This is a genomic window from Kitasatospora sp. NPDC058046 (assembly GCF_042885595.1).
Taxonomy (GTDB): domain Bacteria; phylum Actinomycetota; class Actinomycetes; order Streptomycetales; family Streptomycetaceae; genus Kitasatospora.
This window is the reverse complement of the sequence record NZ_JBHVRS010000031.1, coordinates 1-54,887: the sequence shown is the minus strand read 5'-3', so window position 1 is coordinate 54,887 and position 54,887 is coordinate 1. Positions and strand designations below refer to the sequence as shown.

Annotated in this window: 55 protein-coding genes and 4 pseudogenes (1 of these 59 running past the window's edge); 28 read left to right on the top strand and 31 right to left on the bottom strand. The window is 74.1% G+C overall.

Annotated elements, in window-relative coordinates:
* Positions 1-1,071 carry the 3' portion of an FAD-binding oxidoreductase gene (locus ACFVU7_RS40000; RefSeq protein WP_388051059.1) on the top strand. Its footprint begins 576 nt before the window's first position, so the window shows 1,071 of its 1,647 coding nt (coding positions 577-1,647); its start codon lies beyond the left edge, outside the window; the stop codon is at positions 1,069-1,071.
* A gap of 43 nt (positions 1,072-1,114) precedes the next feature.
* Here ACFVU7_RS40000 and ACFVU7_RS39995 read toward each other — a convergent pair whose 3' ends face one another.
* Positions 1,115-2,149 (bottom strand): hypothetical protein, encoded by a 1,035-nt coding sequence (locus ACFVU7_RS39995; RefSeq protein WP_388051057.1) that lies wholly within the window; start codon positions 2,147-2,149, stop codon positions 1,115-1,117.
* A 331-nt stretch (positions 2,150-2,480) separates the two neighbouring features.
* Between ACFVU7_RS39995 and ACFVU7_RS39990 the strand changes: the two genes are divergently transcribed.
* On the top strand, positions 2,481-5,189 hold the full coding sequence (locus ACFVU7_RS39990) for a LuxR C-terminal-related transcriptional regulator (protein ID WP_388051054.1): 2,709 nt from the start codon (positions 2,481-2,483) through the stop codon (positions 5,187-5,189).
* A 17-nt stretch (positions 5,190-5,206) separates the two neighbouring features.
* On the opposite strand, the gene ACFVU7_RS39985 is transcribed toward ACFVU7_RS39990, so the two are convergent.
* Both ACFVU7_RS39985 and ACFVU7_RS39980 read right to left on the bottom strand, forming a co-directional pair.
* Complete coding sequence (locus ACFVU7_RS39985; RefSeq protein WP_388051051.1) at positions 5,207-5,809, bottom strand: transglutaminase domain-containing protein; 603 nt, start codon at positions 5,807-5,809, stop codon at positions 5,207-5,209.
* A 115-nt stretch (positions 5,810-5,924) separates the two neighbouring features.
* A complete protein-coding gene (locus ACFVU7_RS39980; protein WP_388051048.1) occupies positions 5,925-6,647 on the bottom strand; it encodes a DUF4232 domain-containing protein in 723 nt (240 codons plus the stop codon).
* A gap of 527 nt (positions 6,648-7,174) precedes the next feature.
* Between ACFVU7_RS39980 and ACFVU7_RS39975 the strand changes: the two genes are divergently transcribed.
* Positions 7,175-7,756 carry a hypothetical protein gene (locus ACFVU7_RS39975; RefSeq protein ID WP_388051046.1) on the top strand — a complete coding sequence of 194 codons (582 nt, stop codon included), beginning with the start codon at positions 7,175-7,177 and terminating at the stop codon, positions 7,754-7,756.
* 178 nt (positions 7,757-7,934) lie between these two features.
* On the opposite strand, the gene ACFVU7_RS39970 is transcribed toward ACFVU7_RS39975, so the two are convergent.
* A complete protein-coding gene (locus ACFVU7_RS39970; RefSeq protein WP_388051043.1) occupies positions 7,935-9,134 on the bottom strand; it encodes a hypothetical protein in 1,200 nt (399 codons plus the stop codon).
* 138 nt (positions 9,135-9,272) lie between these two features.
* Here ACFVU7_RS39970 and ACFVU7_RS39965 point away from each other — a divergent pair.
* A pseudogene (locus tag ACFVU7_RS39965) lies at positions 9,273-9,491 on the top strand (IS982 family transposase); the annotation flags it as partial.
* 20 nt (positions 9,492-9,511) lie between these two features.
* Here the strand turns inward: ACFVU7_RS39965 and ACFVU7_RS39960 are convergent.
* Together ACFVU7_RS39960 and ACFVU7_RS39955 are read right to left on the bottom strand one after the other, a co-directional pair.
* On the bottom strand, positions 9,512-9,910 hold the full coding sequence (locus ACFVU7_RS39960) for a peptidase inhibitor family I36 protein (RefSeq protein ID WP_380744234.1): 399 nt from the start codon (positions 9,908-9,910) through the stop codon (positions 9,512-9,514).
* Positions 9,911-10,018: 108 nt separating this feature from the next.
* Positions 10,019-10,591, bottom strand: a complete 573-nt coding sequence (locus ACFVU7_RS39955) for a CHAP domain-containing protein (RefSeq protein WP_380744232.1) — start codon at positions 10,589-10,591, stop codon at positions 10,019-10,021.
* A 274-nt stretch (positions 10,592-10,865) separates the two neighbouring features.
* On the opposite strand from ACFVU7_RS39955, the gene ACFVU7_RS39950 reads away from it, so the two are divergent.
* On the top strand, positions 10,866-11,984 hold the full coding sequence (locus ACFVU7_RS39950; RefSeq protein WP_388051041.1) for a hypothetical protein: 1,119 nt from the start codon (positions 10,866-10,868) through the stop codon (positions 11,982-11,984).
* A 705-nt stretch (positions 11,985-12,689) separates the two neighbouring features.
* Here ACFVU7_RS39950 and ACFVU7_RS39945 read toward each other — a convergent pair.
* From ACFVU7_RS39945 to ACFVU7_RS39935, 3 genes are read right to left on the bottom strand one after another with little or no spacing between them, the layout of a single operon-like run.
* Complete coding sequence (locus ACFVU7_RS39945; RefSeq protein WP_388051038.1) at positions 12,690-13,193, bottom strand: hypothetical protein; 504 nt, start codon at positions 13,191-13,193, stop codon at positions 12,690-12,692.
* Positions 13,193-13,351, bottom strand: a complete 159-nt coding sequence (locus tag ACFVU7_RS39940; protein WP_387973159.1) for a hypothetical protein — start codon at positions 13,349-13,351, stop codon at positions 13,193-13,195. The genes ACFVU7_RS39945 and ACFVU7_RS39940 overlap by 1 nt, the downstream gene beginning before the upstream one ends.
* Positions 13,348-13,662 carry a type VII secretion target gene (locus tag ACFVU7_RS39935; protein ID WP_388051035.1) on the bottom strand — a complete coding sequence of 105 codons (315 nt, stop codon included), beginning with the start codon at positions 13,660-13,662 and terminating at the stop codon, positions 13,348-13,350. The genes ACFVU7_RS39940 and ACFVU7_RS39935 overlap by 4 nt, the downstream gene beginning before the upstream one ends.
* 66 nt (positions 13,663-13,728) lie before the next feature.
* On the opposite strand from ACFVU7_RS39935, the gene ACFVU7_RS39930 reads away from it, so the two are divergent.
* Positions 13,729-14,388 (top strand): hypothetical protein, encoded by a 660-nt coding sequence (locus ACFVU7_RS39930; protein ID WP_388051032.1) that lies wholly within the window; start codon positions 13,729-13,731, stop codon positions 14,386-14,388.
* Here the strand turns inward: ACFVU7_RS39930 and ACFVU7_RS39925 are convergent.
* Positions 14,376-14,591 (bottom strand): hypothetical protein, encoded by a 216-nt coding sequence (locus ACFVU7_RS39925; RefSeq protein ID WP_388051029.1) that lies wholly within the window; start codon positions 14,589-14,591, stop codon positions 14,376-14,378. The two genes, ACFVU7_RS39930 and ACFVU7_RS39925, sit on opposite strands and share 13 nt — an antisense overlap.
* A 106-nt stretch (positions 14,592-14,697) precedes the next feature.
* On the opposite strand from ACFVU7_RS39925, the gene tsaD reads away from it, so the two are divergent.
* Positions 14,698-15,765: a tRNA (adenosine(37)-N6)-threonylcarbamoyltransferase complex transferase subunit TsaD gene (tsaD, locus tag ACFVU7_RS39920; protein WP_388051027.1), complete on the top strand. Its 1,068-nt coding sequence runs from the start codon at positions 14,698-14,700 to the stop codon at positions 15,763-15,765.
* A 14-nt stretch (positions 15,766-15,779) separates the two neighbouring features.
* Here tsaD and ACFVU7_RS39915 read toward each other — a convergent pair whose 3' ends face one another.
* The 3 genes from ACFVU7_RS39915 to ACFVU7_RS39905 all read right to left on the bottom strand — a co-directional run bounded on the left by ACFVU7_RS39915 (position 15,780) and on the right by ACFVU7_RS39905 (position 18,023).
* Positions 15,780-16,355 (bottom strand): hypothetical protein, encoded by a 576-nt coding sequence (locus tag ACFVU7_RS39915; RefSeq protein ID WP_388051024.1) that lies wholly within the window; start codon positions 16,353-16,355, stop codon positions 15,780-15,782.
* Positions 16,356-16,360: 5 nt separating this feature from the next.
* Complete coding sequence (locus tag ACFVU7_RS39910; RefSeq protein WP_388051022.1) at positions 16,361-16,588, bottom strand: hypothetical protein; 228 nt, start codon at positions 16,586-16,588, stop codon at positions 16,361-16,363.
* Between the two features lie 142 nt (positions 16,589-16,730).
* Complete coding sequence (locus tag ACFVU7_RS39905) at positions 16,731-18,023, bottom strand: MFS transporter (protein WP_388051020.1); 1,293 nt, start codon at positions 18,021-18,023, stop codon at positions 16,731-16,733.
* Positions 18,024-18,123: 100 nt separating this feature from the next.
* Here ACFVU7_RS39905 and ACFVU7_RS39900 point away from each other — a divergent pair, with 100 nt between their 5' ends.
* Both ACFVU7_RS39900 and ACFVU7_RS39895 read left to right on the top strand, forming a co-directional pair.
* Positions 18,124-19,149 carry a DUF5937 family protein gene (locus ACFVU7_RS39900; RefSeq protein WP_388051017.1) on the top strand — a complete coding sequence of 342 codons (1,026 nt, stop codon included), beginning with the start codon at positions 18,124-18,126 and terminating at the stop codon, positions 19,147-19,149.
* A 167-nt stretch (positions 19,150-19,316) separates the two neighbouring features.
* Positions 19,317-19,406, top strand: a pseudogene (locus tag ACFVU7_RS39895) (IS5/IS1182 family transposase); the annotation flags it as partial.
* Here ACFVU7_RS39895 and ACFVU7_RS39890 read toward each other — a convergent pair.
* From ACFVU7_RS39890 to ACFVU7_RS39870, 5 genes are read right to left on the bottom strand one after another with little or no spacing between them, the layout of a single operon-like run.
* Positions 19,402-20,226, bottom strand: coding sequence for a hypothetical protein (locus ACFVU7_RS39890; protein WP_388051014.1), 825 nt, complete (start codon positions 20,224-20,226; stop codon positions 19,402-19,404). The pseudogene ACFVU7_RS39895 and the gene ACFVU7_RS39890 overlap by 5 nt on opposite strands.
* Positions 20,223-20,624: a hypothetical protein gene (locus ACFVU7_RS39885; RefSeq protein ID WP_388051012.1), complete on the bottom strand. Its 402-nt coding sequence runs from the start codon at positions 20,622-20,624 to the stop codon at positions 20,223-20,225. Before ACFVU7_RS39885 ends, ACFVU7_RS39890 begins: the two co-directional genes overlap by 4 nt.
* A gap of 16 nt (positions 20,625-20,640) precedes the next feature.
* A complete protein-coding gene (locus ACFVU7_RS39880) occupies positions 20,641-21,405 on the bottom strand; it encodes a class I SAM-dependent DNA methyltransferase (RefSeq protein ID WP_388051009.1) in 765 nt (254 codons plus the stop codon).
* Between the two features lie 21 nt (positions 21,406-21,426).
* Positions 21,427-22,611 (bottom strand): YcaO-like family protein, encoded by a 1,185-nt coding sequence (locus tag ACFVU7_RS39875; protein ID WP_388051007.1) that lies wholly within the window; start codon positions 22,609-22,611, stop codon positions 21,427-21,429.
* The gene (locus tag ACFVU7_RS39870) at positions 22,608-23,585 is read right to left on the bottom strand and encodes an aKG-HExxH-type peptide beta-hydroxylase (RefSeq protein ID WP_388051004.1); all 978 of its coding nucleotides are present in this window, start codon (positions 23,583-23,585) and stop codon (positions 22,608-22,610) included. The genes ACFVU7_RS39875 and ACFVU7_RS39870 overlap by 4 nt, the downstream gene beginning before the upstream one ends.
* Before the next feature lie 1,041 nt (positions 23,586-24,626).
* Between ACFVU7_RS39870 and ACFVU7_RS39865 the strand changes: the two genes are divergently transcribed.
* The 6 genes from ACFVU7_RS39865 (at position 24,627) to ACFVU7_RS39840 (ending at position 29,149) form a co-directional block, all read left to right on the top strand.
* The gene (locus ACFVU7_RS39865) at positions 24,627-25,460 is read left to right on the top strand and encodes a hypothetical protein (RefSeq protein ID WP_388051002.1); all 834 of its coding nucleotides are present in this window, start codon (positions 24,627-24,629) and stop codon (positions 25,458-25,460) included.
* 96 nt (positions 25,461-25,556) lie between these two features.
* Positions 25,557-26,294: a class I SAM-dependent methyltransferase gene (locus tag ACFVU7_RS39860; RefSeq protein ID WP_388051000.1), complete on the top strand. Its 738-nt coding sequence runs from the start codon at positions 25,557-25,559 to the stop codon at positions 26,292-26,294.
* A 44-nt stretch (positions 26,295-26,338) separates the two neighbouring features.
* On the top strand, positions 26,339-27,544 hold the full coding sequence (locus tag ACFVU7_RS39855) for a GNAT family N-acetyltransferase (RefSeq protein ID WP_388050997.1): 1,206 nt from the start codon (positions 26,339-26,341) through the stop codon (positions 27,542-27,544).
* Positions 27,545-27,573: 29 nt separating this feature from the next.
* Positions 27,574-27,942, top strand: a complete 369-nt coding sequence (locus ACFVU7_RS39850; protein WP_049650457.1) for a hypothetical protein — start codon at positions 27,574-27,576, stop codon at positions 27,940-27,942.
* Positions 27,939-28,460: a pyridoxamine 5'-phosphate oxidase family protein gene (locus ACFVU7_RS39845; protein ID WP_380776973.1), complete on the top strand. Its 522-nt coding sequence runs from the start codon at positions 27,939-27,941 to the stop codon at positions 28,458-28,460. Before ACFVU7_RS39850 ends, ACFVU7_RS39845 begins: the two co-directional genes overlap by 4 nt.
* Before the next feature lie 143 nt (positions 28,461-28,603).
* Positions 28,604-29,149 carry an EF-hand domain-containing protein gene (locus tag ACFVU7_RS39840; RefSeq protein WP_387973198.1) on the top strand — a complete coding sequence of 182 codons (546 nt, stop codon included), beginning with the start codon at positions 28,604-28,606 and terminating at the stop codon, positions 29,147-29,149.
* Positions 29,150-29,375: 226 nt separating this feature from the next.
* Here the strand turns inward: ACFVU7_RS39840 and ACFVU7_RS39835 are convergent.
* A pseudogene (locus ACFVU7_RS39835) lies at positions 29,376-29,636 on the bottom strand (transposase); the annotation flags it as partial.
* A 206-nt stretch (positions 29,637-29,842) separates the two neighbouring features.
* Here ACFVU7_RS39835 and ACFVU7_RS39830 point away from each other — a divergent pair.
* Complete coding sequence (locus ACFVU7_RS39830) at positions 29,843-30,157, top strand: DUF6980 family protein (RefSeq protein WP_074003347.1); 315 nt, start codon at positions 29,843-29,845, stop codon at positions 30,155-30,157.
* A 371-nt stretch (positions 30,158-30,528) separates the two neighbouring features.
* Here ACFVU7_RS39830 and ACFVU7_RS39825 read toward each other — a convergent pair whose 3' ends face one another.
* A complete protein-coding gene (locus tag ACFVU7_RS39825; RefSeq protein ID WP_388050994.1) occupies positions 30,529-31,032 on the bottom strand; it encodes a MarR family winged helix-turn-helix transcriptional regulator in 504 nt (167 codons plus the stop codon).
* An 85-nt stretch (positions 31,033-31,117) separates the two neighbouring features.
* Here ACFVU7_RS39825 and ACFVU7_RS39820 point away from each other — a divergent pair, with 85 nt between their 5' ends.
* From ACFVU7_RS39820 to ACFVU7_RS39805, 4 genes are all read left to right on the top strand, one after another.
* The gene (locus ACFVU7_RS39820) at positions 31,118-31,624 is read left to right on the top strand and encodes a cupin domain-containing protein (protein ID WP_117486302.1); all 507 of its coding nucleotides are present in this window, start codon (positions 31,118-31,120) and stop codon (positions 31,622-31,624) included.
* Positions 31,625-31,668: 44 nt separating this feature from the next.
* Complete coding sequence (locus ACFVU7_RS39815) at positions 31,669-32,088, top strand: RidA family protein (protein WP_388050991.1); 420 nt, start codon at positions 31,669-31,671, stop codon at positions 32,086-32,088.
* Positions 32,089-32,366: 278 nt separating this feature from the next.
* A complete protein-coding gene (locus tag ACFVU7_RS39810) occupies positions 32,367-33,848 on the top strand; it encodes a flavin-containing monooxygenase (RefSeq protein WP_388050988.1) in 1,482 nt (493 codons plus the stop codon).
* 53 nt (positions 33,849-33,901) lie between these two features.
* Positions 33,902-34,957 carry an NAD-dependent epimerase/dehydratase family protein gene (locus tag ACFVU7_RS39805; RefSeq protein ID WP_388050985.1) on the top strand — a complete coding sequence of 352 codons (1,056 nt, stop codon included), beginning with the start codon at positions 33,902-33,904 and terminating at the stop codon, positions 34,955-34,957.
* Positions 34,958-34,959: 2 nt separating this feature from the next.
* On the opposite strand, the gene ACFVU7_RS39800 is transcribed toward ACFVU7_RS39805, so the two are convergent.
* Positions 34,960-36,117: a sensor histidine kinase KdpD gene (locus tag ACFVU7_RS39800; RefSeq protein WP_074003353.1), complete on the bottom strand. Its 1,158-nt coding sequence runs from the start codon at positions 36,115-36,117 to the stop codon at positions 34,960-34,962.
* A complete protein-coding gene (locus ACFVU7_RS39795) occupies positions 36,114-36,887 on the bottom strand; it encodes a response regulator transcription factor (RefSeq protein WP_388050982.1) in 774 nt (257 codons plus the stop codon). Before ACFVU7_RS39795 ends, ACFVU7_RS39800 begins: the two co-directional genes overlap by 4 nt.
* A gap of 209 nt (positions 36,888-37,096) precedes the next feature.
* On the opposite strand from ACFVU7_RS39795, the pseudogene ACFVU7_RS39790 reads away from it, so the two are divergent.
* The 3 genes and pseudogenes from ACFVU7_RS39790 to ACFVU7_RS39780 all read left to right on the top strand — a co-directional run.
* Positions 37,097-37,819 (top strand): annotated as a pseudogene (locus tag ACFVU7_RS39790) (glycosyltransferase family 2 protein); the annotation flags it as partial.
* A 6-nt stretch (positions 37,820-37,825) separates the two neighbouring features.
* A complete protein-coding gene (locus tag ACFVU7_RS39785) occupies positions 37,826-38,446 on the top strand; it encodes a DUF2064 domain-containing protein (protein WP_388051114.1) in 621 nt (206 codons plus the stop codon).
* Complete coding sequence (locus ACFVU7_RS39780) at positions 38,443-39,114, top strand: methyltransferase domain-containing protein (protein ID WP_388050979.1); 672 nt, start codon at positions 38,443-38,445, stop codon at positions 39,112-39,114. Before ACFVU7_RS39785 ends, ACFVU7_RS39780 begins: the two co-directional genes overlap by 4 nt.
* 114 nt (positions 39,115-39,228) lie before the next feature.
* Here ACFVU7_RS39780 and ACFVU7_RS39775 read toward each other — a convergent pair whose 3' ends face one another.
* From ACFVU7_RS39775 to ACFVU7_RS39760, 4 genes are all read right to left on the bottom strand, one after another.
* Positions 39,229-40,566, bottom strand: coding sequence for a glycosyltransferase 87 family protein (locus tag ACFVU7_RS39775; RefSeq protein ID WP_388050977.1), 1,338 nt, complete (start codon positions 40,564-40,566; stop codon positions 39,229-39,231).
* A gap of 62 nt (positions 40,567-40,628) precedes the next feature.
* Complete coding sequence (locus tag ACFVU7_RS39770; protein WP_049658829.1) at positions 40,629-41,486, bottom strand: S-methyl-5'-thioadenosine phosphorylase; 858 nt, start codon at positions 41,484-41,486, stop codon at positions 40,629-40,631.
* Positions 41,487-41,572: 86 nt separating this feature from the next.
* A complete protein-coding gene (locus ACFVU7_RS39765) occupies positions 41,573-42,085 on the bottom strand; it encodes a hypothetical protein (RefSeq protein WP_388050973.1) in 513 nt (170 codons plus the stop codon).
* Complete coding sequence (locus ACFVU7_RS39760; RefSeq protein ID WP_388051111.1) at positions 42,082-43,374, bottom strand: molybdopterin-dependent oxidoreductase; 1,293 nt, start codon at positions 43,372-43,374, stop codon at positions 42,082-42,084. Before ACFVU7_RS39760 ends, ACFVU7_RS39765 begins: the two co-directional genes overlap by 4 nt.
* Positions 43,375-43,683: 309 nt before the next feature.
* On the opposite strand from ACFVU7_RS39760, the gene ACFVU7_RS39755 reads away from it, so the two are divergent.
* A complete protein-coding gene (locus ACFVU7_RS39755) occupies positions 43,684-44,064 on the top strand; it encodes an alpha/beta fold hydrolase (RefSeq protein WP_380777174.1) in 381 nt (126 codons plus the stop codon).
* On the opposite strand, the gene ACFVU7_RS39750 is transcribed toward ACFVU7_RS39755, so the two are convergent.
* Positions 44,057-44,374 carry a cytoplasmic protein gene (locus ACFVU7_RS39750; RefSeq protein WP_380777173.1) on the bottom strand — a complete coding sequence of 106 codons (318 nt, stop codon included), beginning with the start codon at positions 44,372-44,374 and terminating at the stop codon, positions 44,057-44,059. The two genes, ACFVU7_RS39755 and ACFVU7_RS39750, sit on opposite strands and share 8 nt — an antisense overlap.
* A 396-nt stretch (positions 44,375-44,770) precedes the next feature.
* Positions 44,771-45,736: an NAD(P)-dependent alcohol dehydrogenase gene (locus ACFVU7_RS39745; protein WP_388050970.1), complete on the bottom strand. Its 966-nt coding sequence runs from the start codon at positions 45,734-45,736 to the stop codon at positions 44,771-44,773.
* A gap of 99 nt (positions 45,737-45,835) precedes the next feature.
* Here ACFVU7_RS39745 and ACFVU7_RS39740 point away from each other — a divergent pair, with 99 nt between their 5' ends.
* Positions 45,836-46,516, top strand: a complete 681-nt coding sequence (locus ACFVU7_RS39740; RefSeq protein ID WP_388050967.1) for a TetR/AcrR family transcriptional regulator — start codon at positions 45,836-45,838, stop codon at positions 46,514-46,516.
* A 156-nt stretch (positions 46,517-46,672) separates the two neighbouring features.
* Here the strand turns inward: ACFVU7_RS39740 and ACFVU7_RS39735 are convergent, their stop codons facing one another.
* A complete protein-coding gene (locus ACFVU7_RS39735; protein WP_388050965.1) occupies positions 46,673-47,302 on the bottom strand; it encodes a TetR/AcrR family transcriptional regulator in 630 nt (209 codons plus the stop codon).
* A gap of 97 nt (positions 47,303-47,399) precedes the next feature.
* On the opposite strand from ACFVU7_RS39735, the gene ACFVU7_RS39730 reads away from it, so the two are divergent.
* Positions 47,400-48,896 carry an APC family permease gene (locus ACFVU7_RS39730; protein WP_388050962.1) on the top strand — a complete coding sequence of 499 codons (1,497 nt, stop codon included), beginning with the start codon at positions 47,400-47,402 and terminating at the stop codon, positions 48,894-48,896.
* A 151-nt stretch (positions 48,897-49,047) separates the two neighbouring features.
* Entirely contained in the window at positions 49,048-50,784 is a 1,737-nt protein-coding gene (locus ACFVU7_RS39725) for an amidase (RefSeq protein ID WP_388050960.1), read from the top strand.
* 325 nt (positions 50,785-51,109) lie between these two features.
* Here ACFVU7_RS39725 and ACFVU7_RS39720 read toward each other — a convergent pair whose 3' ends face one another.
* Positions 51,110-52,288, bottom strand: a complete 1,179-nt coding sequence (locus ACFVU7_RS39720; protein ID WP_388050958.1) for a hypothetical protein — start codon at positions 52,286-52,288, stop codon at positions 51,110-51,112.
* A 655-nt stretch (positions 52,289-52,943) separates the two neighbouring features.
* Here ACFVU7_RS39720 and ACFVU7_RS39715 point away from each other — a divergent pair.
* Positions 52,944-53,516: a hypothetical protein gene (locus ACFVU7_RS39715; protein WP_388050955.1), complete on the top strand. Its 573-nt coding sequence runs from the start codon at positions 52,944-52,946 to the stop codon at positions 53,514-53,516.
* 179 nt (positions 53,517-53,695) lie between these two features.
* Here ACFVU7_RS39715 and ACFVU7_RS39710 read toward each other — a convergent pair whose 3' ends face one another.
* Positions 53,696-54,790, bottom strand: coding sequence for a hypothetical protein (locus ACFVU7_RS39710; protein WP_388050952.1), 1,095 nt, complete (start codon positions 54,788-54,790; stop codon positions 53,696-53,698).
* Positions 54,791-54,887: the final 97 nt, after the last annotated feature.

Below are 54,887 nucleotides of genomic sequence, written 5' to 3'. Positions count from 1 at the left end.
GTGGTGGACCACCTCCACAGCGTGGAGGTGGTGGTGGCGGACCGGGCCGACCGGGCGCGGACGGTGGTCGCCACCCGTGAGCCGGACGACCCGCACCGGGACCTGTGGTGGGCCCACACCGGCGGTGGCGGCGGCAACTTCGGCGTGGTCACCCGCTACTGGCTGCGCTCCCCGGACGCGACGGGCGACGACCCGTCCCGACTGCTGCCGCCCTCGCCCCGCGAGCTGAAGGGCTACCAGGCGGTCTGGGCCTGGGACGAGCGGATGACGGAACAGGCGTTCACCACCCTGCTGCGCAACTTCGGCACCTGGCACGAACGTCACAGCGAGCCGGGCTCCCCGTACGCGGGCCTGTACGCCATCCTCTCGGTGGCCCGTCGCGGCGGCGGCCCGATCACGATGTTCGTGCAGGCCGACGCCGCCGTCCCCGACCTGGACCGGATGGTGGCCGAGCTCGTGTCCGCGGTCGGCGCGGGCACCGGCGTCGAACCCGCCGTCGACCACCGGACCGTACCGTGGCTGCACGCCCTCACCTGGCCGGGCGCGGGAGCGGCCGGGGACATGTTCAGCCGGCGCTACAAGCTCAAGGCGGCGTACCTGCGCCGCTCGTACACCGATGCCCAACTCGCCACCGCCTACAGCTGGTTGACGGATGGCTCCGCCGTCGCGCACGGCGGTCTGCTGTTCGTCGGCTACGGCGGCCAGGTGAACGCGGTGCCGCCGGGGGCGACCGCGACCGCCCAGCGGGACGCGGTGATGAAGGTCGTCTACCAGACGGTGTGGACGGACGAGCGGGAGGACGCGGCGAACCTCGCCTGGGTGCGGGGGTTCTACCGCGCGATGTACGCGGACACCGGCGGCGTGCCGGTGCCCGGCGAGGTCAGCGACGGCTCGTACATCAACTACCCCGACGCCGACCTCGCCGACCCGGCCTGGAACCGCTCCGGCGTCCCGTGGCACACCCTCTACTACAAGGACGACTACCCGCGGCTCCAGGCCGTGAAGGCCCGCTGGGACCCGTACGGGCTCTTCCGGCACACCCTCTCCGTCGAGCCCCGGCCGGCCCCGTGACGCCGCTCCGGAACAGCCGGGTCCCGGAGGGGCAAACGGCGGGTCAGCGGACGGTCACCTGCCAGGCGCTGTAGGCCGTGGCCATGCGGCCGGCGATGCCGGGGCAGTAGTAGGTCGACGGGTTCATGGTGGCGGCGGGGAAGACGGTCGAGTTGGAGGGGCCTGCGTCGCTCCAGGCGCCGGTGGCGGGGGTGCGGACCTTCAGCCCGGTGGTCTCGACGACCCGTCCGCTCAGGTCCTGGCAGACGCCCACGTTGCCGGTGGCCGTCCGGTCGGAGTAGTACTCGAACATGTCCCAGCCGTAGTCGAGGCCGGTCTGGTCGGTGCCCCGGCTGGTGAAGAACGGGTCCCAGGTGCTGGTGGCGACGTTGTAGAGGGAGGCGCTCCAGGTGTTGGTCCGGGCGTCGGTGACCTGGACCTGGAGGCTGTAGGCGGAGCGGCCGTTCACGGTGGCGCCGTACTTCCGGAGGAAGGCGGCGTCGATGTCGACGGTCGCGCCGACCGCCTGGGAGGGGTCGGTGGTGCACCAGTCCCAGGCCCATATCTGGGCACTGTCCCGGGTGTGGACGGTGACCATCTCGATGCAGGAGTTGCTGCGCGGCTTGGTGGTGGGGGCGTAGAGGAAGTCGTTGGCGCCGCTCAGGCGCAGCGCGTCGTCGAGGGTGTGGGTGGCGATGACGGCGTCGTAGCCGGTGTTGCCGTTGGGGCCCAGCTCGGTGCCCCACCACCGGTGGGCTTGGGCGGCGATCGGTGCCGGGGCGGTGCGGTTCGTGGCCGTCTCCGAGGGCCGCGCCTCCGTGGCGAGGCCCGCGCGCAGCTCGCGGAACCGCTGGACGGCGGGCCGGTCCTGCGGCCTGATGCCGGCGTCGCCGAGGACGCGGCCGGACACGGGGGCGCCCGTCGGCGCGTCGGCCCGCGGGGCGGCCGGGTGGGCGGCGTGGGCCGGAGCCGACGCCGGGACCGGGGTCGCCTGGGCGCCAGGCGCGAGGGCGGTTCCGGCGACGGCGAGGGCACACGCGCCGGCGGCCGCGGCTGCGGTCCTCAGTACGGACGAACGGCGCGATAGTGTCGTGCTCATGACACTCCTAGGTGTGGGGGAACCCGAGGGGGGTGGCAGCCGCCGCCCGCCGAGGAGCGGATCGGATGCGCGGGGAGATCCGGTCACTGGCGAACGGAGCGGGTGGCCATCAGCGTGGGCCAGGCCCCGGCACGACACAATCCGGCTGCCGGAAGTACCCATACTCAATCAATCCACCCGGCCTGAACGCCGGTTGCCCACCCGGGCGTCCGAACCCCGAACCGCGGGCATCCTCACGATCGGGCCCGGCGGGCGGGCGCAGCCCCGTACGCACCGTCAGGACGTACTCACCGTCAGGACGTACGCACCGTCAGGACGAGCGGAGGCGAGCGTGAGCGACCCCTGGAAGGCCGTGCTCCACGGTCCCCTCGCCGACCCGGCCCGCCCCGGGACGGTCCTGCTGGTGGAGGGCCCGGCCGGCACCGGCAAGTCGCACCTCGTGGCAGGGCTCCGCCGCCGACACCCGGCCGGTTCCGGTTGCCTGACCCTGACCTGCGCCGACCCGCCCGACGGCGACGCACAGCACGCCTTCGACGCCCTCGACGCCCTCACCCGCGCCTTCGGCGACCCGACCCGGGCCGCCGCCCCGACGCTGCTGGTCGTGGAGGACGTCCACCGGGCCGACGAACGCACCAGGTGCCGGATCCGGCGCCTGGCCCGCACGCTCCCGAACGGCTGCGCCCTGGTGCTCACCTGGCGGCCCGAGGACCTTCCGGCCGCCCGGCCCCTGCTGGGCGAGCCGCTCTCCTGCCCGCCCGGCACCGCCGTCCTCCGGATCCGGACCGGTCCGCTCCCGGCCGCAGTGGCACGGGAGTTGACCGAACGGACCCTGGGCGCCCGGTGCCCGGACGACGTGATCGAGCGGCTGTACGCGGTCACCGGCGGCGTCGCCCAGGTGCTCGTGGACGTCCTGCCCGTCCTGGCCGGCACCGTCCTCGCCGACACTTCCCCGGACGGCCCGACCGTGGACGCCGTCGAGGCACTGGAGGCCCCACCGCGCCTGGCGGAGACCGTACTGCGCCGACTCGCCCACCTCCCGGCGGACGCCCGGCGACTGGTGCACGCCGCGGCAGTGCTGGGCGAACCGGCCTCCGAAGCCGAACTGGCAGCCCTGACCGACCTGACGGCGGAGACGGTCCGCGGCATGCTCCTCGCCGCCCTCACCACGGCCGTGCTGACCGACCTCGGCCCTCGGCGGTACGGCTTCCGCGCACCGCTCGCCGCCCGGGCCGTGGCCGCGAGCCTCCCCGCCCCCGAACGCGCCGACCTGCACCACCGGGCGGCGCAGGTGCTGAGACGGCGCGCCGACGTCCCCTGGCCGCAGGTCGCCGGGCACCTCCTGGCGGCAGGGGTCCGCCGCGGCCTGGTCCGGGCCGCCGAGCGCGCCGCCGAGACCCACGCCGCCGCCGGGCGGCACCGCGAAGCCGCCCGGCTCCTCCAGGACCTGCTCGCCGACCGCCGGATCCCCGGCCCCGCCCGCGCGAGGCTCGCCACGGCGGCCCTGCGCCGCATCGCCGGGTTCACCCTCCAGGACGCCGGCGCCCTGCTGGACACCCTCACCGGCGCCCCGCTCCTGCCCGGCCCGCTGCGCGCCCAGGCCCGGGTGCTGCAGGGGCTGTCGCTGTGCACCCCGACGACACCGGACCACGACGGCTGGCTGCACCTGGAACGCGCCGCCAGGACCCTCCCCGACGAACCCGGCCTCGCCGCCCGCGTCCTGGCCGCGATGTCCATGCCGCACTGGCCCGGCATCCCCCTCGCCGAGCACCGGCAGTGCGCGGAACGGGCCGGCGCCGCGCTGGCGGCCACCACCGACCCCGTCCTACGGGCCGCCGTCAACGCCAACCTCGTCGGGCTGCTCCTGACCCTCGGCGACCCCGGGGCCGAACAGGCGCTCCCGGCCCGGCCGTTGGGGGAGGACGAGGGCAACGGTGACGCCGCGTCGGCCGGCCACCGGGCCCGCGCACTGTGCAACGCCGCCGACGCCACCCTGTGGCTCGGCCGCTACCACGACAGCCGGTCGTTCCTCGAACGCGGCGCGGCCCTGGCCGGACGCCACCACGCCGGCCCCCACGTCGCCCACGGCATCCGCAGCATCCGGCTGCTCCTCGACTGGGCCACCGGCCGCTGGACGGGCCTCGCCGACCGGGCCGCCGACCTGGTCGCGGACACCGCGCGAACCCCGGTGCTCGGCCACGAGGCACGAACCGTCCTCGCCGCGCTGTGCCTCGCCCGCGGCGAGTGGTCGCAGTGCCGGGCCTGGCTGGCCGGCGGCCTGGCGCCGCACCCGGACCAGCAGTTGGCACCGGTGGCGGCGCTCTCCTCGACCGTACTCGTCCGGCTGGCCCTGGCCCGCGGCGACCACGACGACGCCAGAGCGCACGCGACGCAGGCCTGGGGACGGCTGCGCAGCAAGGGCATCTGGGCCTGGGCGGCGGAACTGGCGCCCTGGGCCGTCATGGCGGCGCTGAGCACCGGCGACCCCGCCACGGCCCGGACGATGGCCCGGGACCTCCGCGCGACCCCCGCCGCGCCGCACCTGCCCCTCGCGGCGGCCGCCCGACGGTGGTGCCTCGCCGCCCTGGCCGAGCACGACGGGGACCTCGCGCGCGCCGCCGACGGCTACCGCGCCGCCGCGGACGCCTACGCCGCGCTGCCCCGCCCGTACATGGCCGCCCTGGCGGCGGAGGCCGCCTCCCGCTGCGCCGCGGCCGCGGGCGAAGGCGAGGACGCCGACCGCGACACCGTCGACCGGCTCACCGAAGCCCTCCTCGTCCTGACCGGGCTCGGCGCCACCCACGACGCCGCCCGCGTCCGCTCCCGCCTGCGCGCCCTCGCACCCCCGCGCCGAGGCCGGCCCGCCCATCCCGGGCTCTCCCCGCGCGAACGGGAGGTCGCCGAACTCGCGGCCGGAGGTTTGACCAACCGTCAGATCGCGACCGAACTGCACCTGTCCACCAGGACCGTCGAGAACCACGTGGCCAGGGTGCTGCGCAAGCTGTCCGCGCCGTCCCGCCGGGACCTCCCCGCACGCCTCTGACGCGCGCCTCTACCGGCTCAACGTCCGGGCCGCCCCGGAGCCCCGCCGTCGACCGGCAGCTCGCCCGGGAGGTAGCCGTAGCCGGCCCGGCCCGGCACCGCCTCGGCGAGGGCCCGGACCAGCGCGGCCGGCGGCGCCGCGAAGATCCCGGGATAGTCGCACTCCCCCAGCTCCGGCCGCACCGGCCAGGCCAGCCGCTCCCGCTCCAGGTCGTACCGCGCGTCGACACCCTCGCGGTTGCCCCGGGCGTCCAGGCGGGCCCAACGGCCGTTCAGGTGCACGGCGTTGAGGGCGTGCAGCACGAAGTCGCCCTCGCCGTCCGCCAGCCGCTGGTAGCACAGGCCCGTCGGCACGCCCTGCGCTCGCAGCAGCGCCGCCAGCAGGTGGGCCTTGCCGTGGCAGATCGCGTTGCCCGCGGCCAGCACCTCCGAGGCGCGGAACGCCCCGCTGTAGGCGCCCGCGTCGGCGGAGTGCCGGACCTCGTCGCGGACGTGCTGGAAGGCCGCCTCGGGGGTGGCCAACTCGGTGGCCAACCACCGCAGTTGCGGGTCCTGGTGGTCGATGACCCCGTCCGCCACGAGGTAGGCGGCGAGGTCATCGGTCTCCGGTTGCAGGATCATGCCGCCCATCCTGCCCCGCCCCACGGGCCGCACGGGCGGAACTCCAGCCCGTGGACAGGGCCTGGGCCCTGGAACAGGGTGGCCGGGAACGGGGGGGTCGGACGTACGGCCGGGGCTACTTGGGGGCGGCGGTCATGGAGGCGACCGCGTCCGCCACGCTGCCCCGGTAGTTGCCCATCTTGGGGTTCAGGACGTGGGCCCCGGCGGGGAGCGGGAAGTTGCGGGTGTTCGCGAGGGGCATGTTGGTGCCCTCGCCGTCGACCAGCACGTTGATCTCGTTGATGCCGGGGGCGGTGCCGGTGGTGGCGCCGCTCGGGTCGAGGTCGATCACCGCGTAGGCGCTCCGGCCCGCCGGGACCGGGAACCGCTCCGTGCCGCTGGCGAGCACCGGCTTGAGGTTCTTGCTCTGGTCCCGGGCGGCCGAGTCGCCCAGGTCGACGCCCGGGGAGGAGCTCAGGCTGCAGGCCTTCGCGCCGGTGTTGCGCACCTCGATCACCCACTGGTTGGCCGCCCCGGCGCGCGCCGACGCGTTGATCGAGAGGCTCTGGATGTCGCACGGCTGGGCGGCAGCACTCCCACCACCGGTCCCGCCACCGCTCGACGGGCTCGCACCGGCCGGCGTGTGCGCGGCGGTGGGCGCCGCCGAGCCGGCGGAAGCCGGTGCACCCGGAGCCGGTGCGCCCGCCGAGGGAGCACCGGCGGCCGCCTTGGTGGGCGCGGAGCTCGCCGAGCCGGCGGGCGCGTCGGTGTTCTCAGGCCCGCAGGCGGTCAACGCGAGCCCCGCCCCGACGACGAGGACAGCGGAGACGAACAGCGGGCGACGGCGACGGACGGACATGGTGGCTCCCCGATGACGATGCGGACTGCTTGATCGAACACACCACAGGACGGCCGGACGACGGCTTTCGGTGCCATCCGCAGCGTCACAATCACCAGGACATGACAGGGACCGGACTGTGACATTCGGTCAGCCACAAGGCAGTTGACGGCACCCCTCACCTGCCGGTACACCCGGTCCCGCCAGCGCGGCCTGCCCGACGTCTACGGGAGGAGGCGCGTACCTCCCGGCCATGTCGTGGTGGCGGGCCCGGGTGAGGCGGATCCGCGAGAGGGCAGGGCTCCGGCCGGCACGACCGGGGTTCCCATTCGCCTCGCAGGAGGTGCGTCGGGGGATTCCCGTTGTGACGATGGCCCCACGGGTCGGGCCCACGGATTGGCTGCGTGAACGGCCCCCGACTGCCCGCCGGTACCTTCGCCGGGCCGACGCGTTCCGCCCGGCGTACCCGGGGTCGTCTGCTGCCCGGGGACGTGCCGAGCCCGTCCCCTCCCACCATTCCCATCCGTCGAGAGCAGAGGGAAACCCGCATGTCCGTACGTCGAATCGCCCTGACCGTGTCCGCCGTCCTCGCCGCGCTGGCCACCGGCGTGGCACCGGCCGCCGACGCCGCCCCGGCAACCGCCTCGGAGATCCTGAACTGCACCGTGAACGCCGCGGTCACCCTCGACCCGGCGTTGTCGGCCGGCCCGGAGGCCACCACCGTGACGATCGGGGGGACGGCGACCGGGTGCACCGACTCCCAGAGCGGCCCGACGGCCGTGGTGGGCGGCACCGTCACGGCGACGCTCACGTTCGGCACGCTCAGCTGCAACCCGCTCACGGTGCCGGCGCTGGTCCCGGGCTCCACGGCGACCTTCACCTGGAACCTGCAGAACGGGACGCAGGCCAGCAGCACCATCACCAACATCGCCGTCGTCGAGGTCGACGGCGCCGGCACCCTCACCGGAACCGTCACCGGCTCCTCCTCCCGCCTCGCCGGGGAGACCCTGACCGCGGTCCTGAACATCGACAGCGACCAGCCGATCATCGACAACTGCATCGACGTCCTGGCAGGCATTGGCCAGCCGATCGCCCACTCGACCCTCACCGCCGCCACCGCCTTCAGCTGACCCCGCGCCACACCGGCCCCGGGCCCCGCGCGGTTCCGCCCACGGCGGGCATCACGGCACACCGAGGTCCGACGGATGCCGCACGGGCCGACCGGTCTGCCGTTTCCCGGGAAACGGCAGACCGGTCGGCGCGGGGTGTCCCGGGAGGCCTAGACGAGTAGTTCCGGAGTCGGGCGCTTCAGTCCAGGACGACCGTCACGCCGCGCTCGTCGAGGATCTCCAGGACTCGGTCGAAGTAGGAGCTGCTCGCGCCGCACTCGACGGCCTGGTCGGCGAAGGCACGACGGGCGATGTCGGAATCGTGCCAGATCAGAGTGAACGGTGGAACGACCGCCGGCCCGCCGCCGAGTCGGTCCCGGAGCCAGAAGAGGTCTCCGCCCAGTTCCCGGCCGGGGCCGAGGACGGCCTCGCCGATGGCCAGGTGAAGGCCTGGCACATCGGTGGCGAAGCGGCCGTCGAGGTGGTACTCGCCACCGGAGCGGCCGATCCCGGGGCCGTACGGGCCACTGGTCGTCAGCCGCAGCCACGCGTAGCGGCCCCGGGTGGTGAGCGGCGCCCAGAGGTTGGGCCGGCTCGGTTCGCCGTCGTACCAGGTCTCGTGAATCGCGCGGGCCTCCAGGGGCGGGCGGTCGTCGCGACGGTCCGCGAGCGTGAGGTCCAGCAGGGAGCTGCCCACGACGGAGGGCCGCACGTCGGCGATGTCGACGTCGACGCCGTAGTAGTACATGACCCGACCGTTGCGGTCCAACGCCACCAGCCACACGCACTCCCACGGCCGGGGGTGCGGGTCCTTCAGCCGTTCCAGCAGCGCGTCGGTCGGCTCACAGCCGATCAGGTGGATCGGGTTTGTCCGCGGGGGGCGCTGCGGGTACAGCCCCCGCGCTTCGAGGCAAGTGCCGAGCGGTTCGTCGCTCCGCCGGTGCGCCGACCTGATTTCGAAGCGGTACGAGGTCGGGGCCTCTGGCACGGCCAGGGCCCTGTCCATGGTGTTCGCGACACCGGCGCCGAGGACCAGGTCGATCCGGTCCGGGTCACTGGGCGTGGGGCTGTGGGTGATGACGGAGACGTCGACGAGCTCGACGTCCGTCGGCGATGTCCTGTCGTCCGTGTCGAGGACGTCCACGACCAGGTCCCCGAGCAGCCGGCCCTCCGCAGCGGGTCGGGTGGCGAGTGCGGCGAGCCGACTGTCACTGGGGCAGCCGCGCAGCGTGACGACCTCCCGGGGCGGCGGCACCGGCGCCACGTACAGCCCCTCGACGTCGACGCAGCGCGCGAGGAGCGCGACGCGTTCGGTGTCCTCCAGGCTGGAATCGTCCTCGACGAGCAGGTAGCGCAGCGGGAGATCCCGCTTCCAGCCCAGGAACTCCGTGACCCGCATCCGACCTCCGGTACTCGAACCCTCCGAACCGGGCCACCCTACGGCCCGTCGGTAAGATGATCACCCGGGTTTTTCGCCGGTGAGACCCCCCTCTCAGCCGAGCCGATGCGCACCGCCATGCGATGGATGCGCGGCGTTCGACCCGGCGAGGGACTGCTGAAGTCCGTCCGCCAGCTCGTCGAGTCCGTCAACGACACCCTCAAGGGCCAACTCGGGCTCGAACAGCACGGCGGGTGCACCATCGAAGGAGTCGGCGCCCGAGCTGGCCAGCGGCTGCTGGCGATGACCTGCGCGATCTGGCACAAGCGCAGCACTGGCCGTCCCGTCACCCGCTCATTGATCGCCTACGACCACTGACCGACTTCGGAACTACTCGTCTAGCAGGACCAGCGGTGGGAGCGGAGGTGGACGCCGGTGCCGCCGTTCTGCGAGAAGTTGCCCCTCGCGCCCGCCGCCGTGCACACCACCCGCTGGCCCGTGTAGTTCGCGCCGGGGTAGAACGCCACCGGCCTGCCGGAGCCGCCGTGGTTGTACACCGAGCGGACCTTGGTGGTGGCGGACCAGCTGCAGCGGTCTCCGGACTGCCAGTCCGGGTCGTCGTAGGGCCAGGCGCAGACGCTGCCCGTCCCGTCGGGGCCGCTGTAGACGCAGACCCGCCCCTCCACGCACGACCACGGGTCGAGGGCGGCGTGGGCGGGCTGCGGGACGGCGAGCAGGGCGGCCGCGGCTGCGGCGAGGGAGGCGATGAGGCCGAGGTGCCTACGGGTGCGTTCCATGACGGTCTGTCCTTCCGGTGGGGGTTGTACGGTGTTGCGCCAGGCCGGGCGTGGCCCGGACTTCTGGCGGGGCCCGGACTCCGGGCGGGCTCGGGCTCCGGGCGAGGCTCAGGCCCCGGGCGGGCTGACGTAGCCGGAGACGTGCTGGTGGTTGGTGATCACCGTCGACGGGTCGAGGTGGGTACGGAGGGCGACCTTGTCGCCGAGGTTGCCGTCGACGGTGTCGAGGGTTCCGTTCGCGTGGACGGCGGCGACCACGCCGACGTGGCCGGGAGTGCCGCCGTCCGGCTCCCCGTAGATCACCAGGTCGCCCGGCTTCGGGGTGTACGTGCCCCGCTGGTGGAACAGCCCCTTCTGCTTGCCCCACTTGCCGATGCCACGCGCGGCCAGGTCGTCGACCGTCCCGTCGATCCCGGCCCGGTGCCACGTCCACTCGGCGAACGCCGCGCACCACGGGGTCTTCGCGCAGGAGCCGGAGTCCCGGTGGTAGGCGAAGTACCTGTCGCAGGAGCCGGTCTTCTCCGGCGAGGTGCCCGCGGGGGTGATCTCCCCGCGGGCCACCGAGACGATCCGGTCCCGGACGGTGGCGGCCGCCGAGGCCGGCGCCGTGGCGGCGCCGAGCGGCAGCAGGGTGAGGGCGGTCAGCGTAACGGCGGCGGCGGTGCGCCGGGACAGCTTCATGAGAGCTCCTCCATTGGGGTGAACGGACTCTGACCGCCGCCCGGTCGGTTCGCCTACAGTCGGCGGGCATGCCGGGGCATGCCAGGGCCGAGAGGTGGTGGTGCGGCGGGAGTCGGCGAGTCGGTGCGGTGTCGCGGGATCCATCCTGCGGACCGGCGCCGGACGTCACCAGGCCCTCCGGCCGGGGCGGCGTCCCAGCGCTCTCCCGCTTCCCGTCCCACCGCTCCGACCTGCGGAAACGACGGACGCTGGGACAGCGATGGGACAACACCGCATGCATGACCAACCGCCGGACGAGACCCCGGGGCACCCGGCAGGGGGAACGGACCGCCCCCGGACCCTGCTCGTCCGCGCGCTGAACGACGGACTCGCCGAGTGCGGCCTGTCCCTGGACCGGGTGGTGGCCCGACTGCGGGCCCGGCTCGACGCCTCCACCGTCCGGGGGCTGAGCACCTCGTCGATCAGCCGCTACCTCGACCCCGACCGCACCGAACTGCCCGACCCCGCCGTCCTCGCCGAACTCGCCCGGATCTTCCGCACCGACCCGGCGGAACTGGACCGCTGGCAGCACTGGCACCGGCAGGCGAAGCAGGCGGCGGACCACGAGCTGCGCGACCGCCGCGCGGCGCGCCGCGCCGCCACCACGGCCACGCCCACGCCCACGCCCACGCCCACGCCCACGCCCACGCCCACGGCCACGCCCACGGCCGTACCGGTTCCGGCGCGCCCCGAGCCCACCGGCGAACCGTCAGTCACCGGGTGGGCGACGCGGTGGCGCCGGCCGCACCGGTGGGGTGCGGCACTCGGGGTCCTGGCCCTCGCGGCCGTGCTCGGCGCGGCGGTCTGGGCGAGGGGGTCCGACGACGCGACCGCCGACACCGCATCGGTGGTCGCACCGTCCGGCAGCGCGGCGGGACGGGAGCCGACGGCGACCCCCGCCGACCTGGCCGAGGGATTCGCCCACGAGGTGGAGGTCGGCGCGCTCGGCGGGGACAGCCGCTGCTCGGCCCCGAAGCCCGGGCCGTCCGGCACCCGGCTGCGCGCCTGTGCGATGGTGCAGCCCCGTCAGGTCCTGTTCGCGGTCCGGATCGACAATCCGACGAACGCGCCGGTCGAGGTGACCGCGAAGGTGGCCGGCTCCTGGTCGGGCATCCAGCACTCCTGCGACCCCGGACGCTCCGTCGTACACACCACCATCGCACCGGGCGCCACCTTCACCAGCGACCCCGAGGAGTGCGTGACCCCCCGCCGCAGCACACCGCTCGCCTACCAGACGGAGGTCTTCGCCGCCGGAGACGGCCGGCAGTGGACCGGCCACCTGTTCTCACCACGCGCCAACGTCTACCCGGACCGCGAAACCCTCTGGCGCTGCGTCGGCGACGTCCCGTGCTGAGCCCCTCACCCGCACCACCGTTCGAGGAGTTCGCCGACGTGGTGGTCACGTCTGCGAACGCGCTGGTAGCCCTCCCTTCTATCCGGACGGCTGCGAGCAGGCTGACATGGCCGTCGCCCAACCGGCAGCGGCTCCGACGGACGTGGGCGCCGAAACCCGTGCTGGGTAGTGTTCGAATGCAAAGGATCAAGCGATTCCGCCGGGCCGTACCACGGCCGGCGGGAAAGAGGAGGCGACGTGATCGCGGGTACCGGCCGGAGGATCGTCCTGATCCGTCATGCGCAAGCCGGGCGGGAGTCGACGGTCGACAAGGAACGGCGTCTCGACGAGCAGCGGCGGGAAGAGGCCTCCCGGGCCGGACGATGGCTCGCGGGTTCCGGCGTCACGCCCGATCTCGCGCGGGTGTCCGGCGCCCGCCGGACCAGGGAGACCTGGGACCGTGTGGGCGCCACGCTGCCGCGGTTCCCCGAGACGGTGATGGCGTCCGGCCGACGCCGGAGCAGGACACCATCGCTCGCCACGACGGGTTCCCGCGTCACGGCCGTGATGCTCTCCGGCCCGGCGGGCACGCCGAGCCGCTCGCCGACGGCGGCCAGGATCACCCGTCGCAGCGGCGAGGGCGCACCGCACCAGCTCCCGCCTTCCCGGTTCGGGGAGACAGGTGCTGGGCGGGGCGGCCGGAGCCGTCGAGGTTCCGTGTGATGGTCAGCGGACGGTAACCTGGATGCTCTTGGAGATGTCGCACCGGTCCCCCTTGTACTTCGGTACGCCGGCATCGCAACTCCCCTCCCCGAACAACCACGTCAGCGTGGTGGTTCCGGGCGCCAAGGCGCTGAAGGTCAGGTCGAACTCGGAGCCGCAGCCCGCCATCGGCGGGTCCGTGGGGCAGGGGCTGATGACGAAGTCCTTGCCGGGCCGCAGCACGCTGCCGTCGCCCGCCGAGTAGAGGTACCACTTCTTCTGCAGGGCGCCCCCGGTCGTTCTGACGCCGAGCCGCTGTCCGACCGTCAGGGTCACCGTGCTGGTCGGATACGGAGAGGTGGCGTTCGACGCCTTCTCGGGGAGGGGCACCTCCACCTCCGGTCGGGGGGTGGAGGCGACCGTGGTGCCGGCCGAGCCGGAGTCGGACCACCAGCCGGCGAGGTGGGAGACGAGCAGCAGGGCGCCGACCAGGAGCGCCGCCACGCTGGTGATGACGGTTCGGCGCATCAGCTGCCCTCTTCCCGGACCCGGCGCCGCATGGTGATCAGCCCGGCCACGGCCAGGGCCTTGCCGATCGCGCCGAGAATCGCGGCGCCGATGAAGAAGCCGGAACCGGGGTGCGTGATGGACTGCTGTGCCTTCTGCAGGTCCGCGACCTTGCTCATCGGGTCTGCGCCGGGGTCAGCGATGCGGCGGCCGTCGTTTCCGCGGCGCGGTAGTTGGCGCTGGTGGCCGACATCTTCTGGACCAGTTGCCCCACGGCGCGCTGTGTGACGTGCAGTTCCTGGCTCCAGTTGGTGTCGAAGCCCGCCCACGCCTGGTCCACACCGAACTCACCGAAGTCCGCGGACTGGTAGGGCTTCTGCGCGGTGTAGGCCTGGTTGGCCGAGGCCAGGTCGGTTGCGACGTTGTTGAGTCCCGTGGTCACGTGGTCCAGCGCGTCGGGTTGGACGGTGTACCCCACCGAGTCGGACATCGGCTGCTCTCCCCCAAGAAGCTCCATGGCCCGCCGTAATCGAACGAGCACGGTCGACGAGCATAGATGCTGCGGGAGAAGCGTCGGACCCCGGAGGAGGTGGACATCTTCGGGATCTGGGACGAACAGGTCCTCGCAGGCGAAGTCATGACCTCGGCGTTGCAGTTCACGGACGCGCGACTCGAGCGCGACGTCGCCCTGAGTCGCAAGCTCGGCGCGGATGTGCACCTGCTCGCAGCAGTCGACACGGTGCCGGACGCGACCCGGGCAACAGCGGAACGTCTCTGCAAGCAGGCTGGTCCGGAGCTGCACGTCTACGACCGCAGCCGGCTCCGGCCGGCTCCTCTCCCCAAGTTGGCACCGGCAACTGCCGCCGACGGTCCGCGGTGGGCCCTCTCCGCCGCCCAAGAGCTGCGGGCCTTCATCACCACCGGCAAGCCGATAACCTCGGGCCAGGCTGCGAAGGTGCTGAAGACGGCTTCGGGGGGCACCAGCCCGGTCGGTGGTCAGATCGCAGCGCTCACCGGGGCGGTCAACCACCATGGGGCCGCACTGACTCAGCCGCTCGAACACCTGCGACGCGAGGCCCGGTGCTGCTGGACCCACTCAACACGCAGCAGTAGAACCCGGGCAGTGCGCGGGGCCGAAGGACTGCCCGGCCCCGCGTCGTGCGCAGCGCCATCAGGATGGCGCATCCGATGGAGTGCCGCTCATTACGCCGGGTAGGTCCCGCCGATCAGGCCGTCGCCGCCGCTGCCGTTCGCCGCCGCAACCGTCCTCCTTCCGGCGGCCGCCACCGCGGCCGTCACCGACGATCCGGTGCCGGCACCCGTCTCCGCACCGAACCCGGACTTCACCGTCCACTGCTTCACCGGCATCGGCATCGTGCAGCAGACCGAGAGCTGGCTGTTCCAGCCCGCCCCCAGCACCGCGGGCCGCACCGTCCGGGAAGCCGGACCCCGCCGGACCCCGCTCCCGTGCCTTATTGCACAATAGTTGCAGTTGCATATCGAGAAGCAATAAGGAGTGGGTGCGATGCCGGCCTCGCCAGTGGTGCTGGGGATCGAGTCCTCGTGCGACGAGACCGGTGCCGGCCTCGTCCGGGACGGGGTCCTGCTCGGGCAGGCGGTCGCGTCGAGCATGGACGAGCACGCCCGGTACGGCGGGGTCGTGCCGGAGATCGCCGCCCGCGCCCACGTCCACGCGATGGCGCCCGTGGTCCGCGAGGCCCTCGACCGGGCCGGGCTCACCCTCGCCGACGTCGGCGCCGTCGCGGTCACCGCCGGGCCGGGCCTCTCCGGTCCGCTCCAGGTCGGGGTCGCGGCGGCCAAGAGCTACGCCTTCTCGCTCGGCGTGCCCCTCTACGGCGTCCACCACCTCGCCGGGCACGTCGCGGCGGCCGCCCTGGAGGGCGAGCCGCTGCCGAACCCGTGCGTCGTCCTGATCGTCTCCGGCGGGCACACCTCCCTGCTGCTGGTGCGCGACCTCGCCCGCGACCCGATCGTCCACCTCGGCGACACCCTGGACGACGCCGCCGGCGAGTGCTTCGACAAGGTCGCCCGGATCCTCGGCCTGCCCTACCCCGGCGGGCCCGCCATCGACCGCGCCGCCCGCGAGGGCGACCCGAACGCGGTGCGCCTGCCCCGCCCGCTCAGCGGGCCCAACGATCCCCCGTACGCCTTCTCCTTCTCCGGCCTCAAGACCGCCGCCGCCCGCTGGGTCGAGGCCCAACGGGCCGCCGGCGGCGAGCCGCACGTCCCGGACGCGGCCGCGGCTCTCCAGGAGGCCATCGCGGACACCCTCACCCGCAAGGCCGTCCGGGCCTGCACCGACCACGGGATCGGCACCCTCGTCGTGGTCGGCGGCGTCGCCGCCAACTCCCGCATCCGCGCGCTGACCGAACAGCGCTGCGCCGCCGCCGGGATCACCCTGCGGGTGCCGCCGCTGCGGCTGTGCACCGACAACGGCGCGATGATCGCGGCCATCGGCGACCTCCTGGTCCGCTCGGGCGCGGCCCCGTCCCCGATGAACCTCTCGATCGACCCCTCCGCGCCCCTGGAGTACGCGGCACTCTCCCCCCTCGCGGCGGTCCGGGCCGCGTGACGACCCGCGACGCTTCAGGGGTCCGGGCCGCGTGAGGACCCGCAGGGCCCGGCGGCCCCGCCGCACACCCCTCGGCGCCTCCTGACCACCCGGTTCCCGGCCCGTCCGGCGACGGCGATGTGGGGAGCGACGCTCCGGATCACTGTCCGCACCCCGAGCCGCCCGGGCGAGACGCGAGCAGCGGAGGCCCGCACCGTCAGCGGGAGCGCCGCCGTGGGAAGCGCCCTCAACCGACCTACGGCACGGTGCTGCTCGCCCACCTGAAGACCGCAGCGGTATTCCAGTCCGTCGGCCCCGACGACGGCCGAGCCCTCCGCGAGGGCCCCGCACACGGACGTCTTCGGGTGCGGGAATCCGCCCACGATGTCCTGGGTGTCCCGGGCCTGCGGCGGAAGCATGCTCCTGGCCGTCTCCTCCAGCGCGGAGCCCGGGGCGACCAGCCGGCGGTTCCCGCTCAGCAGCGCCGTGGCCTCCTCGGCCTGCGGTCCGTCGAACTTCATGACGCTGCCGGTACTGGTGTTGAAGAGGGCGTAGCCCTCGGTCAACGGCACTCGCAGGGTGTACCGGGAGGTGGCGAGAGGGGCGGTCATGCCGTCTACTCGGTTTCCAGGATGGCCACACAGGTCGAGCGGCTGCCGCACAGCCGCGCTGGGCTGAGGGTTCTCCCGCTGGAGGTCTCCTCCGCGATGTCGCTGAGCTGCGAGTCGACGATCGTGGCCGTGACGATCTCGTACGTCTGCCCCGGCGGCACGTGGACCTGTGGGTCGGTGTCCTCCGAAGCGATGAGGCGGACCTTGGCGCGTGGTGCACGGTCCTTCGGCATGCCGTTCCCCTTCCCGGGCGCGGGCCGGTCACCGTCGCCGGCCGTCTGTGGACGGAAGCGGTTCCCGCTCCGGTGCCGGCCTACCCGCCCGCGCCCGCTGCCGGAGTGATGACGGCGCGGGAGCGAACGCCCGGCTGCCGGTTCATCGCGGAGCGCCGGTGCCCGGCAGTTCGCGCCGGGTGCGCAGCGGCGAGAAGAAGATCGGTATCCAGACCGTGGCGAGCCCGGCGGCCCCGGCCCACAACGCGGTTCGGACGGAGGCGAGTTCGCCCAGCAGGCCGGCCAGGGCCGCGCCGATCGCGAGTGAGCCCGTCAACAGGACGCGCATGGTGGCGTTCATCCGGCCGAGCAGGTGGTCGGGGGTGACGCTCTGCCGGAAGCTGACCTGGATCACGTTGTCGACGCCGATCTTGTACGTGGTGATCAGCCAGGCTCCGGTGGCGAGCCACAGGGCCGGTCCTCGGGCGGCCAGGGCCAGCAGGACGCCGAACGGTGCGACGGCCAGGCCCACCGACCACAGCAGCCGCCCGGCGCCGAACCGGCGGGCCGACCAGCGGGCCGACATCGAACCGATGAGCACGCCGAGACCGCCGACGGCGAAGAACAGGCCGATGACACTGCCGGAGAGGCCGAGCTCCCGGGCGAACAACACCGGCACCATGGTCTGGCACAGCTGGACGGACAGGTTCGTCAGTGCTCCGGCGAGCGCGACGGCCCGCAGGATCGGGTCACCGAGCACGAAGCGCAGTCCCTCGCGAATCTCGCGGCCGAGCCCCGTGTCGGGCCGCTGCCGCGGACGCGGCTCCGGCCGGCGGATGCGCAGCAGGAGGAGCGCCGACCACAGGTAGCCGACGGCGTCGACCACGATCGCCGCCGGGGCGGAGAGCAGGGCCGTGAGGAATCCGCCCGCGCTGCGCCCGCCGATCTGGGCGAGGGCGTCCACCGTCACCAGGTGGGCGTTGGCCTGGGTGAGCCGGTGGCGCCCGACCAGGTCGGGCAGTTGGGTCAGCGTGGCCACGTCGAAGAAGACCGTGGCCATGCCCGTCAACAGCACCACCAGGTAGAGCTGTTGGATCGTCAGGCAGTCGAGCGCCCAGGCGGCCGGCACCGACCCGAGGAGGGCGGCCCGGGCCAGGTCGGCGGCGATCATCACCGGCCGCTTGCGGATCCGGTCCACCCAGGCCCCGGCCGGCAGGCCGATCAGCAGGAAGGCGAGGGTGCTCAGCGTCGCCAGCAGGCCGACCTGTCCGGGCGAGCTGTGCAGGGCCAGGACGGCGGTCAGCGGTATCGCGAGGGCACTCACCGCGGTGCCGAGCTTGCTCACCGCGGCGGCGCCGACGAGCAGGCGAAAACCCGGGTCCCGCAGGACCGAAGCAGACGGATCGGGGGTGGTAGCGGCCGTGTCCGGCCGCTGGGGAAGATCGGTGCTGGTCATGAGCCGAGGTTCCCGCCGCACCGGCCGGCGGGCGAGGAATTTAGGCTGTACTGAATCCCGGGCCGCCGGCCGCTGGGTCCTCCGCCGTCGAGGGGGCATCGTGCTGGATCTGGCGTTCTCCGTCCGTGACTTGGCCCGCACCAGGTTCACCCTGTCGCCGCTGTGGGAAGTGGTGGCCAGCGTCAGAGTGCTGAAGCATCCGGCCGAGCACCCGCTGCACCGCCCGTGGAGCGTCGAGGCCGGACGCCGGCTGGCCGCCTCGGGGCTGGACTGGCGTCTGCTCGCCGATCTGGTCCCGGATCCGCCCGGGTCGATCCCGATCTTCCTCGCGCCGCCGCCGACGGGCCCGGCCGCCGATCTGGAAAGCGAGTTGGCCGTCCTGCGTGCCACGCCCGCCGAGCAGGTCCGGTCGGGCCTCGGCGCTCCGCGCGCGCCGCGTTCCGAGCGCGTCGACCGGCTGCGCGGCGATCCGCGCCGCGGCCTCGCCGAACTCGCCGACCTCATCGCGTCGTACTGGGAGATCGCGCTCGCGCCGTACTGGCCCCGCATGCGCTCGCTGCTGGAGGGGGACGTGCTGCACCGTGCCAGGCTGTTCGCCGAGCACGGGGCGGACCGACTGCTGGGCGACCTGGGGTCCGTCGTGACCTGGGACGACGGCACCCTGCGCGTCGGGCACCACTACGTCCACGGCAGCCGGCGGCTCGGCGGGCGCGGCCTCCTCCTCGTGCCGTCGGTGTTCGTCTGGCCCCGCGTCTTCTCCGTCGTCAGCCCGAACTGGCAGCCCACCCTGCGCTATCCGCCGCGCGGGGTGGCCGCGCTCTGGGAACGGCAGGTCACCGTCCCGCAGGCCCTGGCAGCGGTCGTCGGCCGCTCCAGGGCCCGGCTGCTGGCCGACCTCGACACGCCCGCCTCGACGACCGAGCTGGCCCGCCGCACCGGGATCACGCCCGGCGGGGTCTCCCAGCACCTGACCGCCCTGCGCACCGCCGGCCTGGTCGACGCCCACCGCAACGGCCGGTACGTCCTGTACGTGCGCACCGAGGCGGCGGAGGTCCTGCTCGCCGCGGCGGACGGACGGCGTGACGGTGCGCAAGCGCCGCCTTCGCCCCGGAGTCCTCCTCGTTGAGGACTGGCAGGAGCGTCCGGTGCGCGGGACGACCCACCAGGGTCTCGGCCGTCACGGGTCGGACGCCGTTGCCCGCCCAGGACCTTGTCGAGAGCCCACAACCCATCAGCCGGAGACCGCCGCCATGGCGCCATGGCGGAAGGATGGGGCCGCTGCGCGGCGGCCCCACCGCCACTCCCGTCACACTCCGCAGGCTCGTCCGACGCTCGACGAACCGCTACCGCCGGGACGGCCGCCCCACCACCCGACGCCTCAAGTCGGCAGCAGTGGGTGGGTGGTGGCGAGGAGGAGCAGGCCGAGGGAGGCCATGGAGAAGGGGACGATGCGCCGGGGGCTGATCAGGAGGAAGGCACCGTGGACGAGGACGGCGAGGGTCAGTGCGGCGGGGGCCGGGAGGAGGCCGAGGGCGGCGAGGCCGAGGGTGACTTCGGTGGTGGCGGTCGCGAGGGCGGCGGCGCGACAGAGGCGGCGCAGGGACGGCCGGGTGAGCATGGCGCTGAGTGCGCCGAGGCTGGGCCAGGCGGGGAAGTCGCGGTTTCCGGCGGCGGCTTGGACGGCGTTGTAGGCGAGGTTGTCGATCAGGACGCCGCCGGTGATGAAGTGGGCCGAGCGGAGTTTGCGGATGCCGGCCACGAGGTAGAGCTGCGCGGCGCAGAAGGAGGCGAGCAGGCCGGCGGCGACGGGCCCCGGCCCGGGCAGGGCCAGCAGGCCGAGGGCGGTGGTGAGTTCGGCGACGCAGACGGTGGTGAAGCGGCAGCCGCTGTGCCGGCGTTCGATGAGGACCAGCGCCAGGAGGAGGCCGCAGCCGATGCCGTAGGCGGCCGTCGAGGCGGGGCCGGGTACGGCCCAGCGGAGGCCGGTGGTGGCCGCCAGCGCCGCGGCGCCGGTGAGCACGTTCAGGGCGAGGCGGCGTCGGACGGCGAGTTCGGCGGGCGCGGTCCAGCCGCGGCCCAGGCAGTAGGCGCGGCCCCCGGGGTAGCGGCGGGCGATGGTGCGGCAGTCGGCGAGGGTGAGGGCGGCCTGCCAGGTGACGGCGAGGAGCAGGAGCAGTTCGGCGGCCGTCTGGGTGGTGGTCACGGTGCCTCGCGCAGGGCTTCGGCCAGGGCGCGCAGTTGCTGTCCGGTGGGCAGCCGGGCCAGGCGCAGTTTGCGGGTGGCGGGGTCGTAGTGGAGTTGCCAGCCGCCGTCGGAGCCGATGATCAGTCCGCTGAGCGGGGTGTCGAGGTCGGCCTGGGCGAGCAGCCGGCGCAGTTCGGGGATGTTGAGGTAGTGGCTGCCCGGGGCCAGGTGGAGCTGCTCGATGTCGATCGGGTGCGGGCGGCCTTCGTGCTGGATCCAGAGGAAGCCCTTGGAGGAGCCGGAGTACATGCCCCAGGAGAAGAGGCGGTGCGGCGAGGTCCACGCGCCCCAGACGACGAGGACCGCCAGCGCGATCAGCGCGGCGGCGGCCAGGACGGTGCAGGCCCAGGCAGGCATGGCGGGCGCCGCCGGTTCAGCGGGCGTGCCGGTAGACCGACACGTGGTAGGCGCAGCCGTCCGTGAACGGTGTTCCGCTCCAGTCGCCGTAGCGCTCGCGCAGCTCCAGGCCGGCCTGGTGGGCCATCAGGTCGAGTTCGCCGGTGCCCGCGTAGCGGAAGGTGACGTCGAGGTCCACCGTAGGGCTCCCGTCGCCGGGGGTGATGCGGTAGTGGGAGTGGTAGCGCTGGGCGGCCCGGTCGAAGCTGCGGTGGAGCACGACCCGGTCGCCGTCGGCCGTCGGGACGGCCTGGCCGTCCGGCTCCTGCGGCGCGGCGGCCAGGACTTCGGGGACGAACGCGTCCAGGACGAACAGCCCGTGTTCGCCGGTGAGTTGAGCGGCGGCGCGGAAGCACCGCAGCTGGTCGTCCTGGGTGTCGAGTTCGAAGAGGGTCCCGGCGACGAGGTAGACCAGGTCGTAGGAGCGCCCTGTGCGTGGGGGGCGGGTGAAGTCGGCGATGGTGACCGGGACGCGGTCGCCGTCGGGCTTGGCCGCCAGGACGGCCGCCATCTCGGGCGAGGCGTCGATGCCTTCGACCCGTACGCCGCGCCGCGCCAGCGGCAGGGCCACGCGTCCGGTGCCCACGCCGAGTTCCAGTGCGCTGCCGGAACCGGCGAGGCGGGCGAGGAGGGCGACGGTGTCGGAGGTCACGGACGGTTTGCCGAACCAGGTGTCGTAGCGGTCGGCGAAGTGCCGGGCGTACGGGGCCGCCGTCGGGGGGCGGGTGGCGGGAGCTGACACGGTCGGTCTCCGTTCCTGGGGTCAGCCCAGCGGGTGCGGGGGCTGCGGTCTGGCCGAGGCGGCGTGGGGTGGTTCGTCGACGGGCAGTCGGCGGGCGCCGGGGGCCACCACGCGCACCACCGCCGTGTCGTCGTCGCCGAGCCCCGAGGCGGTGGTGGGGACTTCGACCACGTCCTCGCCGGTGTGCTCGGCGAGCAGGCGGGGCAGCTCCGGCGCCTCCGGCGGCGCGGACGGTGTCCGCCATGCGCCCTCGACGGCTCCGCCCAGCAGGTGGGCCAGGCTGTCCTGGCGGTGGAACGTGTGCAGGGCGTGCTCCAGCGGCCCGCGGGGCCGGTGTCCCGGGTCCGCGCGCAGCCGGGTCCAGGCGGTACGGGCGCTGGGGGTCCCCATGCTCCAGCGCACCATCAGCGCCTCCTGGACGGCGGATGCCGCGGCCGCGGCGGGAGCGCCGTCGGTGGCGCGGGCGCCGAAGCTCTGCCGGGCTCCGTCGGCATCGGACAGGCAGGCCACCACGCACGCGGCCCCCGCCGGGCCCGGCAGCACCATGCAGCGGTCCCGGAGCCCCAGGGCGTCCAGGACCCGCCGCAACGGCGCGCCGAGCGGCGTCGGTCCGCACGGCACGAGGCGCGGCCCGTCGGCGTACCAGGCGTGCCACAGCAGGTCCCGCTCCAGGATCTCCAGCAGGGCGTGCCGACGTGCCGCGGCATCGGTCCGGTGCGCGGCGAGTCCGGTGGAGCCGGGGGGCGGCGGCGCCGCGCCACCGGCGGGCGGGCGGTACGCCAGGTACACCGCGCACGCCGGGACGAGCAGGCGCCCGGCGCCGGTCAGCGAGGCACCCTCCACCCACTCCACCTCCATCTCCCGCGCGTCCGCCGCCTGTTGGAGGTCCGGCCAGGCCCACGGGTCCAGGGCGGGCCGACCCGCGCGGCGCAGGGCGGTGTACGAGGCGACGACGGCCCGCCGCACGGCGCGGTGCCCGGCCAGGACGTTGTGCATCCGCTCCAGCAGCTCGCCCGCGGCGCGCCGGGTGACGTCGTCGCGCTCGGTCCCGGCGGCCGACCCGATGAGCACCCGCTGTCCGCCGGCCGCGTCGTTGACCGCGAAGACCGGGCTGCGCGCGGCGGCCCTGCCGAGCAGGAACTCCGGCGCCTCGGGGAAGAGCCCACGGACCTGCACCGGCCAGGCCGTGTCGGCGTCGGCGCTCACACTGCCGCCCCGCCGGCGAGGACCGCCTCGGCCTGCCGCAGCAGTTCCCCGCCCGCCGGGGTCAGAGCGTCGGCGCGCCGGCGCAGGGACACGGCCCCGTCCCGGCCCTGGTCGAGCAGGACCGCGTGGCGGGCGCGCACCGTCGGCCCGTCCGGAAGCCTCCGGTACAGCAGCACGAGCCGGGCGAGCACCACCACCTGCTGGAACAGGCCGGTCAACGGCCGCAGGTCGGCGCGCAGCGGGGTGTGCAGCAGCACGTCCGCGTCGGACGGCCGCAGGTACGGGGTGCCCGCGGCCGCCGAGTTGCACCGGTTGTGGGTACCCTCGTGGACCAGTGCCTCGGCCAGCCGGACCGGCCCCGGCAATCCGCTCCCGCGGTCGTCGGTGAGCCGCCGGTGGTGGACGAAGGCGGTGCCGTGCACGGTGAAGTCGGTGAATCCGTCGATGCCCTCGCCGTTCAGGAGGGCGATCTGACGCAGGGTGACGCCGAGTTCGGCCAGCATCGACGGCCATGCCTGCTCCAGCACCCGGCGGCAGTCGGCGAAGACCGCGCGCTGCTCGGCACTCCAGTCGCCCACCTCGGCGGCGGGCCCGGTCCCGGCGCGGTCGGTGCGCTCGGGGATCTGGCGCAGGGCCCGCCGGACGCTCGCCGTCAGGTGGTCCTCCGCCGGCGGTGCCAGGTCCACGGCCCAGCCCGCGGTAGCGGCCGTGGCCCGGGCCCGTTCGGCACTGGACCGGGCGCGGGCGACGACACCGCGCACCAGCCGTGAGTCCTGTTCCCGCTCGGCGGGATCGGAGGGCTTCCCGCGTTTGCGCTGCAGGCGGTGTGCCGCCGCGTGCAGTCCGGGATAGCGCAGGTCCTGCCGCCGCCACGACTCCTCCGCGCACCCCGCGGCCGTCAGGCAGCCGGCCACCAGGCCGTCCAGGTGCTCCTCGTCCCCGGCGGCCCGCTCGGCGTCCGGTTCCACACGCACTGCCGCCTCCCTGCTCCGGTCGACACTCCGCCCCCCGGGGACCGGGGCGGACACAGCGATCCGCCCCGGTCGTGGGTCACGTCCCGTCACTTCGGAACGTCGACCATCAGGGCGAAGTCGGGCAGTTCCTCTTCGTCCACGACCTCGACCTCGACCTCTTCCGGCTCGCGCGTTTCTTCCATCACGCACTCCCTCTCGGTCGGCGCCCACGCCCTGGTCGGCGAGGGCGCTCGAGGACCACGCTAGGACGTTCGGTCGTCCGCGACCCGCCGGCAGTCGCGGCCCACGGCGCGGCACCGCCGTCCAGGCCGTCCCCCTACCGGGCCCCCACATCTCGGGACTACTCCGAACGGGTGACCTTGCACCCCCGCGACCAGGAGGAGCGCACGAGAGCGGGACGTATCCAGGGGTCAGGCGGTGCGCCCAGAGGCCAGAGCCGGGGGCGTCGGGGCCGGAGCGGCGAAGCGGGGGAGGCGGTGGTACCGGTCAGGGTGCCGGCGCCGTCGACCTGGGTGAGGGCGGGGCCGACGCCGCGCCGTGGCGTCACCGCCTGGCGCGCAGCGGTGCCTCCTGCCGCCCAGCCGCCCCGAGGCTTTCAGGGCCGGCGTCGTCCGCGTGTGGAGGTTTCGCGGCGTTGGCCACTCGTTCGAGCCTGCGGCTTGCACCACCGCCCGGCGGCGCCGCTGCCGGGCCCCCGCGCCCGCTCCGACCGGGGTCCACGAGGACGGCGGGGCCCTCCTGCTCCCCCGAGACCGGGTGACCGGCCTGGTCCGAGCGCGAACCGAGAACGGCCGTCGGCCGGACGGGTGGCGGGCAGGGGGTGGACGAAGCACGGGCGCAGGGCAGTAGGGTGCGGCGCTGACGGGTTGACGGAGTGTCGGCAGCGACACGGAGAGGTGTGAGGAACTCGGCGTGACGTACGGAGACCAGGGCTCTTTCCCACGGAGCCCCTACCCGCGGGATCCCCGCCAGTGGCCGCGACCGGCCGGAGTTCCGCTGTGGCAGCGGTTCCGGGGCGAGGAGTGGCCCACCCTGCGGGAGTTGCTGGCGCCCGCGCGGCGGGTGGCCAGGTGGTGGGCCCTGGTGCCGCTGCTGTTCTGCCTGTGGCCGTTCCTGGCCTTCCTGGCGCTCTATCCGATGGCCAGGTCGGCACGGCGGCTGGCGCGACGGGTGTTCATCGTGCCCGGGCCCCGGGGGATCACCGACGAGGTGGTGCTGCGGGTGCAGAGGATACGGGGGTGGCTGGCGCTCGGGGCGGCGCTCGTGGTGCTGCTCGTGTACGGGACGGCGGACGACTGGGACCAGCTCGACGACCAGCTCGAGACCCGGCTGACGGTCACTCCGTTGCTGGTGCTGGTGACCGCGCCCGTGGTGGTCGGGGTGCTGTTCCGGCTCGCCGGGCCGGCCACGCGCCCGGCCATGCGGGCCCAGGTGCGGCCGGCGGTCCTGATGGCTTCGCAGTACCTGGGCGCGTGCGCGGCGGTGCCGGTGCTGCTGTGGCTCGCCGGTCAGGCGCAGGGGTCGGTCCGGGGGCTGTTCCTCGGGCCGCTGTTCAACCTGCTGGTCCTGGCGTTGCCGATCTGGGTGCTGATGTTCGTGGCCTTCGCCTCGCCGACGGTGGTTCGCACGGCCTTCACCATGGACCGGGTGCACCCGGTGTTCCCGCCCGTCCTGACCGGCGTCCTGGTCTGGGAACTCGCCTTGATCGGGCTGGTGTTCGGCGGCCTGCCGCCCGGCCCGCCGGCCGTCCGGCTGGCCGCCGTGGTCGGCGGGCCCGCGACGGTGACCGCGGTGGCGTGGTGGGAGGTGCACCGGCTCCGGAGCCGCTTCGGGGTCTCTCTGCGCGGGCGAGCGACCGCCGGGAGCGGACGGTAGCCAGACCGGCGGCGGTATCGGGACCCGCGGCGGTCTCGGGACCCGCGGCGGTAGCGGGCCGGGCACGCCCCGGAGATCGGGCGGACAATCGAAGGCATGGGCGGAGCGGACCGGTTCGACACCCTCGGTGACATGTACGAGGAGATGTTCCTCCTGCCCTGGCGCCGACACCTGGAGTCGTTCAGCGTGTTCGCCGCACTGGGCACGGTCACCGGCCGCAGCGTCCTGGACATCGGGTGCGGTACGGGCCTGTACAGCCGGGAGCTCAAGCGACGCGGCGCGGCGCGGGTGGTCGGGTACGACGTCTCCGGCGGCATGCTCGACGTCGCGCGGCGGGCCGAACGCGCCGAACCGCTGGGCATCGAGTACACCGAGCGCCGCGACCTCGTCGAGGACGGCGCCTTCGACGCGTGCCTGGCCGTGTACGTCCTGCCGTACGCGGAGGACTACGGAGCACTGCTCTCCCTGTGCGCCCTGGCATCACGGACCCTGCGCCCGGGCGGCCGGTTCGTCACCCTGCCGGTGAACCCGGACTTCCACGGCGAGCACGCCTACTACGAGCGCTACGGCCTGCGCCTGGTGGAGACCGAGTCGCGCCACGACGCCTCGCGGGTGACGCTGGAACTGTGCTTCGGCCGCTACGACGAACGGATCACCGCACGGTACTGGAGCCGGGCCACCCTGGAACGGGCCCTGCGCGAGACGGGCTTCGCCTCGATCTCCTGGCCCGCCTTCCGGGTCTCGGGGGAAGGAACCGCCCGCCACGGCGAGGACTTCTGGCGGCCGTACCTCGCCTGCCCCCACGCGGCGATCATCAGCTGCACCAGGACCTGATCCCGGAGAACCCGACCCCCGGAGCCCGATCCAGAGACACCACCATGGCGACCACACCACGGGACCACCGCCGCCCCGGCCCGATCGAGGCAGGATTCCCCCCGTCCCCCGCGGCGGTCGACCCCGCGCGGTGGGACCGGCTGATCGGCCCGGACAACTTCTACAACAGCAGCGCCTGGGTGCGCGCGCTCGAACTCGCCCACGGCGACACCGGCGCGCTCACCGCCGCCTCCGGCGGCCGGCTGCTGGGCGCCCTGTCCGTCTGGCCCGGCGAGAACGACGAACCCGGGCTGTTCCACCTGCCCACGCTGTTCCCGGACCTGGCGGCCGCCCGGTCCGCGCGATGGCTGTGGCTGGGAGCCCGGCGCTCGACCTACAACGAACTGGTCCGCACCCGCGGCGAGGACCGCGACCGCGCCCTGGAAGTCCTGCTGGAAGGGGCGCTGCGGCTGGCCCGCGACCGCGGCCTCGACGGCGTGGTCCTGCCCTACCTGGCCGCCGGCGACGCCCGGGAGCTCACCCGGATCCACCCCCGGGCCGTCGTCCTGCTGCACGACGCGGACGCCAACGTCGCCGTCCCGGCCGGCGGCTACGCCGAGCAGTCGGCGCGGATGAGCCAGCCCGACCGTACCCACCGCCGGGCCGAACGCCGCGCCTGCGAGCGCGGCGGCACGACCGTGGAATGGCGGCCCCTGGCCCACGGGGACGTCGCCCGGCAGGCCGCGGCCCTGGTGACGCAGACCCGTGCCCGGCACGGTGGAACCAGCGACCCCGCCTGGATGCTCCGCTCCTTCGCCGCCCAGGCCACGACGGGCGTGCTGGACCGGGCCGTCGGCTGCTTCGCCGTCCGCGACGGCCGCCCCGTCGCCGTGAACGTCTGCTACACCCACCACGACCGGCTCTACGGCCGCTACTTCGGCTTCGACTACCGCGCCGCCCAGCCCCGGAGCGAGTACTTCGTGCTCTGCTACCAGGCCCCCGTCGACTACGCGGCCGCCGGCGGCTTCCACCGCTACCGCCTGGCCGTCTCCGCCTGGCAGATCAAGATCCGGCAGGGCGCCGTGCTCTCCCCGCTCGCCGCCGTCGTCCTGCCCCTGCACGGGCGGTTCTGCGACCGGCGGACGGCGGCCCGGCACAACGCCCACACCGCCCGGCTCTGGACCGGCCGGTGCGCCGCCCGCCCCTGGGCCCTGGCACCCGAGTGGAACGGCTGGGCCCAGGACGGCCCCGACGCTCCCGCCTCCGGCTGACCGCCGCCGACATCGGAAGGAGACCCGCCGTGCTGCACCTGGTCTACCTGATCCAGCCCACGCCGGACGCGGAGACGGACCCGCACGCCTTCTGGGAGTGGGTCCGCGCCCGCGAGTCCTGGTACTACGACGGACTCGACACCGTCCTGCGCACCCGGTGGGCGGTACGCACCGTCGGCGCCCACGTCCACACCATCGAACACACCGTCAGCTTCGCCGACGAAGCCGGCTGGGGCCGCTACCGCCGCCAGGTCGCCGACCGCGGCCGCGACCCGGCCTGGGAACACCGCCGCACCGAACAGACCCGCTGGTGGACCCTGCTGGACGCCACCCTGCTCAGCGACCCCCCGGTCCCCCTCGGCTTCGACCGCACCCCCGCACCGGGACGCACCCCGTGACCGGCCCCGACGAACTCCTGCGCCGCAGTGGGCACCTGCTCACCCACGCCCGGTTCATGACCCTGGCCACCACCGACGGCACCGAACCGTGGGCCTCCACCGTCAACTTCGTGCCGCTGCGCGCTCCCGGCGCCCCCTTGCGACTGCTCTACTACTCGCTGCGCACCGCCCTGCACTCCCGCAACATCGGCTGCCACCCCCGCGTCGCGGGCTCGCTCTACCTGACCGGCCTGCCCGGACTCGGCCTGGACGGGGCCCAGTTCACCGGCACCTGCCGCGCCACCGACGACCAGGGCGTGGCGGAACACCACCGGCTCTACTACGAGTTGAACTTCCCCGACCCCGCCGTGCGGAGCGAATGGCTCCTGCCCGCATCCGACTTCCGGGGTTCGGGCCCCCGCCGCTTCTACACTGTCGAGGTCGACCGCTGGTGGCTGTTGGACATCGACCGCTGGCTCGTCGACAAGCACGACCAGCGCGTCGAGGTCCCCCTCCACGCCCTCACCGGGCCGGGCTGAGCCACCTGGCGCACCGCCGCCCTCCCGCCGTCACCCGCGACGGTGGCTTCCCCGCGTTGCGGGGGCGTCCCCCGGAGCGCCCCTTCTACCGTTCGCCGCATGCCGCCACACGCCGCCCGCGCGGCCAGGGAATCGAGGACCACATGACGTCGGCCGTGAAGAGCAAGAAGTTCAACACCCTGTTCGACTGGTTCGACCTGAACGGGGACGGACAGCTGTCCCAGGAGGACCTGCGCGGCACCGCCGACGTGTTCGCCCGGACCGCGACCAGGGACGACCAGGCCACCATCCGGGCCCTGCACGACGCCTTCGCGCGCTGGTGGGACCTCCTGCTGGAGCACGGGGACACCGACGGCGACGGACAGGTCTCGCGCCAGGAGTTCCTCACCGTCATGAAGGCCGATGTGACCACGCCCGCGCACTTCGAGGGCACGGTGCTGGCGATCGCCGACGCCCTGCTGAACGCCTACGACACCAACGGCGACGGCGTCCTCAGCAAGGAGGAGTACGTCCACATGTACGAGCAGCTGGGCGTGCCCCGCGTGCACTCCGAGCAGGCGTTCCCACGGCTGGACCGGGACGGGAACGGGGTGATCAGCCTCGACGAGTTCCGCGAGGCGATCATCGAGTTCTACCTCAGCGACGACCCCACCGCGCCGGGCAACTTCCTCCTCGGACCGATCGGCTGACGGCTGACGGCCGGACCGGCTGGATCGGTTTCACCGGATCCGGTCCCGCGCCGCTACTCGTGGCACAGGGTCTCCGGGCCCAGGACGCGGCGCCGCCGCAGGGGGTAGCCGCCAGCCGAAGCCCGACCCTCCGTAGCGGGGCGGGGAGCCTGCCGCACAGCAGGATCCCCGCCCCGTTCTCACGCAAGGAAGGGGAAAGTCGACGTTAAGGCACGGGAGATGACGATCAGTCGGACGCTGCGATCCGGGGGAAGGCGGTCCTCCGGGCCTGACGGGCACCCGACTCCGGGACACCGCGCGGCGCCCGCGGTAGTCGGTCGTGCAGAATGTGGGTGGCCGACCGCCGTGAGAACCGAGCTTCCTCCGGCTGCGGACCCGGTCCGCGGGGACCGGTGAGGATTCGGGCCCCCGTGCCGTCGCGCCGCCAGCGGCGGAAGAGCCCGTAGACCGTCTCCCACTCACCGTACCGGGCGGGCACGTCCCGCCACGGCGCACCCGTACCGCCCCCACCGTATGCCGTCGATCAGCTGCCGCTTGACCAGGCCGGACGCCGTCCTGGCTTCTTTCCTGCCGGCAACATCGCCGCCAGCCTCGCCCACTGCGCGTTCGTCAGATCTCCCCGCCCCATCCGAAGATCATCTCAGGCCGTGATCTACTTCCGATCGTCCTGCTGATCGATGAGGAGCCAAGGCTATGACCGACCACTGCTGCGAGGCGATGACGGGCCAGGTGAACTGGCACTGCGACCAGCACGACGACCCCTTCGCCTGCCCGGACGCGCTGATTCGCTTCAGCACCAAGTTCCAGGACTACGGGTTGATCATCCACGACGGTGGTGCATCGATCATCAGGATCGACTTTTGCCCGTGGTGTGGACAGCGCCTCCCCGAGTCCCAGCGGGATCGCTGGTTCGACGAACTGGAGCGTCGCGGGATCGATCCATGGGAAGACCAGCTCCCGGCCGAGTTCCAGGACGCGAGCTGGCTCGCTTCGCTTCGTCAGGAGTGAAGCGGCTGTTGGTCCACTTCTGAGACACGCCCTGGTCGGAGGAGCCAGGCCTTGCGGGTGCGGGCGGGCGCCACCACCGGCCCGCACAGCATCGTGCCGCCGGGCTCGACGCTGGGCGCCGGCACCACGGTCGGGCTCGCCGCGCCGGTGAATGCGCGGCGGGAGGATCCCGGACGGGACGCGCCGACTGGGCGACCCGATCGCCGCCTGACCGACGGCCGCGGCCGCGTCGGAGGCGGAGTACGTCAGGGTGCGGCAGTCGTCACGGACGGCGCACCGCACCGGGTGTCGGCCGCCGTACGCGTTCCCCTCGCACGGCGGCCGACGGCGTTCCGGAGCGGTCGCGGGTGGCTGGACCTCGGGCGGGGCCGTCAGGGCGCCGGGCTCTGTGCGTCCTCGACGTCGGCGAGCAGTTTGCGCAGGAGCCCGTCCAGGGTGGCCCGTTCCGCGCCCGAGAGGGCGGAGAGCAGCGCGGTCTCGTTGGCGGCGTGGTCGGTGAAGGCGGCGTCCACGAGGGCGCGTCCGGCGGTGGTGAGGGCGATGCGGACGCTGCGCCGGTCCGCCGGGTCGGTGCGGCGTTCCACCAGGCCCGCCGATTCCAGCCGGTCGATCCGGCTGGTCATGCCGGCCCGCGACATCAGCAGCAGCGCGGCGAGTTCGGAGGGCATCAGTTCGTACGGCGCGCCGGAGCGGCGCAGGGTGGCGAGAACGTCGAACTCGCCGCGCTGGAGGCCGTGTTGCTTGAACACCTCTTCGACGACCCGGCCGGCGAGCAGCGCGAAGCGGCCGAGGCGGCCGACGGTGCCGACCGCCGCCAGGTCGAGGTCCGGGCGCTCCCGGCTCCACTGGTCGAGCATGACGTCCACGTGATCCATGGGGGAATGTTATTCGATGGGAGATAGTTAGACGTAGTACTATCAGCCGAGGAACTATTGGAGTGCTCACCGTGGGGAGAGACCAATGACGTTGATCGGACCGGAAGCCGTGGTCGTGCGGGGCGACGAAGCCGAGACCGTCTCGATGCTCGGCGGCCAGGGGCGGCTGCTGGCGGACTCCAGCGCCACCGGCGGCGCCCTGAGCACCCTGCGCGTCACGCTGGGGCGCGGCAAGGACGGCGCCACCCCGCACTACCACGGGGGCTCCTCGGAGCTGTTCTTCGTCGTCGACGGCTCGGCCCAGGTGCTGGTCGGGAACGAGGTCGTCACCGCCCGCAGCGGCGACCTCGTGGTGGTACCGCCCCACCTGCCGCACGCCTTCGCGGCCGCGCCGGACTCCGGGGCGGACCTGCTGATCGTGATCACCCCCGGCGTGGAGCGCTTCGACTACTTCCGCCTGCTGGAGCGGATCCGCGCGGGCGAGGCGACGGTCGAGGAACTGCTCGCCAAGCAGGACCTCTTCGACAACCACTTCCTGGAGTCGCCGAGCTGGCGCGACGCCCGGGAGGAAGCCGCCCGGTCCGAGCCGTAGAGCGCCCGGCACCGAGCCCGGCCCGACACCAGGAGAGGAAACCCGTGACCGACACCCGCACCATCACCAACCCGCCCGGCCTGCACGACCCGACGCCGTTCGGCTACAGCCACGCCGCCTCCGCACCCGGCGAACCGTTGTTCATCGGCGGCCAGTACGCCTCCGACGCCGACGGCCAGGTCGTGCCCGGCGACTTCGCCGCCCAGGTGGAACTCGCCCTCGCCAACCTGCGCACCGCGCTCGCCGGAGTCGGCCTCGGCTTCGAGCACGTGGTCCGCCTCGGCTCGTACATCGTCGACCACGACCCGCAGAAGCTCGCCGTCCTCGGCAAAGCCCTCGCCGGCGCCTGGGGCGACCGACTGCCCGCACAGACACTCAGCGGAGTCGCCTCGCTCGCCCTGCCCGGGATGCTCTTCGAGATCGACGCGGTCGCCGTCCGGCCGACGGCGGAGGCAACGGGCTGACCCACCCACCCGCAGGGGTCCCACCCGCCGGTGGGACCCCTCGCCGTACCGCCCGCCGTACCATCGCGTTCGAGCCGACACGGACCGCCCACACGGCCCGGGCCACTCACACGGCCCGGGCCGCCGCCGGTGGAACCGCCCTGCGCGCAGGTCGCGGAGCCAGCGACGGACCGAGGTGGCCCGGATGGGACTGCCCGTCGCCCGCCCCTGTCGCACAATGCCAAAAGCTTGTCGGGAAAAGACGGTACGGCCACCCCGCGAACCACGACAGTGGACCCATGACCACACACCGCACCGACGTCCTCGTCATCGGCGCCGGAGTCGCCGGCATCGGCGTCGCCTGCCGCCTGAGCCAGGACCTCCCCGGCCGTGACTTCGCGATCCTGGAACGCCGGGCCGGCATCGGCGGCACCTGGGACCTGTTCCGCTACCCGGGCGTCCGCTCGGACTCCGACATGTTCTCCTTCGGCTACCGGTTCCGCCCCTGGAACGGGACCAGGGTGCTCGCCGGCGGCGAGTCGATCCGCGACTACGTGACCGCCACCGCCCGCGAGTACGGCGTGGACAAAGCGATCCACCACGGACTTCGGGTGCTGGCCGCCGACTGGTCGAGCGAGCACCAGCGGTGGACGGTGACCGCGCTGCGCGAGGCGACCGGCGAACGGGAGACCTGGGTCTGCTCCTTCCTCGTCACCTGCACCGGCTACTACGACTACGACCGGGGCCACCTGCCCGAGTTCCCCGGCGCCGAGCGGTTCGAGGGCGTGCGGATCCACCCGCAGCACTGGCCGCGGGACTTCGACCACACCGGGAAGCGGGTCGTCGTGATCGGCAGCGGCGCGACCGCCGTCACGCTCGTCCCGGCGCTGGCCGACAGGGCGGCCCATGTGACGATGCTCCAGCGCTCGCCCTCGTACGTCTTCTCGGTGCCCTCGGTCGACCGGATCACCGCCTGGCAGCAGCGGTTCCTGCCCGGTCCGCTGGTCGCCAGGATGACCCGCCGACGCAACATCGGCCTGCAGCGCGCCCTCTTCCGGACCGCCCGGCGCTTCCCCCGCGCGACGCGCCGGATGCTGCTGGCCGGGGTGCGCCGGGCGGTCGGCCCGCGCATCGACATGACCCACTTCAGCCCGGCCTACGACCCGTGGGACGAGCGGCTGTGCGCCGTCCCCGACGGCGACCTCTTCCGGGTGCTCCGGGAGGGCCGCGCCGACGTCGTGACCGACACCGTCGAGACCTTCACCCCCACCGGCATCAGGCTCGCCTCCGGCCGGGAACTCGCCGCGGACGTCGTCGTCACCGCCACCGGCCTGAACCTCCAGGCCTTCGGCGGCGCCACGATCAGCGTCGACGGCGAACCGCGCGACCTGCACGACGTCTGCACCTACAAGAGCGTCATGCTCGAGGGCATCCCCAACCTGGCCTGGGTCTTCGGCTACACCAACGCCTCGTGGACCCTGAAGGTCGACCTCGCCGCCGCCTACCTGGTGCGCCTGCTCAGGCACCTGGACGCCACCGGCCGCACCGTCGCCGTGCCCGTCGACCACGGGGCCAACGCGACCGCCGAGGGCGTGGTCGACGAGCTGACCTCGGGCTACATCCGGCGGGCGAAGGACGTCATGCCGCGCCAGGGGCGCGAGTTCCCGTGGCGGATGGTGATGGACTACCACCACGACCGGAAGGTCCTGCTGTCCGATCCGATCGAGGACGGCGTCCTGGCCTTCGGCGGGCCCGGGAGTGCGCGTCTTACCGGTCCGTGACGCCGCCCCGTGTCGACCGGCCGCGGGCCCGGTCGGACGCTAGCGTCGGCGGCATGAGAATCCTGGTCACCGGCGGTGCCGGCTTCATCGGCGCGTCCGTGGTGCGCGCCCTGGTCGCGGCCGGGCATCACGTGCGCGTCCTGGACGCCCTGCTGCCCGCGGTCCACCCGACCGGAAACCCGCCCGCGCTGCCCCCGGGTGTCGACTTCCGGCGCGGGGACGTCCGGGACGCGGCGACCGTCGAGGAGGCGCTCGCCGGGGTGGACGCGGTCTGCCACCAGGCGGCGATGGTCGGCCTGGGACTGGACCTCCAGGACGCACCGCACTACGTCGGCTGCAACGACCTCGGCACGGCGGTGGTCCTGGCCGCGATGGCGCGGACCGGCGTCCGACGGCTGGTCCTGGCCGGATCCATGGTGGTCTACGGGGAAGGGCGCTACCACTGCGCGGAGCACGGCGAGGTGGCACCGGGGCCGCGGCGGCCCGCCGACCTGGACGCCGGACGGTTCGAGCCGCCGTGCCCGGTCTGCGGCGCTCCCCTGCGGCCGGGCCTGGTCGCGGAGAGCGCACCCGCCGACCCGCGCAGCGTCTACGCGGTGACCAAGCTCGCGCAGGAACACCTCTCCGCCGCCTGGGCACGCGCCTGCGGCGGAACAGTACTGACGCTGCGTTACCACAACGTGTACGGCCCCGGGATGCCGCGCGACACCCCGTACGCGGGGGTGGCGTCGCTGTTCCGCTCGGCCCTCGCCCGCGGCGAGGCGCCCCGGGTCTTCGAGGACGGCCGCCAGCGCCGGGACTTCGTCCACGTCGAGGACGTCGCCGCCGCCAACCTCGCGGCACTGACGGCCGTGGGCGACCGGCCGCCGGGCAGCGTCCGGGCGTACAACGTGGGCAGCGGCGAGGTGCGCACCATCGGTGAGATGGCGGCCGCGCTGGCCGCGGCCCACGGCGGTCCGGCGCCGACGGTGACCGGCGAGTACCGGCTCGGCGACGTACGGCACGTCACCGCCGACTCGAACCGGCTGCGTGCCGAACTGGCCTGGCTGCCGCGCGTCCCGTTCGACCGGGGCATGGCGGAGTTCGCCGCCGCACCGCTGCGGGTCTGAGGTCAGCTCCGGGCGGACGGCAGGGCGATCTCGAAGCAGCAGCCGCCCGCCACGTTGTGGACGCGGGCCCGCCCGGCGTGGGCCTCGACGATGCCGCGGACGATGGCGAGGCCCAGGCCGGCACCGCTGCCGCCGGCCTCGGGCCGGTCGGACCACCCGCCGGGATCGGCCGGCCTGGGCGTGCGGGCCGCGGTGCCACGCCAGCCGGTCTCGAAGACCCGGGTCAGGTCCTGGGCGGGGATGCCCCCGCAGCCGTCGGTGACCGAGAGCAGCACCTCGTCCGCCTCCCGCCGCGCGGAGACCGTGACCACGCCGTCCTGAGGGGTCGAGCGGATCGCGTTGACCAGCAGGTTGCCCAGGACCCGGGTGATCTCGCGGCTGTCCACCTCGACCGGTTCGGGCTCCACCTGCCGGCCTTCGAGCCGGACGCCGCGCTGCCGGGCCAGCGCGTGGGCACCGGCCAGCGCGTCGTCGACCAGGTCGTAGACGGAGACCCGGGAGAGCGAGAGGGCGAGCGTTCCGGCCTGGATGCGGGAGAGTTCGAACAGGTCGTCCACCATCCCGGTGAGCCGCTCGACCTCGGTGCGGATCCGCCGGAGGTAGCGGTCCGGCTCCTCGGCGACGCCGTCCTCCAGCGCCTCGGCCATGGCGCGCAGCCCGGCCAGCGGGGTGCGCAGGTCGTGGGAGATCCAGGCGACCAGCTCCCGCCGGGACTGTTCGAGGGCCTGTTCACGGCCCCGGGATTCGGCGAGCCGGGCGCTGGTGGCGGACAGTTCCTCGCTCAGCTGGGCCAGTTCGCGGCCCAGCGGGTGGACGGGCGCGGTGAAGCCGGTGTCGCTGCCGACGGTCCGGGCGGCCGCCGTCAGGGCCCGGCTGCCCGCGACCACCTGCCGGCCCAGCAGGGCGGCGGTGCCGAGGGACACGACGGCGGCCATGGCGAGCACCGTTATCACGACACCGAGGTCGTGGGCGGAGAGGAACATGGCCTGCGCGACGGCGAAGGTGCCGGAGACGACCGCGAGCACGGTGACGACGGCGACGCAGAACAGCGAGAGCGCCATCGAGCGCCTGCGCAGCAGCCGGACGGCCGGCCAGCCGAGCAGGCCCGCTCCGCCGGCGCCGAGCGCGGCGAACAGGGCGATCAGCAGCAGGTCCTTCACCCGCGGTCCTCCCCGGCACCGGGCACCGGGTCGTAGCGGTAGCCGACGCCCCACACCGTGCTGATCATCCGCGGGGCGGCGGGATCGTCCTCGATCTTCTCGCGCAGGCGCCGCACGTGGACGGTGACGGTGGAGAGGTCGCCGAAGTCCCAGCCCCAGACGCGGGCCATCAGCTCCTGGCGGGAGAAAACCGTCCCGGGGAACCGCAGGAGGAAGGCCAGCAGGTCGAACTCCCGTGCGGTCAGGGACAGTTCCCTCCCGCAACGGTGAGCGCGACGGGCCGGCCCGTCGACGGTGATGTCCCCGGAGCGGACGGGCCCGGCCGGGGCGCCCGTCGCGGGTGCCGCCACGCGCGAGCGCCGCAGCACCGACTGGACCCGCAGGACGAGTTCGCGTGGACTGAACGGCTTGGTGACGTAGTCGTCGGCGCCCAGCTCCAGGCCGAGGACGCGGTCGGCCTCGTCACTCCTGGCGGTGAGCAGCACGACCGGCAGCTCCCCGCCGGCGGCCTGGCCGCGCAGCCGCCGCAGCACCTCCAGGCCGTCGATGCCCGGGAGCATCAGGTCCAGGACCACGAGGTCCGGCTGGTGGGCCCGGGCGAGGGCGAGCCCCCGCGGACCGTCGGCGGCGTGGTCGACGCGGTGGCCGGCCCGGGTGAGGTAGCCGGCGACGACCTCGGCCACGGTCGGGTCGTCGTCGATCACCAGGATGCGGCCGGCGGCCGACGGCCCGGCGATGGCGGAGGGCACGTTGGCGGAGGGCTCGTTCACCCCGCCGAGAATAGGCGCCGGACGCCGGTGCGGACGCCGCCGCCGTCCCCCCGTTCGACCTCCGTAAGATCCTGGGCCCCGTCCGCACACCCGTCCGCACACCGGTCCGCACCGGTGCGGCCCCCGACGGCTCACCGGTGGGCCGTCGGCGCGACGTTCGGCTTCCGTAAGGCTGCGGCACCACCGTCCCGGGCCGACACGCCCTTAGCGTGGCCGACGTGACCTCCGCTACCCCTCGTTCGTCCGGTGTCGATGTCGTCCTGCCCTGCCTCGACGAGGCCGAGGCGCTGCCCTGGGTGCTCGGGCGCATCCCGCCCGGCTGGCGGGCCGTCGTCGTGGACAACGGTTCGCGGGACGGCTCGGCCGAACTCGCCCGATCGCTCGGAGCGACCGTGGTCGAGGAGTCCCGGCGCGGGTTCGGCGCCGCCTGCCACGCCGGGCTCCTCGCCGCCACCGCCGAGCTGGTCTGCTTCCTGGACTGCGACGGCTCGCTCGACCCCGCCCAACTGCCCCGGGTCACCGCTCCGGTGGCCGACGGCACGGCGGACCTCGTCCTCGGCCGCCGCCGGCCGGTGAGCACGGGCGCCTGGCCCGTGCACGCACGGCTCGCCAACACCGTGCTGGCCCGCCGGCTGCGGGCCCGCACCGGCGCCCCGCTGCACGACCTGGGCCCGATGCGGGCCGCCCGACGGGAACGCCTGCTGGCGCTCGGCCTGGGCGACCGCCGCTCCGGATACCCGCTGGAGATGGTGCTCGCCGCCTCGGCCGCCGGCATGCGGATCACCGAGACCTCCGTCGACTACCTGCCGCGCGCGGGCCGTTCGAAGGTCACCGGCACGGTGCGCGGCACCCGGCAGGCGATCCGGGACATGCGGGCCGTGCTCGCCGCCCCGCCGCCCACCCTGCTGGTCATCGCCAAGTCGCCCGTACCGGGCCGGGTGAAGACCCGGCTCACCCCGGCCTGCACGCCCCAGCAGGCGGCGGCGCTGGCCGAGGCCGCGCTCTCCGACACCCTGCACACCCTGGCCACCGTGCCGGCCGGACGGCGCCTGCTGGTCCTGGACGGCGAACCGGGCCGCTGGCTGCCGCCCGGGTGGCAGGTGCTTCCGCAGAGCGGCGGCGGACTGGACGCCCGGCTGGCGGCGGCCTTCGGCCACGCGGCCCGGCTGGCCCCGCACGCGCCCGCGCTGCTGGTCGGCATGGACACCCCGCAGCTCAGCGCGGCCACCCTGGCCGAGCCGCTCTCCCCGGCGGGCCGGGCCGGGGTCGACGCCTGGTACGGGCCCGCGACCGACGGCGGCTTCTGGGCCCTCGGTCTGGCCCGGCCGACCGAGGACCTCGCCCGCCGCCTCCTCCTCGGGGTACCGATGTCGACCCCGGACACGGGGCGGGTGCTCCTCGACCGGCTCGGGGCGGCCGGCCTGACGGTGCGCACCCTGCCCGAAGCCACCGACGTGGACACCGTCGAGGACGCCCTGCTGGTCGCCTCCCAGGCACCGCGGAGCCGGTTCGCCGCCCGCCTTCGCTCGTTCCGCACCGTCCCCGAGGTGGCGGGTTGACCGGCACCTCGACGGCATGGATCGACGACCCGTTCGCCGACGCCGTCCGCACCGGACGCGGTCCGCTGTGGCTGCGCGGCGACGACGGACGCCGGATCCCGCTCGACATCGAACGCTGGTGCGCACCGGCCGCCGGAGGCGACCACAGCCTCCTGATGCGCTGCTTCCACCTGTCCGCGCCGGTCGTGGACCTCGGCTGCGGACCCGGCCGACTGGTCGCCGCGCTCCTCGCCGTGGGCGTCCCGGCCCTCGGCGTCGACGTCACCCCGGCGGCCGTCGCCCGCACCCTGGGCCTCGGCGGCGCGGCCCTCTGCCGCTCGGTGTTCGACCGGCTGCCCGCCGAGGGCCGCTGGGGTGCGGCCCTACTGGCGGACGGCAACCTCGGCATCGGCGGGAACCCGGAGGCCCTGCTGCGGCGCGCGGCCGAACTCATCGCGCCGGACGGGCTGTTGCTGGTGGAGGTCGAGCCGCGCGATGTCGACGAACGCGTCACCGTCCGGGTCGAGGGCCCGGACGGCCGGCTCGGCCCGCCCTTCGCCTGGGCGCGCCTCGGCGCCAGGGCCGCCGTACGACGGGCCTACGGCGCCGGGCTCGTCGAAGCGGAACGCTGGACCTCCCACGGCCGACGCTTCCTCACCCTGCGCCGCCGCACCGCGCCCGCCCGCTGAGAGTGCCCGCCATCACCACCCGTCGGCCGACCTCTCTCGCCCTACGCCCTTCGACCGGTTCACCCGCACTCACGATCCGACCCGCGCCGCTCCGTCAGACCCCGTCAGACTCCGTCAGTTCCCGGCCCCCGCCACGGCGGCGACCCGCCCCGTACGGAGCTGGCGCAGCAGCGGGACCAGGAGGACGACGCACAGGGCCGTACCGTAGGCGAACTGCTGCGCCACCGGGCCCTGTACCAGGTAGAGCGCCTGCCCGGCGGCCGGGACGGCCAGCCACTCCCAGCGGCCGTCGAGCGCCACCAGCGCGACCACCAGGAGCCCGTACCAGGGGTAGGAGGGCGCGACCAGCAGCAGCGCCGTGCCCGTCACCAGGAGCGCGCCGGCCCACGGCCGGCTCCGGTCGCCCCGGCGGAGGACCCGGACCACCACGGCCGCCAGGACGAACGCCGCCGCCCACGGCGCGAGGCGGTCGGACAGCACCAGCCTGAGCAGCCCGAACCGGTCGATGTGGCCCTGTTCGTAGCCCTCCTCCTTCAGGTAGCCCGGCAGGTAGCCCAGGACCGAGGTGCCCGAGGCCACGACGTACGGGAGGTAGGACAGGGCGAAGGCGCCGAGCGCGGATCCGACCAGCAGGACGTCCTTCCGGGAAGGGCGCCGGGCCGACAGGCCCGCCAGCGCGCCGGGGAGGACGAGGGCCGGCAGCAGCTTGGTCGCGACCGCGCCGCCCAGGAGGAGCCCCCCTCGCACGGCCCTCCCGCGCACCGCGCAGCCGAGCCCGGCGACCGTCAGCAGGGCTCCGAGCGTGTCCACGTGCGCGTCGTTGACCGCCCACACGGCCACGCCGGGGAACCACCCCCACAACGCGGCCCGCCACCGCTCCCGCCCCACTCTCAGCAGCAGGGCGGTCGTCGCCACCGCCAGCACCGCACCGCCGGCCTGCACCCCGCGGACCCCGCCGCCGAACGGGTGCACGACGACGAACCAGACCTGTGCCACCGGCGGATAGATGGTGTGCACGGCCGGCCGGTTGATCCGGGTGCAGTCCCCGGCCGTGGTGCGCCGCTCGTCCCAGCCCGTGCAGCCGTCACCGACCGGGAAGAGCCCCGGGTCACGCAACCGGGCCAGCGCCGGATCGTCCGGGGTGTGGGCGTAGGGCGAGATCCCGGCCGCCTGGACCCGGCCGTCCCAGACGTAGCGGTAGGCGTCGTCACTGGTGCGGGGTGGGGCCAGCAGCCCGACGGCGGCGACGGCCACGGCGCCGGCCAGGACCAGCGGCGCGACCAGCCGACCGGGCACCCTGCGCAGCAGCAGCACCGCTACCGCGAACAGGGCCGTGTCGAGGAGGTACCAGACGGCGAGCGGCGCGGAGCCGTCGTCGGTGACGGTCAGCGCCAGCGCGGTGACCAGGGCCGCGAGCGCGAGCGCGCAGGACGGAACGGTACGGTCGATCATCCTGCCCAACCTCCCGGTGATGAAGTCTCGCGGCCCCGGCGTTCCCTCGCCGGGGTGGGGCGTCAGACGCCGGGGACCCCCGGAAGACCGGTCGTGAGACCGTCCAGGGCGTGCGGGCAGGGGCACTCGCGCACCAGCGGCAGCCGTTCCACCGCCTTGAACAGCACGGTGCGCAGCCGGTCGACGTTGCGGGCGAACTCCTTCAGCACCTCGCCGTGGGTGACGCCCGCGCCGCTCTCCACCCCGGCGTCGAGATCCGTGACCAGGGCCAGCGAGGCGTAGCAGAGGCCGAGTTCACGGGCGAGGACGGCCTCCGGATGTCCCGTCATGCCGACCACCGACCAGCCGTTGGCGGTGAACCAGCGGGACTCGGCGCGGGTGGAGAAGCGCGGGCCCTCGATCACCACCAGCGTTCCGCCGTCGACCGGCTCCCAGGCCGCCTCCCGGGCGGCGTCCAGTGCCGCCTTCCGCCCCGCCGGGCAGTACGGGTCGGCCATGGACACGTGCACCACCTCCGGCACCGTGCCGTCCGGCAGCGGCAGGCCGTCGTAGAAGGTCTGCGGGCGCCCCGAGGTCCGGTCCACGAACTGGTCGGGCACCAGCAGCGTGCCCGGCCCGTACTCCGGGCGCAGCCCGCCCACCGCGCACGGCGCGACCACCTGCCGCACACCCAGCGTGTGCAGTGCCCACAGGTTGGCGCGGTAGTTGATCCGGTGCGGGGGAAGCCGGTGGCCGCGCCCGTGCCGGGGTAGGAACGCGACCCGGCGGCCGGCCGCCTCTCCCACGAACACCGCGTCGCTCGGTTCGCCGTACGGGGTGTCCACCCGTACCTCGGTCACGTCGTCCAGCAGCTCGTAGAGCCCGGAGCCACCGATGACGCCCACCTCGGCGCTCGGCGGGACGTCCTGGTCGACCGTCATCCCGGTCCACCTCTCTTCTCGGGAACAGCCTCCCGGCCAACTGTAGGAACGGACCGGGCCGGAACCGGGTCACCATGCCTTACGGATCACGAACGTCCCCGCGCCGCGGGCCCGCGGCGGGGCTTGTGCGACCGTCGCCGCCGGGCCGTCGCGGCGAGCAGGAAGAGCGCCGAGACGGCGAAGAACGCCGCGGTCAGCAGCAGCCAGCGCCCGAGGAAGACGTCCGGGTCCAGGCCGGTGGCGGAGCGGTACCCGGGGACGCGACGCAGGACGAGCGGGTACCAGACGACCAGCAGCAGCAGCGAGAGGAAGGCGGGGACGCGGACGTAGTTGACCGCCGGCATCCGGTGCGTACCGCCCGCGGGAGCCTGGCGGACACCCGTCAGGGCCTGGGCGGCCCGGTCGGTGAGCGTGTAGAGCGGCAGCAGGACCAGGTCGTGGAGCAGTGCGGCCCCGACGAACCAGATCGCGACGCCGAGCGGATCGCCCTTGAGGAGGCGGATCCCGGCGTACAGGGCCAGGGCGAAGGAACAGACGAGGAGGAGCAGGTGCAGGGGGGATGCGCCGTAGCGCTCGCGGAGGCCGCTGCGGCGCTTCATCCGGTGGCTCCGAAGGTGAGGCGGGTGACCCATTTGGTGTTGTGGACACCGGGGTTGGCGGGGACGATGATCCGGGCCGGGTAGCCGTGGTCGGGCGAGAGGTCGGCGCCGTTGACGCGCAGGGCCAGCAGGGAGCGGGCGTCGCGGACCTGGTTGTCGCGCAGGACGGTGGAGGAGAAGGACCCGCCGCGTTCGACGGATTCCACGAAGACGTCCGGTGGGCTGTCGGTCAGGCCGACGAGCGCGGCCAGCTCGGTCAGCCGGACACCGGTCCAGTCCTGGTCGGGCGTGGACCATCCCTCGACGCAGGCGATGGGCAGGGCCGCGGTGGTCTGCGGCAGGCTCCTCAGCTCATCCAGGGTGAGGACGGTTTCCCGGCCGGGGCCGCGGACGGTCAGCCGCCAGTCGGGGCCGATGTCGGCGGGGCGGATACCGACGGCGGCGGCGGTCTTGTTGATCTGGAAACCGTTCGGGCCGTCGCCGGGCTCCTGGCCGTGCGGGGCGAGCAGCGCGGTCCTGCGCCACCATCCGCCGATGCTCTGACCGGCCGTCACCGCGAACAGCGCGAGGGAGCCCGCACCGACCAGCGCGAGGGCTCCGCGCCGGGAGAGGGTCGCGGGGGCGGGGCGCGGGGAGACCAGACCGGTGTCGTCGGGCGGCTCGGGCAGCGTGTCGGCGGCGCCCGTGCGCAGTTCGGTGCGCAGGCGCCGGCTGCGCAGCGCCCGGACCATGACCGGGACGCGGAACACCACGTGGACGACGAAGGCGCCGATGAAGACCCAGGCACCGTAGTAGTGCAGGGTGTAGAAGGAGCCGGGGAAGATGTAGTGCAGCTGGATGTTGAGGATGCCGGTGGCGAACTCGAACAGCGCGCCGCCGACCAGGAGCAGCAGCGACAGGCGCTCGACCGCCTGGGCCGGCGAGCGGAGCGGGGGCCAGGCGAAGAGCTTGGGGATGACCGACCAGAGCTTGGCCAGCAGCACCGGGACCAGCACGATGCCGAGGGTCACGTGGATCCCCTGGTTCAACCGGTACAGCCAGCTGGGGCTGGTCGGCCATGAGAAGAGGTAGAAGCCGAGCCAGCCCTTGTCCGGGGTCTGGTCGTTGACCGCGGCGAGGTCGGGGTTGTAGGCGGCGTAGGACAGCAGCCCGGTCACGAACACCACCGTGATCCCGGGCAGCAGCACCAGGCCGAACACCGAGGTGAGCCAGGGGCCGCGCAAGGGGCTGCGCCAGAACTCCGGGCGGGCGGGCCCGGGCGGGGGGCCGGCGGCGAGCGCGGCACGCAGGCGGGATCCCCTGGGCTTGGGGGCTGTGCGCGTCGGCGCGTGGGGGGCCGGTCGCCGTCCCTCCGCGGTGTGGTCGCGCGTCGGCGCCGGGGGCTGGTCGGGCCGCTCGGGCTGCTCGGGCTGCGGGAGCGGTGGCGGAGGTCCGGCGGCCGGCTTGCCCGCGGAGGGCTGCGGTGCCGGGACCGGCCCGGGCTCCCGCTCGGGCCCGGGTTGCGGGCGGTGGGGTCCGTCGGCGTCGTCGTGGGCGTTCAGGGTGGCGCTCCTTCGCGGGTGCGTGCGGAGGCGGGTTGGCCGCGCTGACACGACCGTATGCCGCAGATCACCCATGAAGCAGCAATCAACTTATTACGGAATTACAGGTCGCCGTCGGTCATCGAGGAAGCATCCGGCGGCTCGCCCCATGGACCTGAATGCACGTCAGATCATCTTCTGCCGCGGCACCCTGGCTCGGCCGTCCGAACCCCAGCACCGGCACGGCGCAGCAACCGGTCGCGCAGCGCCGCGGTCACGGGCGGACGGCGGCTGTCCCGCGCCTCGAACGAAGGCCTCGCGACCGACATCCGGTTCGTCGGGATCCCCGACGCCGGCCACTTCCTGTCGGAGGAACAGCCGGAACTCCTGAGCCGCGAACTGATCGGCTTCTTCAAGGCTCGCGCGAACGCGGCACCCACCAGGCAGCCGGTCATTTGAGTTCGACGAAGATGATGTGGGTGTCCGTCGTCCCGATGTTCTCGCCGACGTGGGTCCGGGCCGGCAGCCAGTTCGCCTCAGGTGCCCGTGTCCGTTCGACCTCGACCACGGTGTCGCCCTCGGTCATGCGGCGTCGGAAGGTGCTCAGGACGACCATGACGCTGTCGGGGTGGTAGTGGAGCCCGGTCTTGACCCCCGGGGTGTCGCGGTACTCGAGCACCCGGACGCGCGCGTTCTCGAAGACGATGCGGTAGAGGTCAGGGTCGGTGACGGTGGGGTCCTGGTCCTCGGCATCTCCTTGGCCCGTCATACGGCGGCAGCCGCCTCGATGGCCGGCGCCGGATCGGCGCCGCGCTGTCCGGGCAGGCTGTCGGGCCCCCGGGGGCCCGTGGAAGCGGGAGCTTGGGCGGTGCTCTGCGTCATGCTGGGCCTTTCGACTTGAGGGAGAACAGCCGGCCGTAGGCGGCCTGCGACAGCGGCGAACGGGACGATGACGACCGGCGGCGGACCGCCACGCGCGACGACAACCCCGGGCCTCCGACACTGCCGCGATCAAGAACGAGGCGCAGCCTGACGCCGCCAACCGGCCCCAACCCGCGATTGCGCCGAACGTGGGCGTCCTGGTCCTACGACCCCTTGAAACCATTGCTCAGATGAGGCCGCACAAACCCGTACGGGTGACTGCGACCAGCGCCTCCACCGGGTCCTACGCGACCCTGACCACGTACTTGCCCCGGACGCCGCCCGCCTCCAGCGCCCGGTGCGCCGCTGCCGTCTCCTCCAGGGGGAAGACCGTGTCCACCGCGGGGCGCAGCCTGCCCTCGGCCACGTGGCGGGCGAGGTCGTCGAAGTCCGCCCGCTTGGGGTCGCCGCTGAAGAAGCGGACCCGGCGGTGTCCGTGGACCGTGCTGGCCGCGACGTAGCCGAACGTCGCGGCGGGCCGTTTCGGGTCGAAGGCGAGGGCGACCATGCGCCCGCCGGGGGTCAGCAGGCGCCGGAAGGCCCGCAGGTCGGTCCCCACGGCGTCCAGGACCACGTCGAAGCGGCCCAACTCGGCCGGCCGCACGGTCCGGTGGTCGACGGCCCGGTGCGCGCCGAGTCCGCGGACGAAGTCGAGGCTCGCCGCGCGGGCGAGGGCCGTGACCTCGGCGCCGTACGCCCGTCCGAGCTGGACGGCGGCGTTGCCGACACCGCCCGCCGCGCCCCGGACGAGGAGTCGTTCACCGGGGCGCAGCCCGGCCTTGTCCCGCAGCGCGGTGATGACGGCGGTGGCCACCGGCAGCGCGGCGGCGTCCACCGGGTCGAGGCCGTCGGGGAGCCGGCCGACCCGCTCGGCGGGCACGGTGACGTACTCGGCGGCGCTGCCGAAACCGGAGGTGCGGCCCAGGACTCCCCAGACGCGGTCGCCGGCCGCCAACCGGGTGACTCCGGCTCCCGGTGCGGCGATCTCGCCGGTGAAGTCCAGGCCGACGCGCTTGGGGAACGTCCGGCCGCTCAGGAGGCGGAGACGGCCGGAGCGGACGGCCAGTTCGCCGCCGTTGACGCTGAACGCGCGCACCTTCACGAGGACCTCGCCGCGGGCCGGCTCGGGGCGCGGCACGCGGCCCGTGTAGAGCACGTCGGGGCCGCCGTAGCGGTCGTAGAGCACTGCCTTCATCATGTGGTCGTTCATCGTTCCGCCTTTGCCTTCGGGGGCCGTAGGGATCTGGCAGCGACCGTAGGCTCTCAAGTGGACGCGATCGTCCGTTTCGACCGGAAGCGAGAGACAGTGATGGCGGAATCCTCTCGGATCACAGCCCGGGACGGGGTGCGGGCGGACGCCCGGCGCAACCGGGAGCGCGTCCTCGTCGCCGCCCGTGCGGTCTTCGCGGAGCACGGGATCGACGCCCCGATGGCGACCGTGGCCCGTCGGGCCGGGGTCGGCGTGGCCACGCTGTACCGGCACTTCCCGACCCGGGACGCCCTGGTGCGGGGCGCGTTCGCGCGGCAGATGGAGACCTGCTCGCGGGCGCTCACCGAGGCGCTGGCCGCCCCCGACCCGTGGCAGGGCTTCCAGCAGCTGGTCGAGACAGTCTGCGCCCTGCAACGGGAGGAACGCGGCTTCCCGGCCGCGTTCGTCACGGCCTTCCCGGACAGCACGCCGGAGCACGCGCGGTCCCGGCGACGAGCCGAGCGGGACCTCACGACCCTGGTGCGCAGGGCCCAGGCCTCGGGCGCGCTGCGGGCCGATTTCCATCCTTCCGACCTCACCGTGGTCCTGCTGACGCACTGCGCCCTGGTGACCGCCCTGCCGGACGACGGTGCGGCGTCCCGACGCCTGGTGGCCTACCTGCTCCAGTCGTTCCGCGCCGACGCGGCCAACGGACCGCTGCCTCCGCCGGCCGCGCTGACACTGCGCAACCTCCCGATGGTGACGGACAGTTCGCAGCGGCAGCGGCACCCCAGGGGCTGACACAAGACGGCACCTGCCGCAGGGCACGCCAGTCCGACGGCTCCGCCGACGTCCCGTCCGTCCGGTTGCGGGGCGCTCGGGGCCGGTGCCCTCACGCTGGTGTCGGGAACCAGGAGCCTCAGTCCCGTCCCGGGGAAGCGACGAACCGCCCCGGCCCTACGGCGTCCGCCGCTCCACGCCGTCGAGCAGCAGACCGAGCCCCAGCTCGAACCCGCGGTCGTCGAGGCCCGTGGCACCGCCGCCGCGGGCGAAGGAGCCGTCCAGGGCGTCCGCGAGCGCCGGGTACTCCGGCCGGTACTCGGCCGGTGCCCGGGTGAAGCCGGCCGCGAAGGTCTCCACCGCGGAGCCGAGTACCAGGTAGTCCACCGCCGCGGCGACCTCCGCCGCGTCCGCGGGGCCGAGGCCGGCCCGGCCGAGGAGGGCGAGCAGCCCGTTGTAGCCGCGCAGCGCGCTGGCCGCTTCGACGCGGCGGCGGGCGAGCAGGGCGATGGCGTTCGGGTGCCTGAGAAAGACCGCGCGGTAGCCGCGCGCGTACGCCGCGAGGCCGGCCCGCCAGTCGGGATCGCCCAGCGGTGTGTGGTCGATCTCGTCGTTGACCAGCCCGGAGACCGCGTCGACCAGCTCGTCCTTGCTCTGGATGTGGTTGTAGAGCGAGGCCGCCTTGACTCCGAGCCGCTCCGCCAGCGCCCGCATGGTCAGGCCGTCGGGGCCGTCCTCGTCCACCACCTGGAGCGCGGCGAGCGCGATCCGCTCGCGGGTCAGCACTGCCCTGCTCGGTCGGCCCACCGAAAAATCCCCTCTTCCGCTCTCCGTGTCCGGAGGCTATCGTGCCAGACCGACAGCAGTTGCTAACAAAGTTAGTTTTATCTGGAAGGCGCAGCCCGTGGCCGAGACCACCCCGACCGATGCCGACCGGCTGGCCACGCTCGGCTACCAGCAGGAGCTGCGGCGCAGCCTGACCGTGCTCGGAAACATCTCCATGGGCTTCGCCGTCGTCTCCCCCGTCGTGGGGCTGTACGCCGCCGTGCAGGTCGGCATGAGCGTCGCGGGCGGGGCCTGGGTCTGGGCGCTGCCGCTGTGCCTGCTCGGGCAGTGCCTGGTCGTCGCCGTCTACTCCGAGCTCGCCTCGCGGTGGCCGCTGGCCGGCGGCGCCTACCAGTGGAGCAGACGCCTGGCGAGACCGGCCGTCGCCTGGCTGAGCGGCTGGATGTGGCAGTTCGCCGTGATGTTCGGCAACACCACCGTCGCCTACCTCGCCTCGCCCTGGCTCTTCGCGCTCTTCGGCACCGTCCCGACGCCCGCCGAACAGGTCCTCGTCTCGGCCGGCTTCATCCTCTGCTGCACCCTGGTCAACGCCTACGGCATCAACTTCCTGCGCTGGTTCGTCGGCCTGGGCATCGCCGCCGAAGCCGTCGCCTCCGTCCTGGTCGGCCTCACCCTGCTGCTGGTCTTCCGGCAGCACGGCCTCTCCCTGCTCACCGACTTCCTGAACGCGCCGAAGGGGCTGGGCATCAGCGACACCGGTGCCCTGCTCGCCGCCGTGGCCGTCGCCGGCTGGGCCTTCATGGGCTTCGACGCCTGCGTGTCGACCGCCGAGGAGACCAAGGACGCCGCCCGACAGGTCCCCAGGGCGATGTGGTGGTCGCTGCTCAGCGTCGGACTCGTCGTCATCCTCAACGCGGTCTCCGTCGAACTCGCCCACCCCGACCCCGCCGACGTCGTCGCGGTCAAGGACCTCGACCCGGTCACCACCGCCGTCACCCACGCCTTCGGCGGCTGGGCCGAGAAGCCCTTCGTCCTCGTCGTCCTGATCAGCTTCACCGCCTGCCTGATGGCCTCCCAAGGCGGCGCCGCCCGCGGCCTCTACTCCCTCGCCCGCGACGACGTCTTTCCCTTCTCCCGCCACGTCCGCAAGGTCAACCGGCACCAGGCGCCGATCGGCGGCCTCGTCGCCGCCACGGCGGTCAGCTGCGCCGCGCTGGTGCTCGGCCTGAACACCTCGGCCATCGGCAGCCTGATCACCTTCGGCAGCGCCGCCATCTTCGTGCCGTTCTTCATCCTCGCCCTCGTCGCCCTCGTCGCCCGCCTGCGCGGCACCTGGACGCCCGCCGGAGCGGTCGGCTACGGACGCCTCGGCACCCCGCTCAACGTCCTCGCGGTGCTGTGGACCGGCTTCGAACTGGTCAACATCTGCTGGCCGCGCGCCATCCTCGCCCCGGCCGGAGCACCCTGGTACCAGATCTGGGCGGCGCCGCTCGGCGTCGGCACCGTCACCCTCGCCGGCCTCGCCTACCTGCTGGCGCGCCGCCCCGACCGCCGCATGACCGACACCGACCAGGAGCATCCGCACACCGCCGAACTCGCCCCCGCCGTCCTGTAGCCGGCGTCGGCCCGGGCGGCACCGCTCGGCCGACGCGTGCGAAGCTGCATCCCACCCCCCGGGCGGGGTCACGTCCCACCAGCGGCCCAGCGCCGCACCTTCGAGGCCCGACACCTCGGACCGTTCAACCGAAAACCCTGGAGGCACCCGCATGACACGCGCATTCGACGTCGTCGAGACCGGTATCGCCGACCTGCGCGCGGCGTTGGAGAAGGGCGAGACCACCGCGGTCGGCCTGCTCGACGCCTATCTCGCCCGGATCGACGCCTACGACCGGCCCGGCACCGCCACCGCGCTCAACGCGATGGTCGTGACGAACCCCCGCGCCCGCGCCGAGGCCGAGGCCTCCGACGCCCGCCGCGCCCGCGGCGAGACCCTCGGCCCCCTCGACGGCATCCCCTACACCGCCAAGGACAGCTACCTCGCCGAGGGCCTCACCGCCGCCGCCGGCTCACCGGCCTTCGAGCACCTCGTGGCCCAGCGCGACGCCTTCGCCATCGAGCGCCTGCGCGCCGGCGGGGCCGTGCTCATCGGCCTGACCAACATGCCGCCGATGGCCAACGGCGGCATGCAGCGCGGCGTGTACGGCCGCGCGGAGAGCCCGTACAGCGCCGACTGGCTGACCAGCGCCTACGGCTCCGGCTCCTCCAACGGCTCCGGCACCGCCACGGCCGCCTCGTTCGGCGCCTTCGGCCTCGGTGAGGAGACCTGGTCCTCGGGCCGGGCCCCCGCCTCCAACAACGCGCTGTGCGCCTACACGCCCAGCCGCGGCGTGATCTCGGTGCGCGGCAACTGGCCGCTCGTCCCGACCATGGACGTCGTCGTCCCCCACACCCGCACCATGGCCGACCTGCTCGAACTGCTCGACGTCATCGTCGCCGACGACCCGGACACCCGCGGCGACCTGTGGCGCGCCCAGCCCTGGATCCCGCTGCCCGCGCCGTCCCAGGTCCGTCCGGCCTCCTACCCGGCGCTGGCCCCCGCGGACGCGGCAGCGGCGCGCGCGACGCTCGCCGGGCGGCGCGTCGGCGTCCCCCGGATGTACATCAACGCCGACCCCGACGCCGGCACCAACCCCGACGGCGGCATCGGCGGCCAGACCGGGCAGCCGATCGACACCCGCGCCTCGGTGATCGCCCTGTGGCAGGCCGCCCGCCGCGACCTGGAGGCCGCCGGCGCCGAGGTCGTCGAGGTCGACTTCCCCGTGGTGACCAACTACGAGTCGGACCGCCCCGGCGCGCCGTCGCTCCTCACCCGAGGCCTGGTCAGCCGCGACTTCCTCACCCACGAGATCCTCGACCTCTCCGCCTGGGCCTGGGACGACTTCCTGCGCGCCAACGGGGACCCCGCGCTGGCGACCCTCGCCGACGTCGACGGCGCGCTCATCTGGCCCAAGCACCCCGGCGAACTGCCGGACCGCTACGCCGGCTTCGACGACGGGGTCGCCGACTACCCGCAGCTGGTGCGCGACAACCCCTACGCGTCGATCACCGACATGCCGCACCTCGAGGAAGGCCTGCGCGGCCTGGAGGAGACCCGCCGGATCGACCTGGAGACGTGGATGGACGAACTCGGCCTGCACGCCGTGGTCTTCCCCACCGTCGCCGACGTCGGCCCCGCGGACATGGACGTGAACGAGGCCTCCGCCGACCTCGGCTGGCGCAACGGCGTCTGGGTCGCCAACGGCAACCTCGCCCCCCGCCACCTCGGCATCCCGACGGTCACCGTGCCCATGGGCACCATGGCGGACACCGGCATGCCCGTCGGGCTGACCTTCGCGGGCCGCGCCTACGACGACAACAGCCTGCTCCGGCTCGCCGCCGCCTTCGAGTCGACCGGGCACCGCCGCACGGAGCCGCCGCGCACCCCGCGCCTTCCGGCCGTCTGACGACCTGACGAACCGTCAAGACAGCGAGGAATTAGCGGGTTTACACCTTCCCGACCATGATTCCACAGACCGGAGAGGCCGCTTCCACCAGAAGGTGGAGGCGGCCTCTCCGGCCCTTCCGCCCCATCCGCGGGTCGGCTCGAAGCCTTGAGCCAACCGGCCGAGGCACTCGACCGGGCGCACCGCACGGGTCATCCCCTGCGCCCGGCGTTACCTGGAAAGGCCGTTCACGGCGCCGGGGTGAGCACAGGTTCATGTCCTCGCACCGGCGCCGGTGCGACGTGGGCAACCCCGATCGGAACACCGCCGCGCGGGGCAGCGGGTACTACCAGGCGATGAGGATGTAGCCGTCGCTGCCGTCGGCCGCGTCGGACGGGTTCCGGGCTCCGGACCCGCCGGCGCCGGGGACGTCGTCCTCACCGGGCGGGTTCTCGCCGCCGTGGCCGCCCGAGCCGCCGGCGCCGCCGTCGGTGCCGTCGCTGCCGGTACCGCCCCGCCCGGCACCGGGCGGCAGGGTGGCGCCGGGCGGCAGGGCAACCGTCGGGATACCGCCCGCACCGCCGGCGGCGCCACCCTGACCGCCGCGGGATCCATTGCCTCCGCCGCCCGGGCGGCCGCCGGGGGGAAGCGCGTTGGCGCCGTGTCCGCCGGGGGCGGCGTCGCCGCTGGCCGCGCCGGCCTGGCCGGAGCCCCCGGAACCGCCCGGGGCCACGCTCACCGAGACCGTGTTCCTGCCACAGGTCTTCGGGGACGCCCTGAACGCGGCGCCGCTCCCACCCCGGCCGCCCGGACCACCCGCGGCTCCGGTCCCGCCGCCTCCGCCCGCGCCACCGAGCGAGCCGGTGGACGCCTCCCCGCCCCGGCCGCCCCGCCCCGCACCGGCCGGCTCACCGGGGAACCCGCTGTGGCCGCCGCCGAAGAGGAGTTCGACGGAGCGGTCGCTCGCGCGGACGTAGGTGTAGCTTCCGTCCGGGCTGAAGAGGCTGGCCCCACTGCCCGGGGTGCCCGCGGCACCGGGCTTGGCGGGCCGCGCGGTGGCGCCCTCCCGGCCTCCGGCACCGCCGGTACCGCCCTGGGAGTTGTTCCTCCTCGGCGGGCCGCCCTTGCCGACCGTGACGGAGAGGACCGTTCCGGGAGTGACCGACACGGCGCAGGTCACGAACACCCCCGCGCCACCGCCTCCTCCTCCCCCGCCCCCTCCGCCACCCGCTCCGCCACCCCCACCGCCGCCCGTGGCGTGGCCCAGGAAGGTCCAGTTCCCGCCCCCACCACCGCCGCCCCCACCGCCGCCTCCGCCCCCGCCGGCTCCGCCCCCGCCGGAGCCGAGCGCGTAGAGGGTCATGGTGCCGACGCCCTCCGGCACGGTGAACGAGTACTTGCCGGCCTGGGAGTACGCCTGTTGGCCGTGGGGCTGATCGACCGCCGCCCGGGGCCCGGCCCTGCCGACCTCGGCCTGGGCGGGGGCGGCGGTCACACCCAGGACGCAGCACAGTGCGGCGGGCACGCACAGCAGGGCCCGCCGGCGAGCGCGCCCGGAAGCGGGCCCACCACCCGAGGCCGACATCGGCGACGACACAAGGAACCCGCCGGGGCGGGAACCGAGGGGACCATGGAGTCTCATGGCTGCATCGTGTGCCAACTCCCATGGCACCGCTGCGCTTTCGACGCGAACTACCTCGTTCGGGTGGGTCGTTCCAATGGGTCGGCCAACGGGCGGAGCTCCCCGCCCACCAGCGGTGACACGGTGACGGTCGTGCTGCCCTTACCGCTGGAATGCAGGACCGGTCGACCCCAAAGGCCCCGCCGGCGTGGCGGCGGGAGCGGAGGCATGGCATATAGGACGCATGCGGACTTTTTTGTAGTTGCGCGACCCCCTGAGTCAGGGGATCGGTGTCGCCGCGGTCGCCAAGGCCGAACTGCACCGCAGTCCTGAACCGGGCAACAGCACCACTCCGCCTCTGGAACCACCGCGCCAGAGCCGGCCTCCCACCGCAGGTCTTCCACCCGCGGAACACCGCGGGAGGGCGTGACCGGCGGTCACCGTACCCCGATCATCCCGACAACCGGGCGGCCGGAAGCGCAAGTTGGCCCTCCGAGTCTCGCCGAGACCGGACGCGGCCGGATCGCACAACCGAACTCAGCAGAAGGAGCAACATCCGATGATGAGAAGCCTCATGGCCGCGAGCACGGCCAGCGGTCTGCTGGCCGCACTGTGCGCGGCGGGCGCAGGTACCGCGCACGCGACGTCACTGGTCGACAACCTCACCTGCGAGGCGAAGGACGCCGCGCTGACATTCGCGAAGGGGGTGACCGACACCCCCGCCGCCAACAGCTACACGCTCACCGGCAACCTCATCAACTGCGAAAGCATGTCCGGGGCCTATCCGAACGTCGACCACGGCACCGTCGTCGCGGTGGGCTCCGGAACGCTCTCCTGTGGCGCCACTGATTCCTTCAACGGGAACGCGACCTTCACCTGGTACGACGTCTCCAACAGGAGCGTCGGCACCACCACAGTCTCCTTCCAGGGCGGAGGGAAGGGCACCTCGGCCTCCGGCGACATCTCCAACCACGAGACCGGTATCACCAACGCGACCAGCACCGTCGCACCCCTCAACAACTACGACAGCAGCTTCGCGCCGACCGGTTTCACCGGCTCGTGCACCGACCCCGGCGGGGTGACAGCCCTCACCGGGGACAACTTCTTCGACTTCAGTCTCATCCAGGTCTGAGCCCCGCCCGACGGGGCCGCCGCCGCACGCACGGGCCTGGCCCCCGCCGCAAAGGTGGCGTTCCGGATCGGGCAGTCGCCCCCCGCGTAGCCGCGAGGACGTCTCCCTCAGCCTCGCCTGACTCCGCCCCGCAGCGGCCGCCTGGACGGTCTGCGGGGCGGAGTCAGGCAGCACATGTGCTACCAGGTGATCAGGATGTAGCCGGGGCCACCCGCGCCACCCTGCCGACCGGTGCCGCCACCGCTGCCGGAACCGCCCGGCTGCGAGCCGGGGTTGGGGCTCGGGGCGCCGCCGTTCCCTCCCTGGCCTCCCGTACCGCCGGCGCCGCCGTTGCCGCCGCTTCCTCCGACACCGGTGCCGGCGGGCGGGGCGACGGAGGCCGCCGGGGCCGCGGCGCCGGTGGAACCGGTTCCGCCGACGCCGCCCGAACCGCCGCGCTCGCCCGAACCGGGGCTGCCCTCCACACCCTGGCCGCCGGTGATGCCGTCGTCGCCCGCAGCACCGGACTGGCCGGCGGTCCCGGGATTACCGGGCAGTTGCGTCAGCGTCCCCGAACAGCGCGTGATGGGGGAGGCGGACGCCGACCCGCCGCCCGCACCCCCTCGTCCGGTGGTGCCGGACACACCTCCGGCACCACCCGCACCCCCCGACGCGCCGATCTTGCCGTTCTCCCCGCCCTGTCCCGCACCGCCGCCGGAGCCGGAGCCCCCGGCGCTCCCGTTGCCGCCGGGCTTCGCGAAGACCCGCGTGCTGAGCCCCGCGATGCCGGTGATCGGTCCGGTGGTGTCGGCGCTTCCTCCGCCGCCGTCCGCGCCGGCGGTGCCCGCCCGGCCGCTGGTCGCGATGGTGCCGGCCGCGCCTCCAAGGCCGCCCTCACCTCCACCGCCGCCCCCGGACGGCCTGCCGGGCCCGGCCACGTAGACCTCGAACCTGTCTCCCGCCGTGACGGCGGTCGTGCACTCCGTGTAACCGCCGCTGCCGCCGCTGCCACCCGCGCCCCCGCCACCGCCCGCTCCGGTGCCGCCACGGCCCCAGACGCGCACGGTCATCCGGGTCACCCCGGCCGGGACCACGAAGAGGTAGACGCCCGGTGTGAAAGCCTTCTGACCGCTCTGCAGCACCGTCCGGGAGACGTCCCGCGAGGCGTCGGCCGCCCCCGCGGGGAACGGCGCGATGAACGCACTCGCCGTGGCCGCCAGCACCACGAAGGCCGCGCGCGCGGCGGGGAGCCGCCGCGGCCCTCCCCGGCCCAGGGAAGTGAACGGTGTCCTCACAGGTCTTCCATACCTTTCTTCGTGGGATCGTTCTGGTCATTCGTAAGATCAGGGCACCCAGGGATGCCGGGTGTGGCTGTCATGTCATTGCCGCGTC

Coding starts and splice junctions, on each gene's coding strand:
- ACFVU7_RS39935 (WP_388051035.1), bottom strand. CDS start 13,662: ATGTCCGACTCGGTGGGGTACACCGTCCAACCCGACGCGCTGGACCAC.
- ACFVU7_RS39955 (WP_380744232.1), bottom strand. CDS start 10,591: ATGAAGCTGTCCCGGCGCACCGCCGCCGCCGTTACGCTGACCGCCCTC.
- ACFVU7_RS39715 (WP_388050955.1), top strand. CDS start 52,944: ATGATGAGAAGCCTCATGGCCGCGAGCACGGCCAGCGGTCTGCTGGCC.
- ACFVU7_RS39825 (WP_388050994.1), bottom strand. CDS start 31,032: ATGGATCACGTGGACGTCATGCTCGACCAGTGGAGCCGGGAGCGCCCG.
- ACFVU7_RS39985 (WP_388051051.1), bottom strand. CDS start 5,809: ATGATCCTGCAACCGGAGACCGATGACCTCGCCGCCTACCTCGTGGCG.
- ACFVU7_RS39885 (WP_388051012.1), bottom strand. CDS start 20,624: ATGCCTGCCTGGGCCTGCACCGTCCTGGCCGCCGCCGCGCTGATCGCG.
- ACFVU7_RS39940 (WP_387973159.1), bottom strand. CDS start 13,351: ATGAGCAAGGTCGCGGACCTGCAGAAGGCACAGCAGTCCATCACGCAC.
- ACFVU7_RS39910 (WP_388051022.1), bottom strand. CDS start 16,588: ATGCCGAAGGACCGTGCACCACGCGCCAAGGTCCGCCTCATCGCTTCG.
- ACFVU7_RS39810 (WP_388050988.1), top strand. CDS start 32,367: ATGACCACACACCGCACCGACGTCCTCGTCATCGGCGCCGGAGTCGCC.
- ACFVU7_RS39745 (WP_388050970.1), bottom strand. CDS start 45,736: ATGAACGACCACATGATGAAGGCAGTGCTCTACGACCGCTACGGCGGC.
- ACFVU7_RS39975 (WP_388051046.1), top strand. CDS start 7,175: ATGTCCGTACGTCGAATCGCCCTGACCGTGTCCGCCGTCCTCGCCGCG.
- ACFVU7_RS39775 (WP_388050977.1), bottom strand. CDS start 40,566: ATGATCGACCGTACCGTTCCGTCCTGCGCGCTCGCGCTCGCGGCCCTG.
- ACFVU7_RS39905 (WP_388051020.1), bottom strand. CDS start 18,023: ATGACCAGCACCGATCTTCCCCAGCGGCCGGACACGGCCGCTACCACC.
- ACFVU7_RS39860 (WP_388051000.1), top strand. CDS start 25,557: ATGGGCGGAGCGGACCGGTTCGACACCCTCGGTGACATGTACGAGGAG.
- ACFVU7_RS39855 (WP_388050997.1), top strand. CDS start 26,339: ATGGCGACCACACCACGGGACCACCGCCGCCCCGGCCCGATCGAGGCA.
- ACFVU7_RS39930 (WP_388051032.1), top strand. CDS start 13,729: ATGCTGCGGGAGAAGCGTCGGACCCCGGAGGAGGTGGACATCTTCGGG.
- ACFVU7_RS39725 (WP_388050960.1), top strand. CDS start 49,048: ATGACACGCGCATTCGACGTCGTCGAGACCGGTATCGCCGACCTGCGC.
- ACFVU7_RS39750 (WP_380777173.1), bottom strand. CDS start 44,374: ATGACGGGCCAAGGAGATGCCGAGGACCAGGACCCCACCGTCACCGAC.
- ACFVU7_RS39980 (WP_388051048.1), bottom strand. CDS start 6,647: ATGTCCGTCCGTCGCCGTCGCCCGCTGTTCGTCTCCGCTGTCCTCGTC.
- ACFVU7_RS39805 (WP_388050985.1), top strand. CDS start 33,902: ATGAGAATCCTGGTCACCGGCGGTGCCGGCTTCATCGGCGCGTCCGTG.
- ACFVU7_RS39950 (WP_388051041.1), top strand. CDS start 10,866: ATGCATGACCAACCGCCGGACGAGACCCCGGGGCACCCGGCAGGGGGA.
- ACFVU7_RS39960 (WP_380744234.1), bottom strand. CDS start 9,910: ATGGAACGCACCCGTAGGCACCTCGGCCTCATCGCCTCCCTCGCCGCA.
- ACFVU7_RS39820 (WP_117486302.1), top strand. CDS start 31,118: ATGACGTTGATCGGACCGGAAGCCGTGGTCGTGCGGGGCGACGAAGCC.
- ACFVU7_RS39840 (WP_387973198.1), top strand. CDS start 28,604: ATGACGTCGGCCGTGAAGAGCAAGAAGTTCAACACCCTGTTCGACTGG.
- ACFVU7_RS39755 (WP_380777174.1), top strand. CDS start 43,684: ATGCCGCAGATCACCCATGAAGCAGCAATCAACTTATTACGGAATTAC.
- ACFVU7_RS39970 (WP_388051043.1), bottom strand. CDS start 9,134: ATGCGGGTCACGGAGTTCCTGGGCTGGAAGCGGGATCTCCCGCTGCGC.
- ACFVU7_RS39740 (WP_388050967.1), top strand. CDS start 45,836: ATGGCGGAATCCTCTCGGATCACAGCCCGGGACGGGGTGCGGGCGGAC.
- ACFVU7_RS39770 (WP_049658829.1), bottom strand. CDS start 41,486: ATGACGGTCGACCAGGACGTCCCGCCGAGCGCCGAGGTGGGCGTCATC.
- ACFVU7_RS39765 (WP_388050973.1), bottom strand. CDS start 42,085: ATGAAGCGCCGCAGCGGCCTCCGCGAGCGCTACGGCGCATCCCCCCTG.
- ACFVU7_RS39915 (WP_388051024.1), bottom strand. CDS start 16,355: ATGACCGCCCCTCTCGCCACCTCCCGGTACACCCTGCGAGTGCCGTTG.
- ACFVU7_RS39830 (WP_074003347.1), top strand. CDS start 29,843: ATGACCGACCACTGCTGCGAGGCGATGACGGGCCAGGTGAACTGGCAC.
- ACFVU7_RS39945 (WP_388051038.1), bottom strand. CDS start 13,193: ATGCGCCGAACCGTCATCACCAGCGTGGCGGCGCTCCTGGTCGGCGCC.
- tsaD (WP_388051027.1), top strand. CDS start 14,698: ATGCCGGCCTCGCCAGTGGTGCTGGGGATCGAGTCCTCGTGCGACGAG.
- ACFVU7_RS39995 (WP_388051057.1), bottom strand. CDS start 2,149: ATGAGCACGACACTATCGCGCCGTTCGTCCGTACTGAGGACCGCAGCC.